The organism is Microbacterium sp. F2E (assembly GCF_020905435.1).
Taxonomy (GTDB): domain Bacteria; phylum Actinomycetota; class Actinomycetes; order Actinomycetales; family Microbacteriaceae; genus Microbacterium; species Microbacterium lacticum.
In genome coordinates this window covers 1-57,671 of sequence record NZ_JAJJIB010000005.1, presented here as the reverse complement: position 1 = coordinate 57,671, position 57,671 = coordinate 1, and the positions used below count along the sequence as shown (strand labels likewise).

Genomic DNA, 57,671 nt, shown 5'->3' with positions numbered 1-57,671 from the left:
CTCGTGCCGCAGCTGAAGCTGTCCGCCGCGATGCTCATCAACGTCATCGGCCGCGGCGGCGATGTGTTGGGGAACGTCCGTTCGCTCGTGTTCGACAACCACGAGCCGCGGGCGCGGAGGTACGAGCTCGCACGCCGCGCGATCGCGATCTTCCGCACGCTCGTCGACGCCGGCATCGTCACGACGGGGGAGGGCATCCACCTCACCGTGGACCTGCAGCCCAACTTCGCGCTCAACCAGCCGCTGTCGCCGTTCGCGCTCGCCGCCATCTCGCTGCTCACGCCGGAGGATGACGTCGCGGGCGGTGGAGTCGGGACGGGGCACTACGCGCTCGATGTCGTCAGTATCATCGAGTCGACGCTCGACGACCCGCGCGCGATCCTGTCGCAACAGGAGTACAAGGCGCGCGGCGAGGCTGTGGCCGCGATGAAGCGCGACGGCATCGAGTACGACGAGCGCATGGCGCTGCTCGAGGAGGTCACCTGGCCCCAGCCGCTTGCAGACCTGCTCGCCCAATCGTTCGAGGTGTTCGCGTCGAGTCAGCCCTGGGTGCGTGACTTCGAGCTGAGCCCCAAGTCGGTCGTGCGCGACATGTTCGAGCGTGCGATGTCGTTCGCCGAGTTCGTCTCCTTCTACCAGCTGCAGCGCAGCGAAGGGCTGGTGCTCCGGTACCTGTCGGATGCCTATCGGGCTATCCGCCAGACGGTGCCGGCCGACGCCCGCACCGACGAGCTGATGGACGTGATCGAGTGGCTCGGCGAGCTGGTGCGGCAGGTGGATTCGAGCCTCGTCGACGAGTGGTCGGCGCTCGTCGACCCGTCGGCGGTGCTGCCGGAGGACGGCGCGCCCGTCGTGCCGCCGGCACCCCCGTCGATCCTCACCAATCGGCGCGCCTTCACGGTGCTCGTCCGCAACGAGCTGTTCCGGCGGGTGCAGCTCGCGGCGCTGCAGGACGACGACGCCCTCGTCGCGCTCGATCCCGACGTCGACTGGCCGGCGGCGCTCGACGCGTACTTCGACGATCACGACGAGATCCTCACGGGCGGCCCGGCGCGCTCACCGCGCCTCATCGCGATCGACGAGACGGATGCCGGCCCTTCGGGCGTCTGGCGCGTCGAGCAGACGATCGACGACCCCGCGGGCGACCACGACTGGCGCATCCGCGCCGTCGTCGATCTTGCGGCATCCGCCGCGGAGGGGGCGGCGGTCGTGCGCGCGACCGAGATCGTGCGCCTGTAGACGCCACCGCGCGAAGAGTCCCCGAACCCACCCTCGCCCACAGCACCCGGTGCGCGGTTGTGCAGGGTACGACGTGCGTCGTGACCTGTCACGGTGCGGGGCTGCGTCGTAAGAGGATCGGCTGCCCATCGCCGTGCAGAGGCCGAAATTGCCCCTTCGGCCAGGGGTTGCACCCGCTGTGCTGTCGGTTACCGACTCGCGCTGTGAAGTTGTGCGGCCCGCCCTCGGCCTATCCGGCCTATTCGGCCAGGTCGACGGTCCAGTTCGTCTGCTGGATGCGGGCATCCAGCTCGCGCAGCTCTCGGGCGACGACGTCGGCCTGAGCGCGGACGGCCGGCACGTCGAGAGCGGCGATCTGGCGCAGCTCGGAGCGCAGCTGGCGCTGGCCGCCGTGCCCGGTCGCGGCCTCTGCGGCCGACGAGAGCACGCTGTGGCGAAGGCGCAGGGTGTCACGAGCGGCGAGCGCATCGGAGAGCGTCCGACCGTCATCGAGGCGGACGGATCCGTTCGTGCGGTTGATGGCCGCGATCAGCGTCTCGAGCTGCTGCGTGACGGCGACCGCTTCGCGCAGGAGCGCTGCGGCATCCTCGGGCGGTGCATCGCCCTCTTGATACCGCGCGGACGCGGCGATGCGGGAGCGGAGCTGTTCGAGCCGGGTCTGAAGGTCGGACCGCGCGGCGAGGGCCTCGGCGAGTTTCACCCACCCAGCCTGTCACGCCGGCGCGGGGGATGCACCCCCGTGTCCGCCGCCGCGATTAGCCTGAGACGGTGAGCTCCCCCTCCTTCGACGACCCGTATGCGGATGTTCCGTGGGACGTCGACGAGATGCTTCCGCCGGATGACCCCGACGCGCCCCCGCCGCCGGAGTTCGACGGGTATGCCGGCGCGCTCGCACGGCAGACGGCTGCCGCCCCTCGACAGGCCCGCAGCCCGGCCGTCCGCGAGGGCGCGCCGATGCCTGTCCGCACGGGCCGCGACCACACGGGCGCCGATCCGCGCGCCGTGCTCCACGAGGTGTTCGGCTACGACGACTTCCGGGGCGATCAGGCCGCGATCGTCGCCCAGGTGGTGGCCGGAGGCGACGCGGTCGTGCTCATGCCGACCGGCGGCGGCAAGTCGATCACGTACCAGGTGCCCGCCCTCGTGCGGCCGGGCACGGGTCTCGTGATCTCGCCGCTCATCGCCCTGATGCACGATCAGGTCGATGCGCTCGTCGCCAACGGCGTGAACGCCGCCTACCTCAACTCGACGCAGTCGTCCGCCGAGCGTGCCGCCGTCGAGCAGGCCTACCTCGCGGGCGAGCTCGACCTGCTCTACGTCGCCCCCGAGCGGCTGAGCGGGGCCACCACGACCGCCCTCCTGCAGCGCGGGCGCCTCAGCGTCATCGCGATCGACGAGGCGCACTGCGTCAGCCAGTGGGGCCACGACTTCCGCCCCGACTACCTCGCGCTGGGCGACCTCGGCGAGCGGTTCCCGGGCGTTCCGCGCATGGCGCTCACGGCGACCGCGACGCGCGCGACCCACAAAGAGATCACCGAGCGCCTGCGCCTGCCCGCGGCGAAGCACTTCGTCGCGAGCTTCGACCGCCCGAACATCCAGTACCGCATCGAACCCAAGGTCGACCCGCGGCGCCAGCTGCTGCAGTTCGTCCGCGCGCAGCCCGAGGGCTCGGCGGGCATCGTCTACGCGCTCAGCCGCAAGTCGGTCGAGCAGACGGCCGAGTACCTGCGCACGCAGGGCGTCGACGCGCTGCCGTACCACGCGGGGCTGGATGCCGGCATCCGTGCCCGCCATCAGTCGCGCTTCCTGCGTGAGGACGGCGTCGTGATGGTCGCGACGATCGCGTTCGGGATGGGAATCGACAAGCCCGACGTGCGGTTCGTGGCGCACATCGACCTGCCGAAGTCGGTCGAGGGCTACTACCAGGAGACCGGGCGAGCCGGGCGCGACGGCGACCCGGCGGTCGCGTGGATGGCGTACGGGCTCGGCGACGTCGTGCAGCAGCGCCGCCTCATCGACCAGTCGCCCGGCGAGCGCGCGTACAAGATCCGCCTCGGGCAGCACCTCGACGCGATGCTCGCCCTGTGCGAGACCGTCGCCTGCCGACGGCAGAACCTCCTGGCCTACTTCGGCCAGGAGTCCGGTCCGTGCGGCAACTGCGACACGTGCCTGCAGCCCGCCGACACGTGGGACGGGCTCGTCCCCGCGCAGAAGCTCCTGTCGACGATCATCCGCCTTCAACGCGAGCGCAACCAGGCGTTCGGGGCGGGGCACCTGGTCGACGTCCTGCGCGGAGCATCCACCGAACGCATCCGCCAGCAGGGGCACGACTCCCTCGCGACCTACGGCATCGGCGCCGACCTCAGCGACCAGGATTGGCGCAGCGTCATCCGGCAGCTGCTCGCGCGCGGCGTCCTCGTGGCGCGGGGCGAGTACGGCGTGCTCGCGGTCGGCGACGAGGCTGCGGCGGTGCTCCGTGGTGAGGCGCCGGTGCCGCTCCGGCGCGACGTGCTCGGGCGAGGCGGAACGGCCCGCGTGAAGAAGTCGCCGTCGGCGGATGCCGTGGCGGAGGGCGATCGCGACCTCTTCGAGGCCCTCCGCGCGTGGCGCGCCGGCGCCGCGAAGGAGCAGGGAGTGCCCGCGTACATCGTCTTCGGCGACGCCACGCTGCGCGCTCTCGCCGAGCAGCGGCCGGCGTCGGCCCAGGCGCTCGAGGGCATCACCGGCATCGGCGCCAAGAAGCGCGAGGCCTACGGCGACGCCGTGCTCGCCGTCGTCGCCGCCCACTGATCCCCGCCCCCCGCCCGCCCACGCGCCCGGCTTGCCCCGCGCCCGCCCGGCGCCCGCCCAGCATCACCCGCGAGAGAACAACGTCCGGCCGAGAGAACGGGTGCCACCCGATCTCTCGGCCGCCAGGTGTTCTCTCGCGGGCCGGGCCGGGGCCGGCCGGGCCGGGGCGGGTCAGGCGAAGCGGAGCTCGGCGGCCTCGTCGGCGAGCGCCTGGCGCACGGCGGACAGCGCCGGGTGCGCCCCGCGCGAGGCGCGTGCGGCGGTGAAGATCGTGCGGTGCGGGTCGTCCGGCAGGGCGAGCAGCCGCAGGCGCGCCCGCGCCCCCGCGTGCACGAGCCCCGGCAGCAGCGCGACCGCGTTCCGGGGGTGAGTTCGCCGGGGCATCCACCTACGTCGCCGAGTTCTCGCCCGATCGCTCGCGCGGGTTCTGGGCGTCGATGCTGAACATGGGCTCGTATCTCGGCTTCGCCGCGGGCGCCTCGGTCGTCGCGATCTCGACGGTGAGCTTCGGCGAGGACATCATGCTCGACTGGGGCTGGCGCGTGCCGTTCCTCCTCGCCCTGCCCCTCGGCGCGGTCGCGATCTGGTTCCGCATGCGCATTCCCGAGACGCCGAGCTTCGAGGCCGCGGCGTCGACGGAAGACGCGTACACCGACCCGCGAGACCCCCGCGTGCGCCACGGTCTCGGCGGCATCGTGCGCTACTACTGGAAGGCGATCCTCATCGGCATCGCGATCGTCGCCGCCGAGGGCACCGCCGGCTATGCGCTCACGAGCTACATGCCGACGTATCTCGAGAAGGAGATCGGCGTCTCGAATCTGGATGCCGCGGTCGCGACCATCCCGGTGCTCGTCGTCATGTCGCTGTGTCTGCCGTTCATCGGCCGGCTGTCCGACCGCATCGGCCGCAAGCCGGTATACGTCATCGCCGTCGGGTCGACGTTGGCGCTCATGGTGCCGGCGTTCGCGATCCTCCAGATCGGCGAGGAGTGGGCGGTGTTCGTCGCCCTCAGCTTGGTGGCGATCCCGGTCGCGTTCTACGTCTCGATGACCGCGTCGGCGCTCCCGGCCCTCTTCCCGACGCCGTCGCGCTTCGGGGGTATGGGGCTGACGTACAACATCGCGGCCTCGCTGTTCGGCGGCACGACGCCCCTCATCGCGAACGCGCTGGTGGATGCCACGGGCAACAACTTCATGCCGGCGTTCTACATCATGTTCTTCGCCGCGCTCGCGGGCGTCGCGCTCTTCGCGATGGCCGAGACGGGCAAGCGTCCGCTCCTCGGGTCGGTGCCGACGGTGGGCAGCGAACGCGAAGCGGAGGAGCTCGTCGACACGCAGGACGACAACCCCTACATCGACACGACCACGATGCCGCTGCCGATCCTGTCCAGCGGCGAGTAGGTCCCGCGTGCGGGGATGCCCGGGCAGGCCCGGCATCCCCGCACGTCAGGCGGGATCGAGTGCGGGCAGCCCGTCGAGGCTCTGCGTGTTCTTCTGCCTGCGGTAGGCCGCGAGGCCGTCGGGGCCCTTCTTGTCGGCCCACGGGCCCATGATGCCGCGCTCTCCGCCGTCGACGAGCTCCATGCGGGGAACGCCCCACCCGCACGAGTCCGCGATCCGGTGGATGTCGACGACGATGACCGCCCGCGCACCGGCGGGCAGGCCGGGGTGCGCCGACAGCACGTCGTCGAAGAGCGCCTCGCCCGGCAGCACGACGCTCCCGCGGCCGTGCAGACGCACGATGCGCGGCCGCTGTTCGAATGCGGTGAACATCACGCAGATGCGGCCGTTCTCGCGCAGGTGGGCGATCGTCTCGGCTCCCGAGCCGGTGAGGTCGACCCAGGCGATCCGGCGCGGACCGAGCACGCTGAAGCAGTCGAGTCCGCGTGGTGAGACGTTCACCAGCCCGTCGTCGGCGAGCGGCGCCGTCGCGACGACGAACATCGGCTGGCGCGCGATCCACGCCGCCAGGTTCTCGTCGATCTCCTCGAACACGGTGCCCATACGGCCACGCTACTCCCGCCGGCCTGCGCGCCCGCCGCCCGCCCCGACTGGTTGGCGGGCGCGCACGGGCCCTAGGCTGTGGCCATGCCTCGTATCCTCGTTCGCCGTCCGTCGCCGCGCCTCGCCGAAGGCGAGCTGACCCACCTCGAACGCGAACACGTCGACGCCGACCTCGCGCTGTCGCAGTGGCGCCAGTACGTCGACGCGTTCCGTGCGCAGGGCTGGGAGGTCACCGAGGTCGACCCCGCCGACGAGCACGCCGACGGCGTGTTCGTCGAGGACAGCGTCATCGTGTTCGGCGACATCGCGGTCATCGCCCGCTCCGGAGCCGAGTCGCGGCGTGGCGAGTCGGTGACGACCCGGGCGGCGATCGACGCCCTCGGCATCCCCGCGGTCGCGATCGAAGAGCCCGGCACGCTCGACGGCGGCGACGTGCTGAAGATCGGGCGCACCGTGTACGTCGGGCAGACCCTTCGCACGAACGATGCCGCGATCGCGCAGCTGCGCGACCTGCTGGCGCCGCGCGGCTGGGAGGTCGTCGGTGTGCCCGTCACGCGCCGCCTGCACCTCAAGAGCGCCGTCACCGCCCTCCCCGACGGCACCGTGATCGGCTACCCCGACGCGGTGGACGACCCGGCCGCGTTCCCGGTCTTCCTCCCGGTTCCCGAGGAGCACGGCACCGCGGTCGTCGTCCTCGACGAGAACACCGTGCTGATGTCGTCGGATGCGCCGGAGACGGCGGAACTGTTCCGCTCGCGCGGCCTTGAGGTCATCACGACCCCGATCACGGAGTTCGAGAAGCAGGAGGGGTGCGTCACCTGCCTCTCCGTGCGCCTGCGCGACTGAGCGGCGGCGCCGGGCGTCGTCTACCCGCCGGCGCCCGGGACGACCACCACCGGAACGGGGGAGTTGCGCACGATCTTCGACGCGCTCGACCCCAGGAACACCTGCGCGAGCCGGTGCGTCGACGACGACCCGACGACCATGATGTCGCCGTCCTCCCACGCGACCGAGGACACGGCGGTGGGCCAGTCGGGGCCGGTCGCGAGGACGAACTCCACATCGTCGAGACCCAGTGCGGCGAGATGCTCGCGCGCCTCCGTCTGCGCCGCGGCGGCCTGCACGTTCCACAGGTCGATCACCTGCGTCTCGGAGTGCGACACGCTGTTCGTGACGGGCCGGCGGGCCGGAGTCACGAGGAACGTCACGACCCGCAGGCGTGCACCCTCGGTGCGGCTGAGTTCGGCGACGCGGTCGAGCAGCGACCAGCCGGCGTCATCGTCGCGGAAGCCCACCGTCACGCGCTCCACGCCGCTCGTCGTGCGGTAGGAGCGCGGCGCGATCGCGACCGGCAGGGTCGACGAGTGCACGAGCCGGTCGGTCTTGGAGGTCAGGCGCACACGCCCGGGCTCGGCATCCTTCGCCGAGCCGACGACGATGATCCAGGCATCCCTCGCGGCGGCCTCCTCCATGAGCGTCGCCGGCACCGAGCGGCCGACGACCCACGCCGCTTCCGCCTCGAGGCCCGGATGCTCGGCGAAGTCGGCCCGCGCGAGCTCGGCGCTCTGGCGCCCCTCCTCCGCGGCCCACAGCTCGTACTCGCGGTCGGTGCCCGCCGCAGCGGGTGTTCCCCAGCCGCGCGGCACGACCGAGAGCGCGATGACCGGCTCGGGGCGCGAGCGCGCGAGCTGGAAGGCCAGCTCGATCGCGCTGCGGTCGTCGTTGCGGGGGCCGTAGCCGACGAGGTAGCTCACCGCTCGTCCTCCGGGTGGATCGGCTCGGAGATCTCCTCTTCCGAGACGTAGTGGCTGAGAGTCGCGTGCCGTCGCCCGTACAGCAGGTAGAACACGAACACGAACACGAGCGCGAGCCACGAGACGCAGATGACCCAGGTGATCGGGCGCAGGCTCGTCAGCACGTACACGCAGACGACGATCGTGAGGATCGGGACCACCGGATAGAACGGCACCTTGAATGGGCGTTCGAGCTCGGGGTTGCGGCGGCGGAGCACCATGAGCGACAGAGCGACGACGCTGAAGGCGACCAGGGTGCCGAAGGACACGCTGTCCCAGAGATAGTCCGACGGCACGAACCCGGCCACGAGCGCGACGAGGATCGACACGACGACCGTGTTGAACACCGGCGTGCCGTACTTCGGGCTCACCTGCAGGAACTTCTTCGACACCATGCCGTCGCGCGAGATCGAGAAGAGGATGCGCGTCTGCCCGTACAGGGTCACGAGCGTCACCGAGAACACCGAGATCACGGCGCCGGCGGAGAGGATGGTGGCCCAGATCGGCATGCCCGTGACGAGCTCCATGATCTTCGCGAGGCCGGCCTCGCCCGCCTCGGGCGTGCCGAACCACGCGACGGGCTGAGCGGCGAGGCCCGCGATGCACACGAGCACATAGAAGCCCGTGACGATGGCCAGGGCGCCGAGCAGTGCTCGCGGGATCGCCTTCTGCGGGTTCTTGACCTCTTCGCTCGCCGTCGCCACGGCATCCAGACCGATGAACGAGAAGAAGATCACCCCGGCGGCGCCGCTGATGCCGGCCGCCTGTCCGAAGAAGTTGTCGAAGTGGTCGGCCAGGAAGGCGGAGAAGCCGATGACGATGAACATGGTGAGCACGCCGAGCTTGATCAGCACCATGATCGCGTTGATCGTGGCCGACTCGGAGGCGCCGCGGATGAGGAGCAGCATGCACATGATGACGAGCACGATCGCCGGGAGGTTCACGATGCCGCCCGTCGCGACGCCGTCGTCACCGGGCACGAAGGAGTGCGACAGCTCGGGCGGCAGCTGCCATCCGAACAGGTGGCCCAGCAGTTCGTTGAAGTAGCCGCTCCATCCGACGGCGACGGCCGACACGGCGACGCCGTACTCGAGCAGCACGCAGCCGCCGACGAGCACCGCCGCCCCTTCGCCGAGGGCGTGGTAGCTGAAGGAGTAGCTCGATCCGCTCACGGGGATCGCGGAGGCCATCTCGGCGTAGCAGAGGGCCGAGAGCCCCGCCGCGAGCGCGGCGAGGAGGAAGGAGATGATGACCGCCGGCCCCGCGAGGGGGATGGCCTCGCTCAGCACGAAGAAGATGCCCGTGCCGATCGTGGCGCCGACGCCGAACATCATCAGCTGGAACGTGCCGAGGTTGCGGGCGAGCTCCTCGCCCTCGCGGTGCTGGCGCTGGAAGACGATCGGCTTGCGCCGAGCGAGTTGCTGTCCGAGTGGCATCATGGCGGCCTCCGTGAGAGGTGGGAGCGGCGGCTGTAGCAGGGTGGGCCAAGTATGGTGCCCCGTTGTGGGCCAGGACAAGCCGAGCCCGGCAGGTGGAACGCCGTCTCAACGGTCGTGGGTTTGGGTGTCGCCACAGGATGCCCGCGTGTTCGCCCGAGCACTTTTGTCGGCATCCTTCAGCGGTATTGCGTGACTGTTGTCGCGCTCCTACCGTCGGCAGTGATCCTTCCTGCCCCCGAAAGGTATGCCGATGACCGACACCGCCGTCCGCGAGAACATCCACCCCAAGAAGCCCGCGACCAGCAAGCGCACGCCCGCCGGCGGTGCGCCCACGGCGGCCCACACCGCCGACGAGGCGCACGAACCGCGCATCGACGTCGACGCCGTCACCGACCTGCTGCTCGGCACGTGGGGCGAGACGCGCCGCGAGGCGCGCGAGATGATCAAAGACCCGGCGTTCTGGCGCATCGACGGCCAGTCGGTGCCCGAGCACCGCGAGCGGGTGCTGGGCCAGTTGCGGCTGCTCGTCGAGAACAACGGCTCGCGTCGCGCGTTCCCGAAGGAGTACGGCGGCCTCGAGAACAACGGCGCCAACCTCGCCGGGTTCATGGAACTCGTGCTCGCCGACCCGAGCCTGCAGATCAAGTCGGGTGTGCAGTGGGGCCTGTTCGGCTCGGCCATCTACCAGCTCGGCACGAAGAAGCACTGGGATGCCTGGTTGAGCGACGTGATCGAGCTCGAACTCCCCGGCGCCTTCGCGATGACCGAGATCGGGCACGGCTCCGACGTGGCATCCATCGGCACCACCGCGACGTACGACCCCGAGACCGAGGAATTCGTCATCAACACGCCGTTCCGCGGCGCGTGGAAGGACTACCTCGGCAACGCCGCGCTGCACGGGCGCGCCGCCACGGTGTTCGCGCAGCTGATCACGGGCGGCGTGAACTACGGAGTGCACTGCTTCTTCGTGCCACTCCGCGACGACGAGGGCGGCATGCTGCCCGGGGTCACGAGCGAGGATGACGGCGTCAAGGGCGGCCTGAACGGCATCGACAACGGCCGGCTCGCCTTCGACCACGTGCGCATCCCGCGGTTCAACCTGCTCGACCGCTATGGCCAGGTGGCCTCCGACGGCACGTATACGAGCGACATCGCCAGCCCCGGCCGCCGCTTCTTCACGATGCTCGGCGCGCTCGTGCAGGGCCGCGTGTCGCTCGACGGTGCCGCGACCGAGGCCACGGCCCTCGCGCTGTACATCGCGCTGACGTATGCCAACCAGCGTCGCCAGTTCGACTCGGGCGCCGGTACCGACGAGGTGGTGCTGCTGGACTACGGCAAGCACCAGCGCCGCCTGCTGCCCCTGCTCGCGCAGAACTACGCACAGTTCTTCTCCAACGACGAACTGCTGCGCAAGTTCGACGGCGTATTCTCGGGTCGCACCGACACCCCCGAAGAGCGCGAGGATCTTGAGACCCTGGCCGCCGCGCTGAAGCCGCTGAGCACGTGGAACGCGCTGTCGACCATCCAAGAGGCACGCGAGGCGTGCGGCGGATCGGGCTTCATCGCCGAGAACCGTTTCGTCGGCCTGCACCAGGACCTCGACGTCTACGTCACCTTCGAAGGCGATAACAACATCCTGCTGCAGCTGGTCGGCAAGCGCCTGCTGGCCGACTTCGCGAAGCAGTTCAAGGGGGCGGATGCCGCCAAGTTGGCATCCTTCGCCGCGAAGCAGACTGCGGGCAGGGTGTTCCACGGCGCGGGGCTCCGCCGGCTCGGCCAGGCCGTCACCGACTTCGGCTCCACGGCCCGCTCGGTCGAGCTCGGCCTGCGCGCCGAACAGCAGCACGAGCTGCTCGCGGGACGCGTCGAGCAGATGGTCGCCGACATCGCGACGCGCCTGCGGCCCGCTTCGAAGGCGTCGCCGGCCGAAGCTGCCGCGATCTTCAATGCCAACCAGGCTGAGTTGATCGAGGCGGCGCGCGCGCACGGCGAGCTGTTGCAGTGGGAGGCGTTCAGCGACGGCGTGAACCGCATCGCCGAGACGGATGCCGACACCGCACAGGTGCTCACGTGGCTGCGCGACCTGTTCGGCATGCACCTGATCGAGAAGCACCTCGCCTGGTATCTGATCAACGGCCGCCTGTCGACGCAGCGCGCGGCGTCGGTCTCGCGCTACATCGACCGGCTCGCGCTGCGTCTGCGCCCGCACGCGCAGGACCTCGTGGATGCCTACGGCTTCGCCCCCGAGCACGTCCGCGCGCCCATCGCCTCGGGTGCCGAGCGCGCCCGTCAGGACGAGGCGCGCGCCTACTATGCCACGCTCGCCGCGTCGGGTGAGGCGCCCGTGTCGGAGAAGTCGCTCAAGAAGAAGTAGTCGCTCCCGCGGTCGCGCGCCGGGCGCCTTGCGCAACCGCGGAGATCTGCACACCTGCGGACTGGCTGCGGCGAGGCATCCGCGGTTGTGCAGATCTCCGCAGGTGTGCGCGGCGTGGGGTTTGGTTGTGCGCGGGGCGCGCGACCGCCGGACGGGCCTGCGCGCCGCGCCCGCGCCCCGCACGGACGCTGCGCGCGCCACACGAACTCCGCAGTATGTCGCGAACTCCGCACCCGGACCCGCGATCGGCTGCGGAATTCGCGCATTCCTGCGGGGTTCGTGCTTACGGGGTAGCGGCGTCCGCGCCGGCGACGGGCACGACCGCGTAGGTGAACGTGCCCGCGTAGTGGAACACCTCGCCGAGCACCGGCATGGTGATGCGCACGTCGACGGCCTGCGCGGGCGGCGCGCCCGTGCCGGCGGGGCACGCGGCGCGCTCCGAACCGCACGGTGCGCGCCGCCGTCAGCGACCCGTCCGCGTGCGCCGTGTTGACCACGCTGAACGGCGCGTCGAGCTTGTCGATCCGATCGCCGAGCACCCGCTCGTACACACCGCACCGAACCCGAGCTCGTCGTGAAGAGCCGCTGGGTCGCGCCCGAGCGGCTCACCGCCGCGGGGTTCACGTTCGCGCACACCGACCTCGCAGAGGCGCTGCGGACGGGTGCCCAGGGCGGGAGCACCGGAAGCTCGGGTACCGGGAGCGCGAGCGTCGGGAGTGTCGGGGCACGTCGATAGCCTGGTCTGATGGACGACCTGCGCCCCGACCTCATCCGCGGCCCCGACGGTCTCGCGCGCTGCGGCTGGGTCGGCGATGACGCGGAGTACCGGCGCTACCACGACGAGGAGTGGGGCCGGGCGCTGCACGGCGACCGGGCGCTCTACGAGAAGATGTCGCTCGAGGGGTTCCAGGCGGGGCTGTCGTGGATCACGATCCTGCGGAAGCGCCCCCGCTTCCGCGAGGTGTTCGCCGGATTCGAGCCCGAGACGGTCGCCGCGTTCGACGAGGCCGACGTCGAGCGCCTGATGGCGGATGCCGGGATCATCCGCAACCGAGCCAAGATCCTCGCGACGATCGGAAATGCCAGGCTCGTCGCGGCGATGACGCCGGGAGAGTTCGACGCCTTCATGTGGTCCTTCGCGCCGGAACCCCGCTCGGCGGCCGACCGGCCGGTCGCGTTCGCCGATGTGCGCGCGATGACCGCGGCATCCGATGCGCTCTCGAAGGCGCTCAAGAGGCGGGGCTTCCGCTTCGTCGGATCGACCACGATGTACGCGCTCATGCAGTCGGCCGGGATGGTCGACGATCACCTCGTCGGCTGCCACCGCGCGGGCTGACTCGCCGCACTGTCGCGATGCGGCGAGTCAGCGCCGTCCCCGGGATCACGCGGCGTTCGGGACGATCACGAGGCGCTGGGTGCGACCAAGACCGTGCAGGGCATCGAGGGCATGGCCTCGTTCCTCGAGAAGGCCGCTCAGGCCCTCCAGTCCACCGACGAGCAGCTCGCCAGCCAGCTCGGTCAGTGACCCCCGGCCGGGCTCGCCCGGCTGGCGACGGCGGCCTCGCAGATCATGATCCGCGGGGCCGCCGTCTCGCGTGGGCTCGACCGCGCCGTGTGACGGCTCAGGCGCGCGAGTGGCCGAGCACCTTCACGATGATGCCGCGGCGGCGCAACTCGGCGATCGCGTGGGTCTCCTCCGGCACCGTACGGCCGAGGGCGTGCTTGTCGGCCACCACGACGACGTCGCCGCTCGTGAGACGGCCGAACAGGCGCGTCAGGCGCTCCGACCAGCTCTCCCCGGTCTCGGGCGCGGGGTGACGGAAGCCCTCGATCGGCACGCCGAACTCCGCCAGGGCGTCGCGCTGGGCGATCACCGAGGGCAGGTCGTCGCGGGCCACGACGAGCCCGACGAGCCGCGAGCCCGCGGGCCGTGCCGCCCACCAGTCGGAGTCGGAGACGATCACCGGCACCGCTTCGGTCGTCGCCGGGAGCGCGATGGATTCGGCGTAGTCGGCCGGCGCGCGGCCCGAGGCATCCATCTGGGCGTTCATCTCGCTCCTTCGTCGAGCTCTCATTCTCACAGGTCGCGCGGCTCGCCGCGGGTCAGTCGTCTCCCTGCAGCCGCAACTCGATGCTCAGCTGGTCGGCGTCGAGCTCGGCGAGGGTGTGCCGCAGGGAGTCAAAGGCGCCGGCGACTCAGAGGAGGCCGAGCTCGCGCACGGCGTCGCGCTCGGCGACGAGTTCGGCGACGGAGGCGTCGATGCGGGAGCGAGCGCGATCGTCGAGGTCGAGCCCCTCCACGATCCGGTATCCCGAGCCGTCGCTCGTGACGGGGAACGACGAGTACAGCCCCTCGGGCACCCCGTATTCGCCCCGCGAGAGCACGGCGGCGCTCGTCCCGTCGGTGCCGGCCACGCTGTCGCGCAGGTGCGAGATCGCGGCGTTCGCGGCCGAGGCCGCCGACGATGATCCGCGCACCGAGATGATCTCGGCCCCGCGCTTCGCAACCCGCGGCACGAACTCGTCGTCCAGCCAGGTCGCGGCGGCCTCCGCGCCGCCGAGCCGCTCGGCGAGCACCTCCCGGGCGGGGCGTCCCGCGACCGTCGCGTGGTCGACGTCGGGGAACTGGGTCGCGGAGTGATTGCCCCAGATCGCGATGCCGCGGATGTCGGTGACCGAGGCATCCGTCGCCTGCGCGAGCTGCGCGAGAGCGCGATCGTGATCGAGGCGGGTGAGCGCGGCGAAGCGGTCGCCGGGGATGTCGGGGGCGGATGCCGCGGCGATGAGCGCGTTCGTGTTGGCGGGGTTTCCCACCACCACCACGCGGATGTCGGCGGCGGCGACCTCGTTGAGCGCCGCGCCCTGCGGGCCGAAGATGCCGGCGTTGGCGGCGAGGAGGTCGGCCCGCTCCATGCCGGCGGTGCGGGGGCGCGCCCCGACGAGGAGGGCGAGGTTCGCGCCGTCGAACGCGGTGCGGGCGTCGTCGGTGATGTCGACGCTCTGCAGGAGCGGGAACGCGCAGTCCTGCAGTTCGAGAGCGGCGCCCTCGGCCGACCTCAGGCCCTGCGGGATCTCGAGCAGTCGCAGGCGGACGGGGCGGTCCGGGCCGAGCAGGGCGCCCGAGGCGATGCGGAACAGCAGTGCGTAGCCGATCTGGCCGCCCGCACCCGTGACGGTGATGGTCGTGGCATCCATGTTCCGAGCCTAGGGCCGAGGCGGGATCGGAGGGAGAGCGCGCATCAGGGGGCGGCAACGAGGGCGGGGATGCCGATGGCGGTGGCGACGCGGCGGCATCCCGGGCGGCATCCCGGGCGGCCTCTGGGGGCGGCGGGCGCCACGCGATACGGTGAGGGCATGACGTTCAACAGCAACGCCGACGTGAGCGGCAGCGGCGCGAAGCGGCGGGGGCCCGGCGGCGGCGTGATCGCGGGCGGCGTCGGCGGCCTCGGCGCGATCGCCGTGATCCTGCTGCAGATCTTCACGGGGGCCGACTTCTCGAGCCTGCTCGGCGGGATGGGCGGGGGCACGGAGGCGGGACCCGAGACCGACATCGCCAACTGCGAGACCGGAGCGGACGCGAACGCGAGCATCGACTGCCGTCTCGCGGGCGGATCGAAGTCGATCAACACCTATTGGGCGAGCCAGGTGCAGGGCTACCGTGCGCCGCAGCTGATCATCGTCGACGAGTCGACGCCCACCGCGTGCGGCACGGCATCCAATGCCACCGGCCCGTTCTACTGCCCGCCGGAGGAGACCGTCTACATCGACCCGACGTTCTTCCAGGTGCTCGAGCAGCAGTTCGGCGACGAGGCCGGCCCGCTCGCACAGCTCTACGTGCTCGCGCACGAATACGGGCACCACATCCAGCAGATCACCGGCATCTTCGACCAGTACCCGTCGAACGGCACCGGCCCGTACAGCAACGGCGTGCGCTCCGAGCTGCAGGCCGACTGCTTCGCCGGCGCCTGGGTGCAGGGCGCGGCCGACCAGAAGGACGACAAGGGCGTCGCCTACCTGCAGCGGCCGAGCGACGATCAGATCCGGGATGCCCTCGATGCGGCCGCCGCCGTCGGCGACGACCACATCCAGGCCAAGTCGGGGCAGGTGAACCCGGAGAGCTGGACGCACGGATCGAGCGAGCAGCGCCAGCGCTGGTTCACGCAGGGCCTCAACGGCGGTCCCGGCGCGTGCGACACGTTCTCGGTCGGAAACAACCTGTGAGCGGCTCCGCCGGAGCCCCGGCTCACCTCGACGAGATCCTCTACCCGCCGATCGAGCCGTACGAGACCGGATTCCTGCTCGCGGGTGACGGGCAGCGCGTCTACTGGGAGCAGTCCGGCAACCCCGACGGCAAGCCGGTCGTCTTCCTGCACGGCGGCCCGGGCGGGGGAACCTCGCCATGGCATCGCCGCTTCTTCGACCCCGAGGCCTACCGCATCGTGCTGTTCGACCAGCGCGGCTGCGGCCGCTCGACGCCGCACGTGAGCGCGCCCGGCGCTGACCTGCGCTACAACACCACGTGGCACCTCGTCGCCGACATGGAGCTGCTGCGCAAGAACCTCGGCATCGACCGGTGGCAGGTGTTCGGCGGGTCGTGGGGGTCGACCCTCGCGCTCGCCTACGCGGAGAGCTACCCCGACGCCGTCACCGAGCTCGTGCTGCGCGGAATCTTCACCCTGCGCCGGTATGAGCTGGAGTGGTTCTACGAGGGCGGGGCGTCGGCGATCTACCCCGATCTGTGGGAGGACTACCTCGCTCCGATCCCGGTGCTCGAGCGCTCGCGCCTGATCGAGGCCTACCACCGCCGGCTGACCGACCCCGATCCGGCCGTGCACCTGCCCGCCGCCCGCGCCTGGACGACGTGGGAGGCCGCGACCCTCAGCCTCCTCCCCGACCCCGATCGGGTCGCCTCGATGGCCGAACCCGACACGGCCGTCGCGTTCGCCCGCATCGAGAACCACTACTTCCTGCACGGTGGGTGGCTCCGCGAGGGCCAGCTCATCGACGAGGTCGGCGCGATCCGTGGCATCCCCGCGGTCATCGTGCAGGGCCGCTACGACGTCTGCACGCCCATGATGACGGCGTGGGACCTGCACCGCGCGTGGCCCGAGGCGGAGTTCGTGGTCGTGTCGGATGCCTCGCACTCGGCCGCCGAGCCCGGGATCGCTCGCGCGCTGCGGGCCGCGACCGATCGCTTCGCCGGCGCAGAGAGATCCCTGCTAGACTGAAGGTTCTTGCCGCGCGGCATCCGACCGCGTGCTTGCGTCGTAGAGCGCTTCCCTCGCCGCCCGGTCCGACCGGATGCCGGCTGACATTCCCCATACGGCGACCCTGTGCGCATATCCCGCAGAGGCCACCGATCCGGGCAGCCTGCCCAGAAACATTCCTATGTCTGACACCACTTTCCGCACGCTCGGCGTGCCCACCCCCCTGCTCGACGTCCTCGCGAAGGACGGCAAGACCGAGCCGTTCCCCATCCAGTCCGACACCCTGCCCGACACCCTCGCCGGCCGCGACGTGCTCGGCCGCGGCAAGACGGGCTCGGGCAAGACCCTCGCCTTCTCGATCCCGATGGCCGCGCGCCTCGGCGGCGCCCTCGCGGGCGGTTCGCGGCGTGCCGGTCGCATCCTCGGTCTCGTCCTGGCCCCCACTCGCGAGCTCGCGACGCAGATCAACGCGACGCTCGAGCCCCTGGCATCCGCCTACGGGCTGAAGACCACCACGATCTTCGGCGGCGTGAGCCAGAACCGCCAGGTCGCGGCGCTGAAGGACGGCGTCGACATCGTCGTCGCCTGCCCCGGCCGCCTCGAAGACCTCATGAAGCAGGGCTTCGTGAAGCTGGATGCCGTGGAGATCACCGTCATCGACGAGGCCGACCACATGGCCGACCTGGGCTTCCTGCCCGTGGTCACCCGCATTCTCGACAAGACGCCGCAGGGCGGTCAGCGACTGCTGTTCAGCGCGACGCTGGACAACGGCGTCGACAAGCTCGTCAACCGGTTCCTGCAGAACGAGGTGCTGCACTCGGTCGACGAGGCGAACTCGCCGGTCGCCGCGATGACGCACCACGTGTTCTACACCGAGGGTGTGGATGCCAAGAAGGAGCTCGTGCGCACGCTCGCGTCGGGCACCGGCCGGCGCATCCTGTTCATGCGCACGAAGCACCATGCCAAGAAGCTCGCCCAGCAGCTGACGGCGCAGGGGATCCCCGCGGTCGACCTGCACGGCAACCTGTCGCAGCCCGCGCGCGACCGCAACCTCGCGGCGTTCGCTTCGGGCGCGGCGAAGGTGCTCGTCGCGACCGACGTCGCCGCGCGCGGCGTGCACGTCGACGATGTCGAGCTGGTCATCCACGTCGACCCGCCGATGGAGCACAAGGCGTACCTGCACCGCTCGGGGCGCACCGCCCGTGCCGGCGCCGAGGGGTCTGTCGTGACGATCGTGCTGCCCGGCCAGGAGAAGGACGTGAAGGACCTCTTGCGCAAGGCCGCGATCACGGTGACCCCGGTGAAGGTCTCGGCGACCTCGCCCGAGGTGACCGCGCTCGTCGGCGAGGTCGCGGCCCATGTCGCGCCGGCGCCGAAGTCGGAGCAGCCCGGCCGAGGCCAGGGCGGCGGCGGACGCAGCCAGGGCGCGAACGCGCAGCGCAAGCGCGCCGCGCGCGAGGCGCAGGGCGCTGCGCACGGTGGGGGCGCCGGTTCGGGTCGCGGCGGCCGCGGCGGCCGTGGTCAGGGCGCCTCCGGCGGTCAGGGCGGCCAAACGGGTCAGGCTCGCACCGATCGCTCGGGTCGCCCCGCGGCCGAGCGGCAGGGTCGCCCGGCCGATGCCGGTCGGGGCCGCGAGCAGCGCCCGGCGCGCGAGCAGGCTGCGGCGCAGGCATCCGGCGACCCCCGCACGTCGGGCCGCCGAGCTTCGCACGGTGGCGGCGCCGCCGGCAAGCTCATGGTCGGATCGGTCGTGCGTCAGAACGGCGGCGGCCAGCGTCGCGGCCGCTGACCCGCTGACCCGTCGGGCCGCTGACCTGCGCCCGCGACGGCCTGCGGGCATCGCCCCTGCGTACCGCAATGCAGGACCGATGTCACGCCGGCCGCTGCGCGCTCGCGTGATTCCGCGGTGGCGATCCCGCCGCTGCGCAGGCGATCCTGCAAACGGTACGGCGCCGCCGGGTGGCCGCCCGGTACCTGCGTACGGTATTCAGTCTCCCCATGGGCAGTCACCGGGGTGGTTGCGGTGGACGCCGCGCGATTGCGCGGCGAAGCCCGTGGCGGCGACGCGCGCAGACTGAATACCGTACGCGCGTGCCCCGAGCCCGAGCCCGAGCCCGTCAGCGCCCGCGGATGAGGTCCGCCGCGCGCTCGCCGATCACGATCGCGGGAGCGTTGGTGTGGCCGCGGATGACTGTCGGCATGACCGAGGCATCCGCGACGCGGAGTCCCCGCACGCCGCGCACCCGCAGCTGCGGGTCGACGACGGATGCCTCGTCGAGGCCCATCCGTGCCGTGCCGACCGGATGGTAGAGCGTGTGCGAATAGCGGCGCAGGGATGCCTCGTCGCGCTCGGCGGCGGTCATCGAGGCGCCGCCCGGCGGCTGCACCCAGTCGTCCGAGGTGACGGCGTCGAGCGCGGGCGTCGCGATCAGCCGCTCGCATTCGGCGAGGCCGGCGAGCAGCGTCCGCGCATCGACGCCGTCGGGGTCGCTCAGATACCCCGGGTCGATGATCGCGGCATCGGTCGGATCGGCCGATGCGAGCCGGATCGTGCCGCGGCTGCGTGGGCGCAGCAGGATCGCGCCGACGGTGATGCCCTCGGCCGGCAGGGGCACGAGCCCCTCGCCGACGTACGGCGCCGCGGCGAAGATGATCTCAATGTCGGGCAGTCCGTCCGCCGCGCCGCTCTCGTCGGCGACCCCGGTGCGCACGAACCCGTACGCCTCGGCCACGTTCGAGGTGAGCATCCCGCGGCGCCGGGTAAGGTACGCGGCCAGCTGCGCCGGCTTCTCGGCACCGTACAGGGTGCCGCCGCGCGCGCCCGGCGCGAGCCCGGCGACGAGGTGGTCCTGCAGGTTCTCGCCGACGCCCGGAGCATCGACGATCGTCGTGATGCCGTGGGAGGCCAGGTGGTCGGCCGGTCCGATGCCGCTCAGCAGCAGCAGCTGCGGAGTGTTGATCGCGCCGCCGCAGAGGATCACCTCGCGGCGTGCCCGCGCATGCCGGGTGATCCCGTCGATCTCGACGTAGACCCCGGTCGAGCGCGGTCCGTCGCCGCGCGATTGCTCCGTGGCGTCCAGCGCGCCGCCTGCGTCGGCAGCATCCCCGCCGCCACCCGCCTCGAACGTCACGCGCCGGACGAGCGCGTCGGTCACGATGCGGAGGTTCCGTCGGCGGCGCGCCGGCCGCAGGTACGCGTCGGCGGTGGAGGCGCGTGCGCCGCGGCGCTGCGTCACCATCGTCTCGGAGAAGCCCTGACCGGCGGGCAGATTCGCTTCGGTGACCGGATGGCCGAGCTCCCGCGCCGCGTCGAGGAACGCCGCCGTGTGCGGTCGCGGATCGCGCTGCCGCTCGACCGCCTGCGGGCCGCCGCGGCCGAGGGACGCATCGGTGGCATCCGCGGTGGCTTCGACGCGCCGGAAGTAGGGGGCGAGCGAGGCCCACGACCAGTCCGCGCCGGCGACGCCGGCCCATTCGTCGTAGTCGGCGGCGAACCCGCGCACCCACATCATCGCGTTGAGCGACGACGATCCGCCGAGGGTCTTGCCGCGCGGCCAGTAGACCGTGCGCCCGTCGAGGTGCGGCTGCGGCGCGGTGTCGTAGTTCCAGTCGTAGCGCCCGCGGAAGAGCTTCGAGAACGCGGCGGGAACGTGCAGTTCGAGCGCACGATCGACCGGCCCGGCCTCGAGCAGCAGCACCGAGACGGCGGGGTCCTCGCTCAGCCGCGCGGCGAGGGCTGCGCCCGCGGACCCGGCTCCCACGACGACGTAGTCGGCCTCGAGGTCGCGGGCGCGAGGGATGCCTCGTGCCGCCGACCTCGGCCGCGCCGCCCGCGTGGCGCCCGGCCCGCCGCTCACGCGCCGAAAGCCTTCACGAGCACGACCGACATCCTCGCCCAGTCCCCATCGATGCGGAACCGGGTGAAGCCCTCGCAGACCGCCGCACCGGTGCGCGAGGTCACGAACCACGGCGGCTTCGGCAGCACCGACAGCCCGTAGCCGCGCACTGCAGAGGTCGCTGACCGCGGGAACGGGCGGAACGGGCCGCGCACAACCGTGCGCTCGACGCGGTCGAGCAGGAACGCGTTGTGCACGATCCCGATGCCGCTCGGGGCGTTCTCGAGCGTCCCGCCGGGGTACGCGCCCCAGGTCGCCGTGGGGGTGAGGAATCCGAACGCCGTCCACGCGTTGACGGCGACCGTGCCGTAGTGCAGGTCGGCGACGGCGCGCTCGAATCCGGCGCGGAGCGCGGACTGCGTCGCGGGGTCGATGAGCACGTTCGCGCCGAGCGTGCCGGTGATTCGGTCGTTCGCGTGCGCGACGGCGGCGTCGAGGAACTCCTGCCCCGTGCCGGGGAGGTCGACGACGCCGAGCACGGGCGAGAAGTACTCGGTGGTCTCGAGCGGCTCAGCATCGTCGGGCGCGGCGAGGACGAGCGTGCGGCTGCCGTCGCCGCAGCGCCCGGCGTCGGGGTACGCGTCGCGCGCGGCATCCATCTTGCTCTCGCTGTTCGGGTACCAGACCGGCCGCTCGGGCGCGCGGTCGTACGCGGCGCGGAGCTCTTCGAGGAAATCCGCGCGCTGCGGCCAGTCGCTGCTGAGCAGCACGACCTGGCCGGCGATGCAGTTGTGTCCGCTGTTGTGCAGGCGCATCGTCACGACGTGCTCGGCCTGGTAGCGCAGGTCGGCCGCCGACCACTCCCCGGGAACGATGATGATGGGCGAGACGCCGCCGAGCTCCGCCGTGATCGGCACGGACAGCCCCGGCACGATCGCGCGGAAGGTCGCCTCCGACCCGGTGATGTGCACGTGCGAGATCCCCGGATGCCCCGTGAGGGAGCCGCCCACGTCGCCGCCGCCGGTCACGATGCGCAGGAACCCGGGCTCGATGAGCGGGGCGAGGGCGCGTTCGAAGACGCCGACGAGCGCGTTCTGCGTGGGGTTGAGCTTCAGGATCGCGACGCGGTTGAACGCCATCAGCTCGTACAGCACATCGAGGTAGGGGATCGAGGTGATGTTGCCGGCGCCGAGCACGAGCCCGACCCCGCCGGGCGCCGAGGGATGCCGTTGCCCGAGCCCCGCCGCACGGCGGGCCGCCTCGGCGGTGACGCCCGGTTCGAGCCACACCTCGGTCGAGTACCCCGACAGGAGCAGGCGGTCGGTCGCGGTCAGCGGCGAGGTGTGCACGACGGTGCGTCCGCCCGGCGCCGTGCCGGTGCGGACGCCGGCGATCGGCGAGCGGCCCGCGGCGAGCGCGCCGAGGGTGTCGGCGTACGCGTCGACGGCGACGAGGGCGGCGTACGGACCCGACAGCCACTCCTCGCCGCGCAGCGGATGCCCGGGCGCGAGCCCCTTCGATTCGGACGCCGTGTCCGCCCACTCCTCGGCGACGGCCGCGGTGGTCGCGTGCACGCGGCGGAGCAGGGCACGGCGCTGGGCGAGTGTGAGCAGGCTCCAGGCGCGGGCGCCGGTCTCCAGCTGCGTGATCGCCTGATCGAGGGTCGCGTGCTCCGTCGTCGTCGCCATGACACTCTCCTTCGAATGGATGCCCGTGGGCTCAGCCTACGGCCGGAGTGGCACGCGATCCCAGCGGGAGCGCTCCTCGATGTCAGCGTGGCGGCAGGGCGTCAGATCAGCGCGAGTTCGCGCAGCTTCGCCTCGACATCGGCGTTGGTGGGCTCGACGTGGTGCGAGGCATCCGGGTAGACGACGACGGGGATGTTCGTGCGGCCCGAGATCTCGCGCGCCACGTCGGCGGCGGCGGGGTCGGCGACGAGGTCGACGTAGGTGTAGGCGATGCCGAGCTCGTCGAGCTGCTTCTTCGTGCGGATGCAGTCGCGGCACCAGTCGGCGCCGAACATCGTGATGGTCTGCGGGGTCTGTGCGGTGTCGGAGGAGGTCATGATTCCAGCGTACGGCCGGTGGAGTGGGCGACGGGCGTCGCGACGGCTGCGGCTGCCACGCGCTTCGGGGCGTAGACCCACAGCGCGTGGTAGACGAAGCGCACGACGAACGCGGCGACGAGGGTGATCGCGGCGGCGAGGACGCTCGGGATGTGGGCATTCTGTACCAGCAGCGCGAGCACCGGGATGCGGACGAGCGCCTCGATGTTGTTGAACGTGAACGACTTCGCGAATCTGACCCACACGGAGCCCGAGTCGGCGCGCATGTCCGAGAAGACGAGGTACTCGAGCAGCAGGAAGTTGCCGATGATCGTCACCTCGCTCGCGATGATCGCGGCGGGGATGTAGTCCATGCCGAGGCGGATGAGGCCCCACATGATGACGAGGTTCGCGATGGCGCCGATGCCGCCGACGAGCGCGAAGGCCGACATGCGGCCGAACCGCAGCATCGCCAACTGGGTGAGGAAGCGGATGCCCTGCGTGAAGGTGGCCTTCGACTCGCCGGCGTACCGGGTGGCGAACGCGAACGGCACCTCGCCGATGCGCAGCTGGCGGCGCGCGAGGATCTCGAGCAGGATCTTGAACCCGCGGGGGCGGAGCGCATCGAGGTCGAGGGCGTCGCGGTCGACGAGGAAGAACCCGGTCATCGGGTCGGTGCAGCCGTGGAGCTTGCGCGGGAACATCGACTTGGTGAGCGCCGTGGAGGCGCGGGAGACCGCCGTACGGGTGGCGTTCGCCAGACCGCCGGCGGTGCCGCCCGCGACGTAGCGCGAGGCCACGACGATGTCGACGTCGCCGACCGCGGCGCGGTCGAGCATGCGCGGGATGTCCTCGGGGGGATGCTGCAGGTCGCCGTCCATGACCAGGCACCAGCGCGAGTCGGCCGCGCGCAGCCCCTCGAGCACGGCGCCGCCGAGGCCGGCGACGGGAGCGTCGCGGCGGATCAGACGCACCGGGAAGTCGACGGTGCCCGAGACGACGCGGATGATGTCGGGGGTGTCGTCGGTGGAGTCGTCCACGAACAGCACTTCGAAGTCGCGCCCGTCGAGCGACGCTCCGAGTCTGCGGAGCAGTTCCGCGACGTTCGGGCCTTCGTTGAAGGTCGGAACGATGACGGTCAGTTCCATGGGTCGCTCGCAAATCGCCGGCGGAAAAGGTCGTCTCAGCGTAGCGGGGGTCCTGTGGCGCCGCCTGTGTGTGATCTGTCAGTTCGTTATGCGCCACCGAGGTGTCATCTGCCGTTCACCCGATGAGCTTCTTCACCTCCGGCACGCCCATGCCGAGCCGCTCGTCGCGCGTTCGTCAACGGGACACGTCGCCTTCGGCGACTCCGCGCACGCGCATCGCCCGTCCCGCGATCGCCACGATCCGGAAGGCGGTCGCTTCCGGCGGTGTAGAGACATCCAGCGGCAGGATCGCGACCGGGATCTCCGTCCCTCCGACGGTCAGCACGCCGCCGCCGCGCCCGTTCGTGATCACCGAGTAGGTGCGGGGGCGACGGGCCTTGCCGACGACCGGCGCCGCTTCGCCGTCGACGCGGGGGAAGAGGAGCCGAAGCTGTCGACGCGTGGCGTCGTCGATGTCGTCGGGGTGGAGTTTCGGCAGCAGTCCGATCATCTGTCCGACGAAGAGGTCGACGGCGTCGGCGGTCACCGGTGGCTGCTCACCGTGTGCTCAGGCGGACGCCGGGCGTTCGGAGTAGTCGTGCAGCGTCTCGGCCGTCACGACTTCGAGAGCGCGGCGCAGCTGCGTGCTCGAGGTGTGCGCCGTGTACGGGAAATACACCACTTCGACGCCGACCGCGGCGAACTCGAGCTCGAGCCGGTTGCCCTTCTCCGTGCCGCGCCAGTCGTCGCCCTTGAAGAAGTGCGTGAAGCCCACCTCGCGCCACACGTCGAGCTTGTCGGGCACCGTCTCGATGTGCACGTGGTCGACGAAGCGGATGCCTCGCACGATCTCTGCCCGCTCCGCCGTCGGAACGAAGGGCGCGACGCCCTTGACGGCGCGGAGCATCTCGTCGCTCACGACGCCGGCGATGAGCACGTCGCACTGATCCTTGGCGTGCCGAAGGATGTTCAGGTGCCCCACGTGGAACAGGTCGAACGCCCCCGCGGCATAGCCGATACGTACCGTCATGGTGCCCCCCAGCAGCTGACGTCATCGCAACGCCCCCCGGCGTCGCTCACCGAACACCCACAGTCCGATGCGGAAATGGTACACCCTCAACCGCGGGGCGCATCTCCGCTCGAGGCGTGCGTCAGTCTCCGTGGTGACGAGTTCGATTCGCGACGGTTCGGAAGCTGTCGACGTGCTGCGCCGCCCCCAGGTCCCATTCGCGCCCGGACAAGTCGGGGACACCGGTCGTTCGCGCGGCGACCTCCCACGCGCTCTCGATGTCTTCGGCTCCGAGTGCACCGGTATACGTGTGCACCCACTCCGCGCCCACCTCATCAGCGAGCGCACGATTGACCTCGTTGTCGGGGACGAGGACGGCACGGCCCAGCGACAGGGCGGCAAGCGCCGTGCCGCTGTTGTGCATGTGGCGGTACGGAAGCACGATCAACTGCGACGAGGTGATGGTCTGCGCGAGCTCCACCTCGGAGAGGAAGCGTGGATCGATGGTCACCCGTTCGTCCTCGCCTGCCCTTGTGGTGATCGCGTCGAGAAGGTCGGCTGAAGAGGGGTGTCCCGCGATGTGCAGCGAGACTCCGGGCCGTCGCCACGCGGTGAAGGCGTCGACGAGGTCCTCAACGCCTTTGTACCGCCGGATGAGCCCGACGTAAGCGACCCGTCCCGGGATCGCCTCGGACTGCGGGAACCGCGCGAACCAATCGCGGTAGTGCCCATGAAGGATCGTCGACGATTCGATCCCGTCTCTCGGTGGCGTCTGATCGTTCAGGTGAAGATCGAGCACCGTGCGCGCGTCGACGCGGTCGAGCAGCCAGCCGTCGATCGCGGCCATTTCGCTCGGACGCTCGAGATTGTGGAGGGTGCGCACGATCGGGGTCCGCGTGAGGTTCCAACGGAGGATCACGGCCGCCGTGAGAGCGCGCCGCGTTGCTCGCCCGATCGCGCGGTGACCGCCGACGAGCAGCTCCGGCCAGTGCACGTGCGCGAGGTCGTACCGACCGAGAATCGCTGAGCGAAAGTTGAACGTGCGCACCGTGACGTCGGGGCGTCGTGCGAGGGAGCGATGCAGCTGCGTGATGTACGGGTTCGTGGTCTCCTTCGGCGTGCCGAACGATTCCAGAACGATGATCGGCCGCTCTCTGCGGCGCGGCCTCCCGTCAGGACGGGGGTTACCGGTCGGATCGGCGACCATCGCGTACCACCTGGTGACCTCCGCGGGGAGTCTGTCCGGTGTCCATCGCTGAGTCGGAACGCCGCCGGCTGCGGCTGCTCGCAGGACGGCGCGCGCAACATTGCGGGGGATATCGCCCTCCAACGAGGCGATGTGGGCGTTGGGTTCCGCGAGGAGGGGAGGCCCACCCAGCGGCAGGCACACGACGGGACAGCCGATCGAACTCGCCTCGGCTGCCACCCAACCTGCCTGATCATGCATCGACGGGAACAGGAACACCGTGGCGCGGCTCATGTGGTCGAGGAGGATGTCACGCGGCACCTCGCCGAAGAATCTGACGCGCTCCGAGAGTCCACGGCGCGCGACCATGCGTTCGAGACGACGCTGTTGGTGGCCGCTGCCGAAGATATGCAGGCGCCAGCCATCCAGCTCGGGACGGACGAGCGCGTCGATCGCGAGCGCCGCTCCCTTCCAAGCGACCAGCCGACCGGCGAACATCGCGACGCGGTCATCGATGTGCGCAGAGCGCGCGGGCAGGTCGGACAGGCTCGCGTTGGGCTCGACGACCGTCGTCGCTCCCAATGCGCGGAAATTCGCCTCTACCTGCGGGTTCTGCGCGACCACGAGACGGGCGCGGCGTGCGGTCGGATCCCCGCCGAGGGCGCGGAGGGGGCGAGTGATGACGGCGCGGGCGAGCTCGGTGACCGTGCCGCGCACACCCAGCCACCTCGCTAGGCGGCGGATCGGCAGCGTGCTCGACCCCCCGACCGGACCCCAGACGATCGGCACCTCCCGCAGCGAAGTGATCCCCGCGGGCATCCAGTCGTTCGCGAACGTGATGTGGTGGGCGACGTCGAAGTGTTCAGCACCATGCAGCTCACGCGCCAAGCGGCCGGCACCGCGTTGCCAGAGGGGGTAAAACCAGTAGAGATCCCATGCACGACGCTTCCACGCGACCGCCCGCGGTGGGTCGTAGAAGTGCACGCGAAGCCGGGCGCTCAGGGCAGGATCGGCATCGAGCGCGGCGCGGATGGCGTCCGCGAACCTGGGCCGCGTGATCACGTGGACCGTGTGCCGCTGAGCCGCCGCGACAGCGAACGCCCACCCCGCCGAGGCCTCCGGACCCATGTCCGGACCGCACGCGTATGCACTCATCAGCACGCGGCGTGGTGCGGCGTCTGCCGTGTCGAAATCTGTCACCGTGGAGCCCCCAACCCTCGTGCCTCGCGAGCCTAGCCGACCGCCGTTGTGGACGAGTTCGCGCTGTCGCGGCATACTGTGAGCGGGGATAGGCGGCGCACGTCTTGGGGATGACGCGCCGCCGAGGGGGATATTCGATGACGGAGAACTCGTCGACCGCGCCGATCGGCGACGGTCAAGACGGAGGCCGCCTGCGGGTGGTGATGCCCGTGCACAACGCGGCGACCTACGTGCGAGAGGCGATCACGAGCGTGCTCGACGACCTGCCCGCGGGCGGAGAGCTCGTCATCGTCGACGACGGTTCGACGGACGGCTCCGGTGAGATCGCGCGGGCTTACGCGCTGCGGGATGCGCGCGTGACGGTGATCCGTCACGACAACCCCGTGGGGGTCTCGCGTGCATTGAATGCCGGAATCAAACACGCCGGATGCCCCGACTTCGTCGCCGTCGCCGAGCACGACGATGTGGTGGTCCGAGGCAGGTTCTCCGCGCATGTCGACGCCCTGCGTGCCGACGCCGGACTGGGAGCGGTCTCCGGGGAGGGGCGGTACCTCGGCCCGAGCGGACGCGTGGCTGGTCGAGTGGCGGTGGCCCCGTCGTCGCGACGGGAGTTCGAGGAGCTTCGCGAGGCCGGACGCGAGATTCTGATTCCGCACCCCGCGATCACCTACCGACGCGATGCGGTCGTCGACTCGGGTCTCTACGACGCAGCGTTCGACGCCGCGCAAGACCTCGAACTCATCAATCGGATGGTCTACGAGCACGGTTGGGAGGTGCGTCTGCTGCCCGGGCCCCACGTTCTGTACCGGATCCATGGCTCATCGATGTCCTTCTCGCACATCGAAGGACAACGAATGATGACCCGATACATCGTCTACCGCAACGCGGCCCAGCTCGCGGGCGAACCCTTCACGGACTACCAACAGTGGCGACGCGACAACGTCCCCGATCGACGCACCCGGTGGCGGTGGTACCGCAAGGACACCGGCGCCTTGAAGTTTCCTCAAGCCGGCTTGGCATGGTTGAACCGCCGACCGTTCGCCCTCGTCGGCAATCTCGCGGCGGCATCCGTTCTCCACCCGAAATGGGTGCTCATGAAGCTGCGAGTCGCTCGTGGACGGTGAAGGTCTGCAGGCCGTGGCTCCCATGGCCGCGCCGGCGCGGGACGACGATCTGGCGGTGATGATCGCCGTGCCCACCCTGCGCCGTCCGCGCGAGCTGGCTCGGCTGCTCGACCGTCTGCCTGCCACGATCGAGGCCGCGATCGAGCAGGGCTCGTGTGCACGCGTCGACGTGGTGGTCATCGACAACGACCCATCGGGGTCCGCGGCGGACGTCGTGCGATCGGCGTCACTGCCGGTGCGGTACGCCCCCGAGCCGCAGCCGGGGCTCTCGGCTGTGCGTAACCGGGCACTGGATGAGAGTGCGTGCCACGACATGCTCGTGTTCATCGACGACGATGAGACCCCGGCTGCCGAGGGGTGGCTCGCGCGGTTGCTCGACACGCAACGTGTGACGGGGGCGGGGGTCGTCGCCGGCCCGGTGCGCACCGTCATCGAGGGAGAGTGGGATCCCTGGATCGTGGCGGGTGGCTTCTATGCGCGCGCACACCGCTCGGGCTTGCAGACCCGAGACCGGATCGCCGGCGCCGCGACGAACAATCTGCTGCTCGACGTGGCGGCGGTCCGCCGTGCGGGTGTGCGATTCGATTCACGCTTCGGCGCCACAGGGGGAGAGGATTCGTTCTTCACCGCGCAGTTGGGCGCCGCGGGCGTGGAGATGGTGTGGTGCGCGGACGCGATCGTGGAAGATCACCTCCTCTCCGCGCGTCAGACACGCGCTCACGCTCTCGTCAGGAGTCGCGGCATGGCCGCCGCCGGAGTGCGTGTCTCACTGGCGCTCGCCGAGGGAGCACCCGCGCGGCGCGCCCGCGTGCGGGCGCGTGGTCTGTGCGCCGCTTTGATGCGCATCGCCGTGGGGTCGGCGCGGGGTCTTGGCGCCCGGGTGAGCGGATCGACCCGCCTCGACGCAATCGGGGCGCGAGACATCGCACGAGGTGTCGGGCAGTTGGAAGGGGTCATCGGCCGCAATCGCGCGCTCTATGGACTCGACGGCGGCGGGGCGCCCGCCGTCCGGGAGGAGACATCATGACGACCGTCCGTGGGGCGCGGCCAGGGCTCGAAGAGACGCTCGGCCGCCTGCGTGCAGCGCAGAAGGGGCACGCTCGCGGAGCACCCGCCTACTCCGTATACGTCAATCGCCGAATCGGTCGGCTCCTGGCCGCTTTCGCCTTCCGTGCGGGGTTGTCGCCTAACCAGGTGACCGCGCTCAGCGCGCTGCACACCTTCGCCGCCATCGCGCTCATCGCGACTGTGCCGAACGACCCCTGGGTCGGTTTCGCGGCTGCTGCGCTTCTCGTGCTCGGCTACGCCTGGGACTCGGCTGACGGACAGGTGGCACGGCTCTCCGGCGGCGGGAGCATTGCCGGAGAGTGGCTCGACCACTTCGTCGACGCGATCAAGATATCCACGCTCCATCTCGCCGTCGCGATCGGGTTGTATCGCTTCGCGCCGGAGATTCCGCGAGTGTGGCTACTGGTTCCGCTCGCCTTCTCGGCGGTGGCGACGACCACCTTCTTCGGCATGCTCTTGAACGATCTGCTCAAGGGGGCGCGCGGAGTGCCGTCGACCCACGCGCGCGGCGGCGGCACGTTCACCCGGTCGATGATGCTCCTCCCCACCGACTTCGGCGTCGTGTGCCTCGTGTTCGTCCTCTGGGGCGCCCCGATTCTCTTCTTGTGGGCGTACGGCACGTTGTTCGTGTTCGCTGCGTTGTTCCTCGTGGCCGCGGCCGCGAAGTGGTTCCGTGAGATGCAGCGTGTCGGCTGAGGGTGGGCGGCGGCCGCTGGCGATCGTCGCCGTCAACTACGGATCGTCTGGCCTGCTCGAGCGGAACCTCGTTCGCAGTGCGGCGCGCGCAGCCCCCGCATCCGTCGTCGTGGTCGACAATCCGACATCGTCGGAGGAACGAACTCGAGTGCAGGCGCTGGCCGCCGAGCACGGCTGGCTTCTGGTCGAGCCCGAGGAGAACCTCGGGTTCGGCGGTGGCGCTAACGCGGGTGCGCAACGCGCGATCGACGCAGGGGCGCGAGATCTGCTTCTCCTCAACCCGGACGCCACCCTCGGCGAGGGGTGCGTGCCGCTCCTGCGCGCGGCCGATCCGATGCACGACGCCGTATGTGCTCCACAGATCGTGACCAGCGGCGGCGCGGTCTGGTTCGACGGAGCCGACCTGTACTTGGACGACGGCATCACGCGCGGACGCTCCAAACGCCGGCAGTACCCCGCATCCGAGCGGTGGGAGTGGCTCACGGGTGCGTGTTTATGGGTCCCGGTGGAGATCTGGACCGCAACCGGCGGGTTCGATCCCGAGTATTTTTTGTATTGGGAGGACGTCGATTTCTCGCGCCGCGTCGTGGAGGCGGGCGGGATGCTCCGGGTGGTCTCCGCGGCGCGGGCGGTCCATGACGAAGGCGGCACCCAAGGGCGAGCGGCCGACGACCGGACGAAATCCGAGATGTACTACTACTTCAACATCCGCAACCGGATGCTGTTCGCCACCCAGCACCTCGGGCAGCCGGGCGTGCGACGGTGGGCTCGCACGGCAGGGGCATCTGCCCGCGAGATCCTCCTGCGCGGTGGCCGGCGGCAGTTCTTGTTCTCGCTGGCGCCGTGGCGCGGGGGTTTCCGCGGGCTCCGCGACGCCCGGCGCATTGCTAGGCGAAGTCAGATCGACCGGCGGGGCTATGATCTCCGCGTGGCAGAGGGTGAGGGCGTCCATGACCGGGGATGAGACACAGGCGGACGAGCAGGCGACGGCCCGGCGCGATCGTCGCCGATCGAGAGGCACGATCGTCGTGGTCGTCCTCGCCGCGCTCCTCGTGGCGGGAGCCGTGTACGCCGGCGTAGCGGCATCCACGGGCCGGGCGACGGCCACTCCCACCGACGCCGTTACGGCAAGCGTGCCAGGTGATGCGTCGAGCTCTCCCGCAGCGTCGGCATCTCCCGGCGCCACGCCGACGGATGGGCCCGATGACGGCGATGGGTCGGACTCCGACAGGACCACGCTGCCGCCAGTCGGGCTCGATGACTCCGCCACCGTCGCCGACGGCGTTCAGGTTCGTGTTGCCCAGATCGAATCCGTGACCGGAGAGGCCGTTCTGCCGGGCGAGATCGGGGGGCCGGCGCTGCGCATCACGGTCGAGGTCCGCAACGACAGCGACGCGACGATCGACCTGCGAACCGCGACCGTGACTGCTGCGTACGGCGATCCGGTGCAGCCCGCCAATCCCATTTCGAAGCCCGAAGGCAAGGCGTTCGAGAACGAAGTCTCGCCTGGCCAGTCGGCGACGGGGGTCTTCGTCTTCGAGGTGCCCGCGGACCAGCGCGGCTACGTGCGCGTCGACGTCGATCTCAGCGTCGATCAGCCGATCGTGGCGTTCGAGGGAGCCGTCGGGTAACAAAAACGTTGCTCACCGCGCGAATCTTCGCGTAGGATGACGCCGACCCGACTGGGAAGGGTCGCAGTCGTCGATCGGTGATGGGGATCATCGCGGCGAATCACTGGGGGAATCGTAGTGTCGACTATTTCGATGGCGCGTCGCGCCTTTGCATCTGTTGCTGTGGGGGCAACGATCGTCGCGTCGATCGTGCTCGTTCCATCGATCGCGAACGCGGCGCCGGCGTCGCCGGCCGATCCGCCGTTGCCGGACACGGTGACCGCCGATGCACTGCCCACACTCCAGCTCGACAACGGGGTGGTGTGGACACAGACCATCGTAGGAAACACCGTCTACGCGGCGGGCCAGTTCTCCAACGTGCGCCCGGCGGGAGCGGCAGCGGGGCAGAATCTCACCGCCCGCGGCAACATCGTCGCCTACAACCTCACCACGGGTGAGCTGGTGACCTCGTTCTCGCCCTCGTTCAACAACCGCATCAACGAGGTCGTGGCCTCGCCCGACGGCACCAAGCTCTACGTGACCGGGTCGTTCACGCAGGTGAACGGACAGAACCGCACTCGTTTCGCGGTGATCGATCTGACGACCGGCGCGCTCCTTCCCGGAACGGTGAGCCTGAACAACATCGGTAAGTCGGTCTACGCGACCTCTGACGGGGTTTACGTCGGCGGATACTTCACGGCCGTGGGGACGGCGCAGCGGATGCGGGTGGCCAAGCTGAACGCCGCGGGAACGGCGGTGCTGCCGTTCTCGGTGCCCGTCGACAACGGGCAGGTGCAGAGCATCGTCGCCGACCCCTCGGGAACTCAGGTCGTGATCTCCGGAAACTTCACCACCGTCGGCGGCGGCGACAACCCCGGTTACGGTCTGTACCGCGCCGATGGCCAGTCCGGTGTCGGCCTCCCGCTGGGCGTCAACAGTGAGATCCGCAACGCCGGCGAGAACTCGGGCATCATGGCGCTCGCCACGGATGGCACGAAGTTCTACGGAGTGGGCTGGCACTACGGAGCGGGCGGAAACCTCGAGGGGTCGTTCGCGGGGAGCTGGGCAGACGGGTCGCGTGTGTGGATCGAGGACTGCCACGGCGACACCTACGACATCGCGATCGCAGGACAGGTCGCCTACTCCGCCAGCCACAAGCACTACTGCGGCAACAGCGGGGGCTTCCCGCAGACCGACCCATGGAGCTTCAACCACGCGACCGCGTGGTCGACGGACGTGCGCGGAGTCAACACCGCCGACATCTACGGATACCCCGACCACCCCGGCACGCCCCGTCCGCAGCTCCTGAACTGGTACCCGCAGACCACGCCGGGCACGTTCACCGGTCAATCGCAGGCAGTATGGTCCGTTGCCGCGAATGACAAGTACGTCGTCTACGGTGGCGAATTCCCGAGCGTCAACGGCACGCGCCAGTACGGGCTCGTGCGGTTCACCGTGCGCTCGCAGGCGCCGAACAAGCAGGGTCCGCGGCTGTCGGGGACAAACTGGGATCCGTCGGTCATCTCGTTCTCGGCCGGCGCGGTGCGCCTCTCGTACCAGACGAACTGGGACCGAGACGACTACTCCCTGACGTACCGGGTGTATCGCGATTCCGAATCGTCTGCTCCCATCTCGGAGAGCACGCTCGGCGCGCCGTTCTGGAAGCCCACGACGCAGATCGTGAAAGATCAGGGTCTCGCGCCGGGCAGCACCCATCGATATCGTGTGACGGCGACCGACCCCTCGGGCAATGTGGCGAAGTCGTCGTGGATCACAGTCGTCGTCTCGAGTGAGGCCGCGTCTCCCTACGTCGACGCGGTTCTGAACGATGGTGCCGCCAACTACTGGCGGCTGGGCGAGCCGACCGGAACGGCCGTCAACGACTGGGCGGGCTCCGACACGCTGACGCTGAGCGGTGACTACGCACGGGGCGCAGCCGGCGCCATCGCCGGCGATGCGAACGCGTCCACGACGTTCACCGGCGGATACGCCGGTGCATCCACCGCTCAGCAGGCGCCGGACACCTTCGCCGTCGAAGCATGGTTCAAGACCACGACACCCACCGGCGGAAAGATCGTCGGATTCGGCAACGGCACGACCGGGCAGTCGAGCAACTACGACCGTCAGGTCTACATGGACGACTCCGGTCGGGTCTGGTTCGGCGTGTACCCGGGCGGCGTGCGCACCGTCAACAGCTCGGGCAGCTACAACGACGGCCAATGGCACCACGTCGTCGCAAACCTCGGTTCTGGCGGCATGAGCCTCTACATCGACGGCAAGCGTGTCGGCCAGCGGGCCGACGTCACGAGCGCGCAGAGCTATTCCGGCTTCTGGCGCATCGGCGGAGACAACCTGTCCGGGTGGCCGAGCTCCCCCTCGACGTCCAGCTTCAGAGGCGACGTCGATGACGTGGCCGTGTACTCGTCACCGCTGAGCGCGGCGCAGGCGCGAGCTCACTATGCCGCAGGCGGCGGCACGGTCGTCAACGTGACACCACCCAGCGATGCGTACGGCGCTCTCGTGTTCAACTCCGACCCTGAGTTCTACTGGCGATTCGATGAGGCAGGCGGCGCCACGGCAGTGGACTCCTCAGCTCAGCAGGTTTCCGGGGTATTCTCCGGAGACTACGTTCGCGGATCGGCGGGGGCACTGCCGGGTGGCGTGGGCTCTGCGCTGACCTTCCGCAAGACCACATGCGACTGGTGGCAGCTAGGGTGCACCTCGACCAACGGCGGGTCGATCGCCACGTCCGTCTCGTACACGAACCCGACGTCGTATTCGGTCGAGACCTGGTTCAAGACGACGTCGACGCAGGGGGGTCGTCTCGTCGGGTTCAGCAGCAACCAGACCGGCGCCTCGAGCAGCTACGACCGTCACGTCTACATGCAAGACGACGGCAAGCTCGTCTTCGGTACGTGGACGGGGCAGGCGAACACGATCACGACCCCGCAGGCCTACAACGATGGCCAGTGGCACTATGTGGCCGCGACGCAGGGGTCGGATGGGATGAGGTTGTACGTCGACGGGGTCGCGCAGGGCACGAACCCCCAGACCGCCGCCCAGGACTACACCGGATACTGGCGGATCGGCGGCGATACGACGTGGGGCTCGAGCTCCTCGAACCTGATCGCGACGTTCGACGAGACGGCGGTATACGGCCGAGTGCTCACGCCTGCCGAGATCGGCGCCCACTACGGTGTCGGCAAAGGTCAGGCGCTTCCCAACCAGGCGCCGGTCGCCTCGTTCGAAGCATCCGTGGCCGACCTCACGGTCGCCGTCGACGCGGGCGCGTCGATCGATTCCGACGGGACGATCGCCTCGTACGCGTGGGATTTCGGCGACGCGCAGATCGGTGCAGGTAAGACGGCCGGCCACGTCTATGCGAACCCTGGCACGTACACCGTGACGCTGACCGTCACCGATGACGACGGCGCGACGGCGACGACGACGCGGCAGGTGGAGGCGGTCGCACCCAACGCAGCGCCGACTGCGGCGTTCACGACGAGCGCCAATGGCCTCGCGCTCGCCGTCGACGGTGCCGGATCGTCCGATGGGGACGGCACGATCGCGTCCTACGCCTGGATGTTCGGCGACGGCGCCACCGCGACCGGTGCGACTGCGTCGCACACCTACGCCGCGGGCGGAACATATGTCGTCACCCTCACGGTCACCGACGACGACGGAGCGACGAACGCGGCGACGCAGTTTGTGACGGTGACGCCGGCGAATGTGGTTCCGGTGGCGTCGTTTGTGTCGGTGGTGGATCGGTTGGCGGTGTCGGTTGATGGTTCGGGGTCGTCGGATCCGGATGGCACGGTGGTGTCGTTCGGGTGGGATTTCGGTGACGGTGTGACTGCGACCGGTGCGACGGCGTCGCACACGTATGGTGCTCCGGGGACGTATGCGGTGACGTTGACGGTGACGGATGATCGTGGGGCGACCGCGACGCAGACGTCGCAGGTGGCGGTGGCGGATACGCCGGCACCGGCGGGGCCGTTGTTCGCGGATGCGTTCGGTCGGCTGTTGGCGTCGGGTTGGGGTTCGGCGGATGCCGGGGGTGCGTGGACGTTGCGTACTGGGGCCACGCGGTTCTCGGTCGGTGACGGGGTCGGTAAGGCTGTGTTGCCGGGTGCGTCGACGGTCAATGCCGACACCCCGGTGATCAACAGTGTGTCGACGCGGTTCTCGGCGACGTTCTCGGTCGACAAGATCAACGACGCGATGTATGTCGGCGCGATCACGCGTCGGGTCGGCGACGACCAGTACATGGTGCGGGTGCGGGTGGCTGCAGATGGTTCTGCGCGGTTGCACGTGTTGCGCGGTGCGAGCACGGCTGTGGGTGCTGCGGTGGAGAGCGGTGTCGTGATCACACCGGGCGCGAAGTATCGTCTGGTGGCCGACACGAAGACGGTCGCGGGGGTCACGACGATCTCCGCGAAGATCTGGAAGGACGGGACGGCGGAGCCGGCGGGGTGGCAGATCGAACGATCGAACAATGCCGCGGGTCTGCAGGTCGCTGGGTCGGCGGGCATCTACGCCTACGTTCCCAACGCCGCAGCCAACGTCCCGGTCACCTTCGCCTTCGACGACATCACCATCACCGATCCCACCGCGACGCCGCAGCCTCCGGCCAACGCGAACCCGGTGGCGGCGTTCACGCCGACGGTGAACGGGCTCGGAGTGTCGGTCGATGGTGCCGCATCATCCGATTCGGATGGCACGATCGCCTCGTATGCGTGGGACTTCGGCGACGGTGGTTCGGCTACCGGTGCGACGGCGTCGCACGCCTACACCACGGGTGGCACGTACCAGGTGATCCTCACGGTCACCGACAACAAGGGTGCGACCGGCACCAAGACCATTCCCGTGACCGTATCGTCGACGCCCGTCGATCCGCCGGCGAATGTGGTTCCGGTGGCGTCGTTTGTGTCGGTGGTGGATCGGTTGGCGGTGTCGGTTGATGGTTCGGGGTCGTCGGATCCGGATGGCACGGTGGTGTCGTTCGGGTGGGATTTCGGTGACGGTGTGACTGCGACCGGTGCGACGGCGTCGCACACGTATGGTGCTCCGGGGACGTATGCGGTGACGTTGACGGTGACGGATGATCGTGGGGCGACCGCGACGCAGACGTCGCAGGTGGCGGTGGCGGATACGCCGGCACCGGCGGGGCCGTTGTTCGCGGATGCGTTCGGTCGGCTGTTGGCGTCGGGTTGGGGTTCGGCGGATGCCGGGGGTGCGTGGACGTTGCGTACTGGGGCCACGCGGTTCTCGGTCGGTGACGGGGTCGGTAAGGCTGTGTTGCCGGGTGCGTCGACGGTCAATGCCGACACCCCGGTGATCAACAGTGTGTCGACGCGGTTCTCGGCGACGTTCTCGGTCGACAAGATCAACGACGCGATGTATGTCGGCGCGATCACGCGTCGGGTCGGCGACGACCAGTACATGGTGCGGGTGCGGGTGGCTGCAGATGGTTCTGCGCGGTTGCACGTGTTGCGCGGTGCGAGCACGGCTGTGGGTGCTGCGGTGGAGAGCGGTGTCGTGATCACACCGGGCGCGAAGTATCGTCTGGTGGCCGACACGAAGACGGTCGCGGGGGTCACGACGATCTCCGCGAAGATCTGGAAGGACGGGACGGCGGAGCCGGCGGGGTGGCAGATCGAACGATCGAACAATGCCGCGGGTCTGCAGGTCGCTGGGTCGGCGGGCATCTACGCCTACGTTCCCAACGCCGCAGCCAACGTCCCGGTCACCTTCGCCTTCGACGACATCACCATCACCGACGCGCCTTAGCATGACGACGAGATCGGGCGCGGGTGGCCGGGCAGGGGGTCCAATGAAAGTCGTGCAACTCTACGAGGTGGCACGCACGGCCCACCTGGAACGGATCGACGGCGACGACGAGGTGACCCTCCTCTATCGCGAGAAGAGATACGACTTCGATGAAGCGGTTGCAGGGCGTGCGAAACCGCTGCGAGCTGGGTTCATATCGAGCTGTCGTTTCGCGATTCGGAACGATATCGACATCATCGAAGTTAATGAGCCACTTGTTACGCGCGCGGCGGTGCGGAGTCTCGCCTTCGTCTGGGCGGCCCGCGTTCGCGCGAAGCTGCGAAGCCGACCCCGGCCGATCGTGGTCGCGTACGCGATCGCGAACGTACCGAGCTCAGTCCTGCGGGAGCACCTCCCCTTCAAAGCGCGAATGAAGTTCGAGCTGCGTCGGCCGCTGGCGAGTCTGGTCTGGGCGTCGCTTGATCGAATCGCGTATGGCACGGCTGACGCAGAACGGCTGTACGCGAGTGAGTTCCCGGCGCGGCGCCGGGCGGACTCTCGACTCATCGAAGCGCTTCCCGTCGCCGTGCCTGCGCCGGATCGAGAAGACGTCGACGAGCGGTCAACGGTGCTGTTCCTCGGCGATCTCTCAAGGCGCAAAGGCTTTCCTGACGTGATGGCTGCATGGCCCGCGGTGCGTGCCGAGCTCCCTACGGTGCGGCTCTCCATCGTGGGTCGAGGAGCCGGTGCGGAGGAAGCCATCAAGCGGGCCACCCACGACGACCGGATGACGGTGGTCATCGATCCGCCGCGCGAGCATGTGTTCGCCGAGCTCGAGAAGGCTCGTGTGCTGGTCCTCCCCTCCCGCCGAATGCCGCTGTGGCGCGAACAAGTAGGTTTACCGATCGTGGAGGGGCTCGCCCACGGGTGCGTCGTCGTCACGACCGATCAAACCGGAATCGCGGCATGGCTGAGCGAGAACGGTCATCAGGTGATCGAGGAACGTCGAGTCGACCGCGACCTCGCTCCGGCCATAGTGGCGGCGGCGCAGTCCGAACTCACTGCGGATGACGTCCATCGACAGCTGCCGGACGTCGACGGACGGGTGGCCGCCCGCCGGTGGCTCTATAGTGGCGAAGCGGGGTGACAATGTCGACGAGACCTACCGTCGTGCAGCGGCTCGCATCGCGTGGGCGCCGCGCGGTGAAGTACCTGCGGGGAGCAGCCAGAGGACACCCTGGGGTGCGCTTCGGTCGCGGGGTGCAGCTTCTGGGGCCGGGAACCTTCGTCCTGGAGCGCGGCGTCAATCTCACCGATGGCGTTCGCATCTGGGTCGGTGAGGGGGCGACGTTCACCATGAAGTCCGGATCGAAGATCGGCGACCGATCGATCGTGAATGTCGCGACCTCGGTGACCCTCGAGGCCGGTACCCGGGTGTCGTGGGATGTGCAGATCCTCGATACCGATTTCCATTGGATCGAAGACGGCAACGGCCGCCGGCGCGCTCACACCGCACCCGTTGTGATCGGCCCCCGCGCTCTCGTCGGCGCGAGGTCGATGATTCTCAAAGGGGTGTCGGTGGGTGAGGGTGCAATCGTCGGCGCCGGGTCCGTGGTCAGACGCTCTGTCCAGGCAGGAGCGGTCGTCGCGGGAAATCCTGCTGAGCAGGTAGGCGCGGCCCGCGCGTGGGGATCAGCCGTCACATAGTTTCGTCTCCGCGCCCGATGATGGCGGCCAACCTCTCGGCGAGGTCGTCCGTGGTGAAGTTGCTCTCGACGCGCGCGCGCGCCGCCCGGCCCGCGTGTTCGAGTGTGGCTCGGTCACCCAGGAGATCGAGCGCCGCGTAGGCGAGTTCGGGGGCCCTGCCGGGCGGGGTCATCCGCGCGGCGTCGGTATCGCCGAAGTAGTCATCCATGCCCGGAGACGACGTGATCACCACGGGGCGTCCCGCCGCCATGGTCTCCAGACCCACCGTCATCCCTGATACGTGGAGGTTGGGCCGTGTCGCGATGACGGTCATGCTTCCGCGGGCATACAACGACTTCAGTTCACGATGGGTGAAATACGGCACAACGATGACGCCGGGAGGAGGAGTGAGTGTCGTGGTGCTTTGAACCACGGCACCCACATCGGGGCGTTCTCGGCGGATTATCGACAATGCGTCGAAGAGCGTCTCGGCGTCGCGATCACGATCACCGCCGACGCTGACGATGAGCGGCTTCTCGGGGAGCGGAGCGGGCGTGTAGAAGTCGGCGTCGACGCCGAAGAGCACGTGGTGGACGGGTGGCCCGCCGGGCCCGACGAAGTCGCGAAGCGGTTCGATCTGTGCAGCGCTCAGCACCCACAGCGCATCCATCCGGCGAAGGGCGGCGCGGCGGCTGCGGCGCCAGGTCTCGTCCTTGCCGGCGAGCTGGTCGGTGACCCAGACCACGCCGGAGTGTCGAGCCCTCAAACCCGGAATCGCGCTGAGGCGGTCGATGCTCGTCTCGTCCCACACGAGCCCGGTCGGACCCGCACCGCGCCACATCCATGCCGGCGTGGCACGAGCGATGCGTCGCGTGATGCGCGGGATGACGGTGTCGGCCGGCAGTGACCGGGCCTCGACGTGGCCCGCCGGGCCGTTCAGTCTGTCGAGGCCGTAGGGCCAGAGATCGGGGGCCTCCCCTCGCGCGTGACGCTCGCGCCACGCGGCGAGGTCGCGCGACGCCGGGTAATACACGGCCAGGTCGACCCGATCTTCAGCCCCCATGTGCTCATGCTAGGGCGAGTTCCCGACTCAGCGTCGCGGCTCCGAGAAAGGCCCGAGGCGCGTCGAGCCCGCCTTGACACCGACTGCCGTAGCGACGTCGGTGGGCAGCCCAGCGAGGGTGGCACGAGGGGATGCGACGACGTCGGCGCGCAGCATGAGATCGGAGTCGACGATCGCGGCTCCATTCCACTCAGCAGAGCGGGTGTCGTTTCCCGTGAACGACGAGAAGTCGGACATGGTCTTGAAACTGCGCGTTCCGGAGGCGCCGTTCGCCCAGCACGCGAAGTTGCTCGGCGCCGACACGCTCTGGCGGTGATACACGTTGTTGTTCAGCGAGACGCCGAACGAGTTGCCGAGCATCTTCGATTCGTAATCCTGTGTGAGGATCGGGCACGAGCCGCTCGCGCTGTAGGAGATCGCGTTGTTCCGGAAGGTGATGTCGCGCAGCGTCCACGGAATGGATGCCGCGAGTGCGGAATTGCCTTGCCGACGGGCGTCGTGGGTGATCGCAATGGCGCGTTTGACGCCGTCGATCGTGTTGTTCCATACCTTCACAGTGCCGCTGTTGCTGATCTGCACACCAAAATCATTGCCGGAGATGTAGTTATCGGCGATCGTCGCCTTCTCGCTGATCTCCACTTGCACGCCGGTGGTGGTGTTGTCTGTGACTCGATTGCCGATGACCTGGACGTCGTACGAACTCACGTCGAACCAGATGCCCGCGCTGTCGTTGTCGGACACGACATTGTCCAGGACGCGAGCTCCGTTGATCCCTGACAGCTTCATGCCCCCCGAGACGGGTGCCGGCTTGAACATCTGTGTGTTGTTGCCGGAGACCAGCGAATCGGCGATGACGAGGTTGTCTGTGCCGTTCGCACCGATCCCCAGCATGCCGTTCCCCGTCGCGGTGACCTTGCGCATCGTCTGGTTGTCGTTCCAGGTGTAGATCCCGACAGTGGCGTTGTCGCGCACGACGAGGTTCTCGAGCGTGATGCCGTCGACCTCTGCCGTCACCGTGCCCATCATGTTGAGGGTGGTCGCATACCGTTGCACCCCGAAGCCGCGAAGCATCGTCCCCTTGCCCTGCACTTTGAAGGCGCGGGCGATGGTGCTCGCCGCCACCTTCTTCCCACTCGGGTCGGAGCCGATGACGAGGCGCTTGCCAACCTCGTCGACGTAGAAGGTACCGGGGGTCACCGTCGACGCAGAAGCCACCTGGCGCAGCGGCACGTCGTTGATCCACACCTGATCGGGGTAGCCGGCGAGAGGATTGCGGCTGTCGACGAAGCGGTTCGTCTCGTCAGCGTTGGCGTTGAACGAGATCCGATGGTCGAAGACGTGAGTCCACCCGTTCGCGACCCAGGTCGATCCCGATTTCGTCCAGCCGGTGACCGGCGAGCTGCCGTCGAACCACACCGCCTCGCCGGGGTACGACTGCACGGTCAGTTTGCGGTCGAACCCTACGTAGACGTACTCGCGATACGTTCCGCCTCGCAGCACGATCGTCGACCCGTTCGGGGCCTTCTCGACCGCGTACGCAGCGCTGCCGTAGGGGTCGGAAACTGTACCGCTGCCCGTCCGGGTTCCTTTCGCGACGGCGTACACGGCCCCCGCGGGAACGGGGTATGTGGCCTTGCCCACGGGGAGACTCCCCGCCGCATCGGGTGATGTCGGTGTCGGAGCCGGCGGCGTTGTGGGGGCCGGCGCTGGCGGCGTGGTGGGTGCGGGGCCCGGGGGTGTCGTGGGGGTGGGTGTGGGGGCTGGGGAGGCGGGGGGCGCGGACACCTGGTCGGCGATCTGCAGCTGGTCGATGCGCATGCTGTTGGCGGATGATCCGGAGGAGAGGTAGGTGCTGACCTGCACCGCACCCGCCTGGGCGATGCGATTCGTGGCCGTGTCATCAAAGGTCTGCTGCCACGACGTGGGCTTCGCCGTGCCGTCGATCCAGATGCGCGCCTTCAGGCTCACAGGGCTCGTTCCTGTGACTGTGAACTCGACGCGCACCTTTTGTCCGACCTGGTACGACGTCAACGGTTTGGTCGACACGAGGGTACCCTCTGCCGCCGTTGTCTTGTCGAACCGGCTCATCCACAGGTTGACGCCGGACGTGCCGAAGCGCACCCGCGCTTGATAAGACGAGCCTCCACCCGCGCGGACGGCGAACGATACCGTGGCTCCGTTGCCGGCGGAGGTCGTTGCTTCGGGCCACACCAGAGCACTGAGCGTGATGTCACGGGGGGTCGATCCTGAGAGCTGCTGCACTGTCGACCCGCCGGGCTGGGCTGTGACTCTAGCCGAGCCCGACGAAACACTCGTGGATGCCGGGGACGACGTCGTCCATTGCTGGCCCGCCGTGGTCGCCCCCCACCCGCTGGCGACGGAGCGCTCGAACTGGTCGTCGACGACAGGTGCCGCGGCGGCAGCGAAAGCGGCGGGCGCGGCGACGAACGACATGCAAACGAGAAGCGCTGCCACCGCGAGCGTTACGACGCCATGCAGGCGTGCAGGGGCCAGAGTGATGGGTCTCATCGAGTTCGCTTTCGGGTATGCGAAGGTCACAGTTCGACGAGCAAATCACAGTACCGCGAGGTGCCCTCGCCCTATGAAAGGGATCTCATCCCGCGCTGCACGGCGTCGTTCGCATGCCTGTCCTGTGGCGCCGTGCCCGGCGCCGGTTGTCGGCGGGGCAGCGCAAGCGCGACGGCTATCGGCAGAGTCAGCACCGCACTTCCGATGGGGCTGAAGAAGAGGTCCCACAGCGACCGCAGCGCCAAGAAGACAACGACGGCACTCGCGGTCCCCGACGCCAATGAGCGGATCACCCCGGATCCGATGGCGACGCCGAGCACGATCGCGAAGGCGAGTCCGCCGAGGCCGAAAAGGATCCACAGATCTCCGATGACACTGTGCACCTCAAACCCGTTGCCGAACATGTAGTTGTTCACATACCCGTTGTGCGGGTCGTATCCGTTTGCTTCCATCCCCGTTTTCGCTACCAGGATGTCGCTGCCTGATGGCAGCACGCCGGACCCATAGCCCAGCGGTCGCGCTGTCAAGAGCGACGCCGACGCACCCATCTCCGGACGCCCGCCGGCGATCAAGGACCCTGACTGGGCGATCTGGGCCTCCGAACGCGCTTTGGCGTTCTCGCCGAGGTAGCCCTCCAAGACCGCGCCCTGGACGAGGAAGTACCCCGCGACGACGATGAGTGCCAGACGGATAGCAGTCGTCAGCGTTCGCATACTGCGCGCACCCCTGTGGCCACTGCCCTGCGTCATGACGAGAGCGAGCGTGACGAGCATCATCCCGGATAGTGATCGCGCGTCAGATCCCGCGGAGACTCCGGCGAGGACGGCGAGCATGACCACTTGGGGCCAACGCCTGCCGTATACCCAGACGAGGCTCAGTGCGATGAGGATCACCGGCACCGAGAACGAGAACTTCCAAGGATTGCCCCAGTTGATTCCTCGGGACGCCAGAGCGACGAGCATGCCGATCCCGAAAACGAGGGCCGTACACCGCGAGCCGATCACGAGACGCGCCCAGAGGAGCGCGATGATCATCAGAGGAATGCCGAGGAGGAGCAGCGTGTTGCTCACGAGGAGGCGGCCGTCTGTCTCGACGAAGCCTGCGGCGAAGCCTGTCAACGCGGCGCCGTTCACCGCTGCGATCACACCGATGATCGTGAGCGCCCAGGCCCACGAGTATCTCCCCATCGCGGTGACGGTGAAGGGGAGCACAATCGCGCATAGGGCGACGCCGAGCGGCACGTCGAACGGGAGCCGGACGCGCTGCGGCGCGAGGAAGGCGATCGCGACCGCTGCCGCGAGCTCACCCTTCGCGATGAACGCAGCGCGCCGGTTCACGACCGCGCGACCCTGCGGGGGCGGCGTCGACTCGAGGGCGAGGATTCGGCGTGGTCATAGTAGGGGCTCGTGTTCACGCGCCGAGCGTCGTTCAAGACGATCCCGAGAATGCGTGTCCGGGTGGCCTCGAGGTCGGCGAGTGTCTGCACAAGCGCGTCGCGCCGGGTTCGGCGGTACCGAGCGACCACGATGATGCCGTCTACCGCGGGCGCAAGCCAGAGCGCGTCGCTGACCGCCAGCACCGGGGGGCTGTCGACGATGACGACATCGAAGTCGTCTCGGGCCGCGGAGAGCAGACGATGCACCTGATCCGAGGCGAGGATCTGACCGGGGTTCGGTGGCGTCTGCCCGCTCGTCATGACATTGAGGTTCTCGACCCCCCACGTCTGAATCGCCTGCTCCGGTGTCACATCGCCGAGAAGCGTGGTCGTCAACCCCACGCCCTGCTCCAGTCCGGTCAGCGCGGCGATCGATCCACGACGGAGGTCCGCGTCGATCACGAGAACGCGGTTACCCTGCTCTGCGATCACCAGCGCGAGCGACATCGAGACGGAGGACTTCCCTTCCCCTGCTTCGGGCGAGGTGACGAGGATGACGCGCTTCTCGCCGTCGAGATTCGCGAAGCGCAGCGCGGCGGCGATCCCCCGCACCGACTCGGCGACCGAGCCGGTGCTTGATGCACGGATGGCGGCCGGAACGGAGGATGCGCCCTTTGCCGAGTAGATCTCGCCGAGCACGGGCACGTCGGTGATCTCGGCGATGTCCGCGCGCGACGCGACGCGGGTTGCGAGGAGTCGGCGCGCAATCGCGAAGACGAACCCCGCGGCCAGTCCCGTCAGCGCTCCGAGGGCGATGAGCAGACGGGTGTTCGGCGCGATCGGCACGCGCGGCTCAGTGGCTGACTTGATCAGCTCCACCCGCACGGCGGGACCCGAAGCCGTCGTCTGGGGGGAGAGCCCCTCCACCGCCGTGGCGAGTTCTTCTGCGACGCTGTTCGCGATTCGGGTCACCGCTGCGGCATCGGAACCCGTGACCGATATCTGAAGCACCGTCGTATCGAGCGGCGAGTCGACTGAGATCGACTTGCTGAGCGCTTGCGCACTCGTGTCGAGGTCGAGGTCGGCGATCACGCGATCCAGCACCACCGGTGAGGTCGCGACGACGGTGTATGTCGCGACCAGGCCGCTCACATAGTTGGAGCCCTGCACAAGCTCCGACGTCGAGTCGCCGCGCGCAGGAACGATCACGACGGATGACTGCGCGCGATAGGTGTCAGGCTGAGCTGTTGCGTAGATGAGTCCAGCGAGGGCGCCGAGAACTCCGAGCACGACGATCACAATCCAGTTCTTGCGGATCGCGAGGACGAAGTTGTGGAAGGTCATCGGTGTGGGTCCCCCGGCGTGGCGCGAGGCTGAGCGGATGAGTAGTCGTCCTCGGCCGCCCAGCGGTGGTCAGCTCTCTCTGTGATCCGAGCGTAATGGTCCAGGCGTACGATTCCGGGTCAGCGGGTGGTTGAGGTGTTCCGTGACGGCCGCGGCGATGGAGCTGCGGTAGCGTTCAGGCGCGTGACGATCGTGTGCGACGTCCGCGCTGAGCTCCGTCGCGCGGCCAAGGTCAGGCCATCGGCCGACGAACTCCTGCACAGCATGTGCGATCGCGTCAGGATCCTCCGGTGCCACGAGAGTCGCGGAGGGGTACCCGCCCGCTGCTTCTCGGAGTCCACTTGTGTCGCTCGCAATGACGGGACGACGCGCCAGGATGCCCTCCACGGCCGTGTTGCCGAACGTTTCGTCGACGATTGACGGCACGAGAAGGATGTCAGCGCCGTTCAAGCGCGACCATACCTCTTCCTCGAAGCCATGGAAGCGAACGCGCGAACGGAGTCCGAGTCGGTCGGTCATCGTGTGCAACTCGTCATCGAACCACTCGTACCCGCGGAACGCGGCACCGAGAACATCCAAGCTCGCGTCGATACCTCCGTCGAGGAGGATCTTGAGCGCGTCGATCGCGATGTGAGGGCCCTTACGCGGTGAGAGACGGCCGATGAACAGCAGACGCACGGGCCGTGGCGCTTCCTGGCGAATGGGACTCGGTGACGCGGGACCGACAACCCCGTTGAACACGAGACGCACACGGTTGCGAAGAGACGGAAAGGACGCGACGAGTGTGCGGAGGCTGAACTCACTGTTGACGATGATTTCGTGTGAGGCGAGCTGGGGCGCATAGAGCGCGCGCCTCATGAGCGAACCTGCGGTCGACTCGGCTTCGTGCACGTGGGACACGACGCGCTGTCCATGGATGCGGGCGATCACCGGCCACAATGGCAACGTGACGGTGCTCACGTAGACCGCGTCCGGTGAATGCGTTCGCAGTAGCCAGCGTGCGGACACGGTATTGCGGATGGTGTCGCGTGCCAGCGTGAACCACCCTCGCGGTCGCAGGAGCGCTTTGCGCAGGGTCAGCATCGGTGCCAGCTCGACTCTGATCCCTTCCTCGCGGATGCGGGCTGCGAGCGGGCCGTCTTCGGGGAGTGCGACGACGACCTCGCACGCCGCGGCGAGTCCGATGACGCTTTCCAGGAACATGCGGTCTGAGCCGAACATCTCCGCACCGGGGTGGACGGCGAGCACCCGAGCGCGAGGTGCTGCACTGTCGCGCACCGCTGTGTCGACTGTTGCAGGATGGTTCACGTCTCGGCGTCCAGGGCATCGACCGCACTTCTTTGAGTCCGGATGCGCCGCTGCACGAGGACCCAGTTCGGAATCAGTTGAAACAACGTCACCCCCACGATGGATCCTATGACTGGCGCGACCGCACCGAGAGCCGGAATCAGGGTCAGTGTCAAGCCGAGGTTGACCGGCAGCATGCCGAGAATCCACAGTGCCTGATAGCGCAACCCCGAGGCATCCGTCAGATACATGCCGAACGGATACTTCGCCGACTGCAGCACGATGAACACCGAGAACGCCGCGAGGAGCGGAGCGCTGAGTTGGATCCGCCCGCCGGATGCGAGGTCGGTGAGCCATCCGGAGAGAAGGCAGAGCACGAGAGATGCGGCCGCCGCCACGGCCGCGAACGTCGCCGACATCCTTCCGGGTGAGACCGGGGGAGCGGCACCATTGGCGCGCGCTCGCGCGAAGATCGGCCAGAGCGAGAAGCCGGCCGCGGTCACCACGGCGAAGATGGGGGAGAAGATCTGATTGGCGAGGCTGTACTCGGTGAGATCCTCGACGGTACCCACGAGACTCAGAACGAGCCGGTCTGACGACATCGCGATGGGCAGTGCGATCATCTGAACGACCATCGGCCATGCCGTCTGGAAGACGCGCTCGCCCTTTGTCCCGCGATGGGCCGCCGCCCGGACGGCCGTCCCCAGCATCGGGCTGATCTTACGAGCCGCGATCGTGATGGCGATGAGGCAGATCACCGTCGTGGCGAGGTAGGAGACCACCGGAAGGTAGCCGCCGTCGGCAGACGTCTGAATCATCACCCACAGCGCGAGCAGCACGATCGGCGTCTGCAAGGCGCCCAGGACGATGACGACGACGTTGAGCCCGAGTGCGGCGAGGATTCGCTGGCCGAAGGCGATGAGGATGTTCAAGCCGAAGACGGTCAGGCACAGCGTTGCCGCGAGCGCGCCCGTCGAAGCGGTGAGCCCCGATCCGAGGAGCACCGGCCACATTCCCGTCGCATAAAGCAAGAGCGCCACACTGATGACGACGACGGAGCAACCCAGGAGCAGTCGGAGACAAGAGACCAGCACGAGCTTCAGGTGTGTATCGGAGCGGGGGTCCTTGGCACCGGCGACGGCGTTCATGATCGCGGCGGTGAGTCCGAGGTCGCTGAAGGGGATAAGGCCGGCGATGCCGACGAGGAGGATGTACTGCCCGTACGTCGCCACCCCGTAGTGCTCGATGATCATCCGCGTGACGATGATGCCGAGGATGGCGCTGAGGGGGAGCACGGCGAAGCGGGCGATCGCGCTCGAACCCATGGAGAGGAAGGTGCCGCGCCTGCTTTCGAGGTCTTGCAATCGCGTCAGGCCGCGGAGGGATGCGCGCTGTTCACGGCGAGAGGTCGCGCGCGCCTCCGACTCGACCTCACGCGTTTCGAGAAGCTCGCTCACGTATTCACCGTCCTCCGCACCCGCCGGGCTGTCGGGTGCACCGATGCTCCGCCGGCGATCCGCAGCGCGAGGTCCTCGTAGGCGGAGGTGACATCGTCCCAGCGGAAGTGGGCTCGCGCGCGCTCCTTCACCGCGGCGGCGAGGGCGGGGATCTCCGTGTCGCCCTCCAGAGCGGAGAAGTGACGCTCCGCTTCGTCGGCATCCTCGAAGAACCAGCCGAGGTCGTCGAGCGTCTCTCGGTTGAAGGTCACATCCCATGCCACGACCGCGGTGCCGGCCCCCATCGCACGCAGGAGCGAGGGGTTGGTGCCTCCCACCGAGTGCCCGTGAACGTACGTGCGCGCGTGGAAGTAGAGCGCGTCGAGGAGGTCTTGGTCGAAAACGCCGCCCAGCAGACGGATCCGAGGATCTCCCTCCGCGGCGGCCTGGATGCGCTGCGTGTACTCCGCCCCGTACGGCGCCGACCCCACCACGACGAGCGGGATCGTGGCGCTACTCGCGCGATACCCCTCGACGATCTCGAGGACGTGGTTCTCCGGCTCGAAGCGGGCGACGACCAGGTGGTATCCGCCCGACTCGAGGCCGAGGTCGCGGATGCCCTCCACGGGGGCGGTGTCCAGGATCGGCGCGCCGTAGCGGATCAGCTCCGTCGGCACCCCGAACTCCGTCCGGTAGTACTCGGCGATCCCCGGGGCATCCGCGATCAGCCCGTCCGCCCAGCGGACACCGAACTCCTCCGCCCAGCGGTAATATGCCTTGCCCCGCGCTCCCCACTTCGAACGCTTCCACTCGAGACCGTCCATGTGAAGCGCAACCGGTATGCCGCGTCCGCGCAACAGCGGCACGAGTGGGGAGTTCGCGGCGTTGAACACGAACGCGGCATCCGGAGCTTTGCGGGTGATGGCGTGGAGGGTGGACAGGGCGGTGTGGCTGAGAGTCTCGAATTGCTTCTGGCGGAGCGCGGGCAGATGGATGACCCGCATCCCCAGGTATTCGCGTTCGCGCCGCTCGGAGCCGCGCGTGTAGACCGTGACGCGGTGGCCGCGTTCGACCAGCCGCTTGCCCACCTCCTCGACGGCGGTCTCGAATCCGCCGTACGCCGCGGGGATGCCGCGCGTGCCGATCATCGCGATGTCGAGCGTTCTCGTCGCCGCGCGCGGCCGCCGCGATCGTCGCGTCTGGGCCTCGCCGAGCGAGACATCCTCGCGCTGGTCGATTACCATCAATAGGCCCCTTCGGGTCGGATCATCACGCGCGCGGTGCGCCACATCAGCTGCAGGTCGCCGAGCACCGACCAGTTCTCGACGTAGCGCAGGTCGAGGCGGACGCTCTCGTCCCACGTCAGGTCGCTCCGGCCGCCCACCTGCCACGGACCGGTGATGCCCGGTTTGATGTAGAGGCGCCGCGACACCGCCGTGTCGTAGGTGCTGACCTCGTCGGGCAGCGGTGGGCGCGGCCCGACGACGCTCATCTCGCCGATGAGCACGTTCCAGAACTGGGGCACCTCATCGAGCGAGTAGCGGCGCAGGATCTTGCCCACTCGCGTCACGCGCGGGTCGTCCTTCAGCTTGAAGAGCGGACCCGCCCCGTCGTTGGCTTCGCGGAGCGCGGCGAGCTGCGCCTCGGCATCCACTCGCATCGAGCGGAACTTCAGCATCCTGAACTCGCGTCCGTCGCGACCCACCCGCGACTGGCGGAAGAACACCGGCCCCGGGTCATCCACCTTGATGAGCGCCGCGATCACGAGCGCGACGGGCGCGAACGCGAGCAGCGCCACCGTGGCGACGCACAGGTCGAGGCCGCGCTTGAGCAGGTAGGCGCCCCCCTCGAACTGCGGGATCTGCACGTGGATCAGGGGCATTCCCTCCACGGGGCGCAGCGACATCCGCGGACCGGCGACGTCCGCGATGCGGCTCGAGAGCACCACTTCGGCCGCGGTCCCCTCGACATCCCACGCCAGACGCTTGATGAACGTCGGGTCGCCGGCGGGCTGGCTGGCCACGACGATGGTGTCGGCGCGCAGCGCGCTCGCCGTCGCGCCGACGGCGTCTGCCCCGTGCGTGACGGCGTACACGTTTCCGTCGACGACGAGGGTCGGCGGTGCCGCGTCGAGGATCGTCACCCCGACGACGTTGTAGCCGAGCCGTCCCTCGTGACCGAGCGTGCGCAGCGCGTACTCCACCTCGTCGCGCGCGCCGACGATCACGGTGCGCGACGAGTAGCGCCCAAGCGCGCGCTGACGGCACAGCCACCGCCGCCACAGCCACCGCGACCACACGAGCGCGACGATGCCGGCCGGCAGTGCGAACGACAGCTGCGTGCGCACGCCGTCCCACTCGAACAGCACATAGACGATCGCGAGCACGCCGAACGCGAGCCCGGTGGCGTGCGCGACCCGCTTGTACTCGCCCACGCCCGCACCCATGATCGATGCGTCGCGCGTGTTGAACAGGCTGAGCGTCACGAGCCAGATCACCGCTGCGCTGAGCGGAACCCGCACGAGCAGCCACGGGTCGGCGGCAAGGATATGGGGGGCGGTCGCCAGCAGGGAGAACACCGACGCGAGCATGCAGGCGAGCATGATCACCGCGGAGTCGCTGACGCGCAGCAATCTGCGGTAGCGGCGTTCCCACTGCTGGCGACTCGCCAGCGTCTCCGACGCGCGCGGAGCCATGGCGGCTTCGCGCGGAACCAGCCGAGGGCCGAATCCCGGCAGGTGCAGCGCCGGCGCGACCTCGTCGATCGCGCTCATCGCGCCGTCTCACAGACAACACTGCGTGTTCGCATCATGCCCCCCCAGCAATGTGCGCATCACTGCGAGCGCCGAAGCGCTCGCGTCCCCAGAGAACGCTTATATCCCCCCGGATCGCGTGACGACCCCACTCGTTTCACGCTGCGTTCGTTGTCACTCTAGCGCGTGATCCCCCCCGCGCGCGACGCGAATCCGTCGATTGCGCGTTCCCCGCCGTTCACCCTGCGAGGAGGACCGGATGCCCGTCGGTCCGTGCTCCCTCCCGAACCGCGCCCGAACCGCGCCCGAACCGCGCCCGAACCGCGTCCGCAACGCCCCCGCGTCGCGGGTCAGAACCGGATGATCTGGCGGATCGCCTTTCCGTCGGCGAGGGTGTCCATCGCGGTGTTGATGTCGTCAAGGACGATGGTGTCGCTGATGAGCTCCTCGACGGGCAGGCGGCCTTCGCGCCAGAGCTGCGCGTAGCGCGGGATGTCGCGCGCGGGCACCGCCGACCCGAGGTACGAGCCGATGATCGTGCGCGCCTCGGCGGTGATGGTGAGCGGTGAGATCTCGCTGCGCGCCGCCGGTGCGGGAAGGCCCACGGTGACGGTGCGACCACCCGGCGCGGTGAGCGCGAACGCGGTCTCGAAGGCGCGCGGGTGCCCGGCCGCTTCGACGACGAGCGGGGTGCGGATGCCGGCATCCATCGCCTCATCGGGCGTGTAGACCTCGTCGGCGCCGAGTTCGCGCGCTCGCTCGAGCTTGGCGGGTACCGCGTCGACGCCGATCACGCGTCCGTGCCCGAGCGAGACCGCGGTGATGAGGGCGGCCATGCCGACGCCGCCGAGCCCGACGATGATCGCGTCCTCTCCCGGCGCGAGGGCGCCCGCGTTCATGACGGCGCCGCCCCCGGTCAGCACGGCGCACCCGAGCACGGCCGCCACCTCGGGCGGCACGTCGGCGCCGACGACGACGGCCGAGCGGTGGTCGACGACGGCGTGCGTGGCGAAGCCCGACACCCCCAGGTGGTGGCGCACGTCCTCGGCGGCGCCCGGGCCGTCGGTGCTGTCGGGTGCGCCGGGTGCACGGCGGTGCAGACGGATGGCTCCGTCGATCGTGTCGTCGAGCAGCACGCCCGCGTTGTTCGCCGCCGTCCCCGGGATGCAGGGCAGACGCCCGTTCGTGGCGCAGTTCGCGCACTCGCCGCACCGCGGCAGGAACGCGAGCACGACGCGGCCGCCGACGGAGAAACCGGCGCGCGAGGCATCCACCCCCGCCTGCTCGACGATGCCGGCCGCCTCATGGCCGAGGAGCATCGGGGTCGGGCGCACGCGGTTGCCGTCGACGACCGACAGATCCGAGTGGCACAGACCCGCCGCCTCGATGCGCACGAGGAGCTCGGTGGGGCCGGGGTCGTCGAGCTCGAGATCGTCGATCGTGATCGGCCGACTGTCGGCGAACGGCCGGGGCCGCCCGATCTCTTCGAGCACTGCGCCGCGGATCTTCATCGATTCCTCCTCCGGTGGACCCTGCCACGATACCCAGCGGGGGGATGCCACGGAGTCGCGCCGTCCGCGCGCCGGCCGCGCACGACGCGCGCCTTCGCGGGCCCGTCGAAGTCGCATACTTTGCTCGAAGCACTTCGAGATGAGGATCATGACCACGCCCGCGACGATCTACGAGGTGGCCGCGCGTGCCGGAGTGAGCATCTCCACCGTGTCGCTCGCCATCAACCACCCCGCCCGCGTCAGCGCCAAGACCCGCACACTCGTGCTGGAGGCGGCCGACGAACTCGGGTTCGTGCCGAAGGAGCGCGCGATCGCCCGGGCGAAGGCCGGCGTCGGCCGGATCGCGCTCGTCGCCCCGTTCTCGTCGTATCCGAGCTTCGCCGAGCGGATGGTCGGTGCCATGGAGGCCCTCGGCCCCGACGGCACGCAGCTCGTCGTGTTCGACCACGAGGACATCGCCACGTCGGACTCGCCCCTGCTCGAGACCCTCCCGGTGCGCGGTCACGTCGACGGCATCGTGATCATGGGCATCCCGCTGGAGGACTCCGCCGCCGAGCGTCTCGCGGCCCGGCTGCCCACGGTGCTCATCGACCAGAAGCATCCGCTGCTGTCGAGCGTCTGGGTGGACGACTTCGGCGGCGGCCAGATGGTGGGGGCGCGCCTGCTCGCCGACGGGCACCGCCGCGTCGTCTTCGTGCGCGAGACCGAGACCTCGTTCCTCGACGACTCGCCGGCGCAGCAGCGCGTGAACGGACTGCGCTCCGTGCTGGGCGCGGACGGCGTGCGCGAGATCACGGTCAGCCGCACGCCCAGCGCCGGACGCGAGGTGATCGACGCGCTTCGCGCCTTCGCAGCCCCCGCGCTGTCGTTCGCGGACGACGACTTCTCGGTCGGCGTGCTGGAGCTGTCGTACATCTTCGGTACCCAACCGGGACGCAAGCCCGTCTGGGTGTTCCTCGTCGAGCAGGTGCGGCAGATGAAGGGCGCGACGCTCTACCCCCGCGGCGGCACGACGATGGTCACCGTGCGTCAGGTCGCGGGGTTCCAGCCGGGTTCCCGGCCCGGGACCGGCCCGGAATCACTCCGCTGTGTAGTTCATAGGCAACTCGATGACCTCAAAGATCGCGGGTGAGTACCAGCGCTCGCGCCCGCCGCGGCCGTGAGTTCCGAGCGATCGGAGCCAGCCACGCGTTTCGGCGTTCTTGATCAGGTTTCGCGCGCCCTGATTCGTCAGCTCGAGTTGATCCTGCACGGACTTTACCGTCACGAAGGGGTTGCGCACGATGATGTCGACGAGTCGCGGCAAGCTCGAGCGCTCTTTGATCGCCTCCGAGTGGTAGCTCTCGCGGATGGAAATCAGGCGCCTCGAACGTGCGACGGCGTCATCCGCCTGGGCGCGGACGGCATCGAGGAAGAATACGAGCCAGCCTTCAATGTCGGCGTCCTCGCGCACCGCCTGCAGTCGCTCGTAGTACTCCTCGCGGTGTGTCTCGAAGTAGTTCGAGAGGTAGAGCAAGGGCAATGGGAGGCGCTTACGTTCCATGAGCAGGAGGTTGATGAGCAGTCGGCCGATCCTCCCGTTGCCATCGAGGAACGGGTGGATTGTTTCGAATTGGTAGTGCATCAGCGCCGCCTGGACGAGCGCGGGGAGGCTGCGGCCGTCGTCGTTGACGAATCGCTCCCAGTCTGCGAGGAGATCACCGAGATGCTGAGGCAAGGGCGGTACGAAGGTCGCGTTGTCGGGGGTGGCTCCAGCGCGGCCGACCCACACGGGGGAGCGCCGGAACTCACCGGGCGACTTCTCTTCACCGCGCACGCCGGTCAGCAGCGTCTCGTGGACTCGGAGGATGAGCCGCTGCGTGATCGGGAGCGTCCCGGCGAGTTCGTAGGCCTGCCAGGTCGCCTCGAGATACCGCTGTACCTCGGCTGTGTCATCGTTTCGCGCGTCGGCGTCCACCTCGGCTTGAAAGACATCCGAGAGCGACGCTTGCGTACCTTCGATACGGGAACTGGCAAGCGCCTCCCGGCGAAGATACGGACCGATGAGGAGACTGGGGTCGGTGATGAGCATGCCGAGACCCTGCAGGTGACCGAGGGCGGCATCCGCCTCTGACAGTGAGCCCACAACGGTGCTCGAGAGCTCGAGCTGACGAGGGATGGGCTTCGGGAGGTAGTAGACGAACGCGTCCTTCTTGCCCGGCTCTCGCGTCGCGCTACCGAACGCGGAATCTACGAATCGAGTTGCATCCACCCGTCTAAACTACAACAGAAATCGCGATACAGTTGGAGCGTGAGGAACGAGTGACAACTGTAGTTGGAGCGTTCTGCTCACTTTCCCATCGATTCCGCCGCAGGGTTGGAACGTCGGCTCGATAAAGGGCTATCCGATCGCCGAATCGACGAACGCTTCGATCTTCGCGAAGAAGCCGGACAAGACCTCACGGCCTCTGAACGGTCTGGGTCTGTCCGTTCCTTTGTGTATGGGGCTTCGGCTTGGTTGATTCCTAGGCGGTCGCCGTAGGTGATGGACAGGGTATTCAGGATAGCTTTCCAGCTGGCGATCTGCCCGGTCGGGTTCGTGCGATTCGGGCGCCGCTCGAGCACCGTCAGGTAGAGCACCTTCATCGCCGCCTGCTCGTTGGGGAAGTGCCCGCGGCGTCTCGTGGCCTGCCGGAACCTGGCATTGAGCGACTCGATCCCCTTGGTCGTATAGATGAGGCGTCTGATCTCGGGCGGGAACTTCAGGAACGGCACGAACTCGCCCCACGCGCTCTCCCACATCTGGATCATCGCCGGATACAGGCTCCGCCATTGCTCGGCGAACTCCGCGAATCTCGCCTCGGCCGCTGCGATGGTCGGAGCGGTATAGACCTCGCGGAGCTGCCCGGTGATCTTGGACCAGTACTTCTTCGACGCGTAACGAAGTGAGTTCCGCACGAGATGCGCGACACACTGCTGCACCGTTGCGAGGGGCCAGATCGCGGTGATCGCATCGGGGAGGCCTTTGAGTCCGTCGCAGCAGCTATGCCGATGTCGGCATAGCTGCTGTTATGCCGTGGTCGTGGTTATGCCGATGATGCTCGGACGGTCCAGGTCAGCGGCGGTGGGCGGGCTCCGGTTGTCGGCATAATCAGAGCCGTTCGAGGAAGGCGATGAGCGCATCGTCGGGTTGGTAGCGCGGTGTCGAAGCCGCTGTTCCGGGCGGGGTGGTCTTCGCGATCGCGTTCTCCTTGATGGTCATATCGGCGTGGATGTAGATGCTGGTCGTGGCGACCTGTTCGTGGCCGAGCCAGAGCGCGATGACGGTCGCGTCGACGCCGGCGTGCAACAGCCGCATCGCGGCGGTGTGACGCAGGGTGTGCGCGGTGACATTCTTGCCCGCCAGCGATGGGCAGGATCCGGCTGCTCGAGCCGTGGCGATGCGGAGTCTGGCTTCGATCGCGTCGCGGCTGAGGCGCCTTCCGGTGGTCGTCGCGAACAGCGAGTCGGTGGCCGCGGCGGCGGCGCGTTCGGCGATCCAGGCGCTCACGATTGCGACCGTGTCGGGCAGCAGTGGAGTGGCTCGTTCTTTGCGGCCCTTGCCGACGCAGTGGACGTGGGCACCGGTTCCGGTGCGGATGTCAGCGATGGTCAGCCCGGTCAGCTCGCTGACGCGCAGTCCGGTCTGGATCGCGAGGGCGAACATCGCGTGATCGCGTCGGCCGGTGCGGGTGTCCGGGTCGCAGGCTCCCAGCAGCGCGGTGACCTCGGTGTCGGTGAGCCAGGTGACGAGGTTGCGCTGGATTCTCGCGGTGGGGATCGCGAGGACTCTGGCGATGGTGTCGGCGTGCTCGGGGTGCCGCAGCGCGGCGTAGGAGAACAGCGAGTGGATCGCCGCGAGGCGCGCGTTGCGGGTGCGGGCGCTGTTGCCGCGGACACGTTCGAGGTGGGTGAGGAACCCGCCGATGCAAGTCGCGTCCAGATCGCCGATGTCCAGCGCGGACGGCGGTGTGCCGGTCTCGGCCTGGATGTAGGTGAGCAGGAGCTTGAACGTGTCGCGGTAAGCAGCGATCGTGTTTGAGCTGGCATGGCGCTGGGTGACGAGCCGGTCGGTGAAGAACGCTTGCAGCAGCGGGGTGAACGCAGTCATGAGCGCGCCTCCTTCACGTTCTGCGGCGCGGCCTGGAGCATGCGGGCGGCATGGGCGAGCAGTTCCGGGATCGCGGTCAGATACCAGTAGGTGTTGGCCGGGTTGGTGTGCCCGAGGTAGGTCGACAGACGTGGCAGCAGACCCGCGACGTCGGCGCCGGCCCGATACCAACCCAGCAGCGTGGTGACCGCGAACGTGTGCCGAAGGTCGTGCATCCGCGGACGTATCCCGTCGGCGGTGAGCCCAGCAGTCTGACGAACACGCTGGAAGGCGTACTCGGTCGTGAACCGCGTCAATCGGCCGAGATGGTCGGTGAAGAACGGCATCCTGCCATCGACGACCATGACGTCACGCCGATCCCGCCAGGAGGCGTAGCAGCTCAGCGATTCCGTGACCGTGGCGTGGATCGGGACGAGCCTGGGGTCGCGGGACTTGCCGCGGCTGACGGTGATGACACCCGCGTCCAGGTCGACCTCGTCGGTGTCCAGGGCGAGGAGCTCGCCGACTCTCATGCCGGTCGCGGCGAGCAGCCCGAACACGATCGGGTAGATCCTCGACCGCTCGAACCTTCTCAGCTCTCGCGCCGCGTGCAGCAGCGCGGTGACCTCGGCGGGCGTGTAGATGTAGGGAGTCGAGCGGCGTGCTTGGTGCGAGAACACCCCGCGCGGCGGAACCTCGTGTGCCGGGTCGAGGGCATGCAGGTAGGCGGCGAACGATCGCACCGCTGTCATTCTGACCGCCGCTCGCGATACTCCCGCGCCCCCGTCAGGGCGGGGCAGGCTCGCCCACTCGATCATCACGACAGTCGTGAGCTGCCTGGTCCCGATGGTGTCGAGATGCGCAGTGAACTGGCCCAAGAGGTGCTCGTCCCAGGAGAGCGTGAATCCGAGCTGGCGGCGCAGCCGGAGATAGTCGGCGACGTGCTCGCCCCAAGCCGTCATCACTGCTCACGGGCGTGTCAAGACTTTTGTGTAAGCGGCTTGGTGTCGGTTTGATTACAGGTGGGGTTCGATGCGGTCGGGGTAGGCGAGGGCGAGCTGTTCGA

The 57,671-nt window shown here is 69.1% G+C and carries 44 protein-coding genes and 2 pseudogenes (1 of these 46 running past the window's edge); 19 read left to right on the top strand and 27 right to left on the bottom strand.

The genetic code is table 11. The annotated features are described in order from the left end of the window. Window positions 1-1,239 carry the end of an RNA helicase gene (locus tag LOK55_RS05700; protein WP_229934609.1) on the top strand. The gene continues 1,287 nt to the left of window position 1, outside the view, so 1,239 of the gene's 2,526 nt are visible here — the last part of the coding sequence; its start codon lies beyond the left edge, outside the window; the stop codon is at window positions 1,237-1,239. A gap of 238 nt (window positions 1,240-1,477) precedes the next feature. Here the strand turns inward: LOK55_RS05700 and LOK55_RS05695 are convergent, their stop codons facing one another. Continuing rightward, window positions 1,478-1,939, bottom strand: a complete 462-nt coding sequence (locus LOK55_RS05695; protein ID WP_229934608.1) for a DIP1984 family protein — start codon at window positions 1,937-1,939, stop codon at window positions 1,478-1,480. A 125-nt stretch (window positions 1,940-2,064) separates the two neighbouring features. Between LOK55_RS05695 and recQ the strand changes: the two genes are divergently transcribed. Next, window positions 2,065-4,029, top strand: a complete 1,965-nt coding sequence (recQ, locus tag LOK55_RS05690) for a DNA helicase RecQ (protein WP_229934683.1) — start codon at window positions 2,065-2,067, stop codon at window positions 4,027-4,029. A gap of 171 nt (window positions 4,030-4,200) precedes the next feature. On the opposite strand, the gene LOK55_RS05685 is transcribed toward recQ, so the two are convergent. After that, on the bottom strand, window positions 4,201-4,413 hold the full coding sequence (locus LOK55_RS05685) for a hypothetical protein (RefSeq protein ID WP_229934607.1): 213 nt from the start codon (window positions 4,411-4,413) through the stop codon (window positions 4,201-4,203). 38 nt (window positions 4,414-4,451) lie between these two features. Here LOK55_RS05685 and LOK55_RS05680 point away from each other — a divergent pair. After that, window positions 4,452-5,429, top strand: a pseudogene (locus LOK55_RS05680) (MFS transporter); the annotation flags it as partial. Window positions 5,430-5,474: 45 nt separating this feature from the next. On the opposite strand, the gene LOK55_RS05675 reads toward LOK55_RS05680, so the two are convergent. Further along, window positions 5,475-6,032 carry a pyridoxamine 5'-phosphate oxidase family protein gene (locus LOK55_RS05675; RefSeq protein WP_229934606.1) on the bottom strand — a complete coding sequence of 186 codons (558 nt, stop codon included), beginning with the start codon at window positions 6,030-6,032 and terminating at the stop codon, window positions 5,475-5,477. Window positions 6,033-6,116: 84 nt separating this feature from the next. Between LOK55_RS05675 and ddaH the strand changes: the two genes are divergently transcribed. Next, a complete protein-coding gene (gene ddaH, locus LOK55_RS05670) occupies window positions 6,117-6,878 on the top strand; it encodes a dimethylargininase (RefSeq protein WP_229934605.1) in 762 nt (253 codons plus the stop codon). Between the two features lie 20 nt (window positions 6,879-6,898). On the opposite strand, the gene LOK55_RS14215 is transcribed toward ddaH, so the two are convergent. Together LOK55_RS14215 and LOK55_RS05660 are read right to left on the bottom strand one after the other, a co-directional pair. Next, complete coding sequence (locus tag LOK55_RS14215) at window positions 6,899-7,786, bottom strand: universal stress protein (protein WP_229934604.1); 888 nt, start codon at window positions 7,784-7,786, stop codon at window positions 6,899-6,901. Next, the gene (locus LOK55_RS05660) at window positions 7,783-9,264 is read right to left on the bottom strand and encodes an amino acid permease (protein WP_308066640.1); all 1,482 of its coding nucleotides are present in this window, start codon (window positions 9,262-9,264) and stop codon (window positions 7,783-7,785) included. The genes LOK55_RS14215 and LOK55_RS05660 overlap by 4 nt, the downstream gene beginning before the upstream one ends. 250 nt (window positions 9,265-9,514) lie before the next feature. On the opposite strand from LOK55_RS05660, the gene LOK55_RS05655 reads away from it, so the two are divergent. From LOK55_RS05655 to LOK55_RS05645, 3 genes are all read left to right on the top strand, one after another. Next, window positions 9,515-11,638 (top strand): acyl-CoA dehydrogenase, encoded by a 2,124-nt coding sequence (locus LOK55_RS05655; RefSeq protein WP_229934603.1) that lies wholly within the window; start codon window positions 9,515-9,517, stop codon window positions 11,636-11,638. Window positions 11,639-12,212: 574 nt separating this feature from the next. Further along, window positions 12,213-12,374 carry a DUF1731 domain-containing protein gene (locus LOK55_RS05650; protein ID WP_374107623.1) on the top strand — a complete coding sequence of 54 codons (162 nt, stop codon included), beginning with the start codon at window positions 12,213-12,215 and terminating at the stop codon, window positions 12,372-12,374. Window positions 12,375-12,383: 9 nt separating this feature from the next. Then, window positions 12,384-12,974, top strand: coding sequence for a DNA-3-methyladenine glycosylase I (locus LOK55_RS05645; protein WP_229934602.1), 591 nt, complete (start codon window positions 12,384-12,386; stop codon window positions 12,972-12,974). Window positions 12,975-13,260: 286 nt separating this feature from the next. Here LOK55_RS05645 and LOK55_RS05640 read toward each other — a convergent pair whose 3' ends face one another. Continuing rightward, window positions 13,261-13,689: a dehydrogenase gene (locus LOK55_RS05640; RefSeq protein WP_141381538.1), complete on the bottom strand. Its 429-nt coding sequence runs from the start codon at window positions 13,687-13,689 to the stop codon at window positions 13,261-13,263. Window positions 13,690-13,834: 145 nt separating this feature from the next. Further along, a complete protein-coding gene (locus tag LOK55_RS05635) occupies window positions 13,835-14,833 on the bottom strand; it encodes a malate dehydrogenase (protein WP_229934601.1) in 999 nt (332 codons plus the stop codon). A 159-nt stretch (window positions 14,834-14,992) separates the two neighbouring features. Between LOK55_RS05635 and LOK55_RS05630 the strand changes: the two genes are divergently transcribed. The 3 genes from LOK55_RS05630 (at window position 14,993) to LOK55_RS05620 (ending at window position 18,634) form a co-directional block, all read left to right on the top strand. Further along, window positions 14,993-15,859: a neutral zinc metallopeptidase gene (locus LOK55_RS05630; RefSeq protein WP_229934600.1), complete on the top strand. Its 867-nt coding sequence runs from the start codon at window positions 14,993-14,995 to the stop codon at window positions 15,857-15,859. Further along, a complete protein-coding gene (gene pip, locus LOK55_RS05625) occupies window positions 15,856-16,866 on the top strand; it encodes a prolyl aminopeptidase (RefSeq protein WP_229934599.1) in 1,011 nt (336 codons plus the stop codon). Before LOK55_RS05630 ends, pip begins: the two co-directional genes overlap by 4 nt. A 160-nt stretch (window positions 16,867-17,026) precedes the next feature. Further along, window positions 17,027-18,634 (top strand): DEAD/DEAH box helicase, encoded by a 1,608-nt coding sequence (locus LOK55_RS05620; protein WP_229934598.1) that lies wholly within the window; start codon window positions 17,027-17,029, stop codon window positions 18,632-18,634. Between the two features lie 328 nt (window positions 18,635-18,962). Here the strand turns inward: LOK55_RS05620 and LOK55_RS05615 are convergent, their stop codons facing one another. From LOK55_RS05615 to LOK55_RS05585, 7 genes are all read right to left on the bottom strand, one after another. Beyond that, on the bottom strand, window positions 18,963-20,645 hold the full coding sequence (locus tag LOK55_RS05615; RefSeq protein ID WP_374107626.1) for a GMC family oxidoreductase: 1,683 nt from the start codon (window positions 20,643-20,645) through the stop codon (window positions 18,963-18,965). A 53-nt stretch (window positions 20,646-20,698) separates the two neighbouring features. After that, window positions 20,699-22,369 carry an aldehyde dehydrogenase family protein gene (locus LOK55_RS05610; RefSeq protein WP_229934596.1) on the bottom strand — a complete coding sequence of 557 codons (1,671 nt, stop codon included), beginning with the start codon at window positions 22,367-22,369 and terminating at the stop codon, window positions 20,699-20,701. A 101-nt stretch (window positions 22,370-22,470) separates the two neighbouring features. Further along, window positions 22,471-22,746, bottom strand: coding sequence for a glutaredoxin family protein (locus tag LOK55_RS05605; protein WP_229934595.1), 276 nt, complete (start codon window positions 22,744-22,746; stop codon window positions 22,471-22,473). After that, a complete protein-coding gene (locus LOK55_RS05600) occupies window positions 22,743-23,873 on the bottom strand; it encodes a glycosyltransferase family 2 protein (RefSeq protein WP_229934594.1) in 1,131 nt (376 codons plus the stop codon). The genes LOK55_RS05605 and LOK55_RS05600 overlap by 4 nt, the downstream gene beginning before the upstream one ends. Window positions 23,874-24,048: 175 nt before the next feature. Continuing rightward, window positions 24,049-24,399 (bottom strand): hypothetical protein, encoded by a 351-nt coding sequence (locus LOK55_RS05595; RefSeq protein WP_229934593.1) that lies wholly within the window; start codon window positions 24,397-24,399, stop codon window positions 24,049-24,051. 21 nt (window positions 24,400-24,420) lie between these two features. Further along, entirely contained in the window at window positions 24,421-24,882 is a 462-nt protein-coding gene (locus LOK55_RS05590; protein ID WP_141380995.1) for an adenylyltransferase/cytidyltransferase family protein, read from the bottom strand. 121 nt (window positions 24,883-25,003) lie between these two features. Continuing rightward, window positions 25,004-27,109, bottom strand: a complete 2,106-nt coding sequence (locus LOK55_RS05585) for a glycosyltransferase (RefSeq protein WP_229934592.1) — start codon at window positions 27,107-27,109, stop codon at window positions 25,004-25,006. A gap of 275 nt (window positions 27,110-27,384) precedes the next feature. On the opposite strand from LOK55_RS05585, the gene LOK55_RS05580 reads away from it, so the two are divergent. The 8 genes from LOK55_RS05580 to LOK55_RS05545 all read left to right on the top strand — a co-directional run bounded on the left by LOK55_RS05580 (window position 27,385) and on the right by LOK55_RS05545 (window position 39,221). Beyond that, window positions 27,385-28,371: a glycosyltransferase family 2 protein gene (locus tag LOK55_RS05580; RefSeq protein ID WP_229934591.1), complete on the top strand. Its 987-nt coding sequence runs from the start codon at window positions 27,385-27,387 to the stop codon at window positions 28,369-28,371. Further along, on the top strand, window positions 28,361-29,398 hold the full coding sequence (locus tag LOK55_RS05575; protein WP_229934590.1) for a glycosyltransferase family 2 protein: 1,038 nt from the start codon (window positions 28,361-28,363) through the stop codon (window positions 29,396-29,398). The genes LOK55_RS05580 and LOK55_RS05575 overlap by 11 nt, the downstream gene beginning before the upstream one ends. Before the next feature lie 167 nt (window positions 29,399-29,565). Beyond that, window positions 29,566-30,135, top strand: coding sequence for a CDP-alcohol phosphatidyltransferase family protein (locus tag LOK55_RS05570; RefSeq protein WP_308066639.1), 570 nt, complete (start codon window positions 29,566-29,568; stop codon window positions 30,133-30,135). Beyond that, on the top strand, window positions 30,113-31,099 hold the full coding sequence (locus LOK55_RS05565) for a glycosyltransferase (RefSeq protein WP_308066638.1): 987 nt from the start codon (window positions 30,113-30,115) through the stop codon (window positions 31,097-31,099). The genes LOK55_RS05570 and LOK55_RS05565 overlap by 23 nt, the downstream gene beginning before the upstream one ends. A 64-nt stretch (window positions 31,100-31,163) precedes the next feature. After that, window positions 31,164-31,766, top strand: a complete 603-nt coding sequence (locus LOK55_RS05560; RefSeq protein WP_229934588.1) for a DUF4352 domain-containing protein — start codon at window positions 31,164-31,166, stop codon at window positions 31,764-31,766. 162 nt (window positions 31,767-31,928) lie between these two features. Beyond that, window positions 31,929-37,535, top strand: a complete 5,607-nt coding sequence (locus LOK55_RS05555; RefSeq protein ID WP_229934587.1) for a LamG domain-containing protein — start codon at window positions 31,929-31,931, stop codon at window positions 37,533-37,535. A gap of 52 nt (window positions 37,536-37,587) precedes the next feature. Beyond that, window positions 37,588-38,661 (top strand): glycosyltransferase, encoded by a 1,074-nt coding sequence (locus LOK55_RS05550; RefSeq protein WP_229934586.1) that lies wholly within the window; start codon window positions 37,588-37,590, stop codon window positions 38,659-38,661. A gap of 95 nt (window positions 38,662-38,756) precedes the next feature. Beyond that, complete coding sequence (locus LOK55_RS05545; RefSeq protein ID WP_229934585.1) at window positions 38,757-39,221, top strand: DapH/DapD/GlmU-related protein; 465 nt, start codon at window positions 38,757-38,759, stop codon at window positions 39,219-39,221. Here the strand turns inward: LOK55_RS05545 and LOK55_RS05540 are convergent. The 9 genes from LOK55_RS05540 to LOK55_RS05500 all read right to left on the bottom strand — a co-directional run bounded on the left by LOK55_RS05540 (window position 39,214) and on the right by LOK55_RS05500 (window position 52,497). Beyond that, the gene (locus LOK55_RS05540; protein WP_229934584.1) at window positions 39,214-40,263 is read right to left on the bottom strand and encodes a glycosyltransferase family 4 protein; all 1,050 of its coding nucleotides are present in this window, start codon (window positions 40,261-40,263) and stop codon (window positions 39,214-39,216) included. The two genes, LOK55_RS05545 and LOK55_RS05540, sit on opposite strands and share 8 nt — an antisense overlap. Window positions 40,264-40,290: 27 nt before the next feature. After that, window positions 40,291-42,738, bottom strand: a complete 2,448-nt coding sequence (locus LOK55_RS05535; protein ID WP_229934583.1) for a right-handed parallel beta-helix repeat-containing protein — start codon at window positions 42,736-42,738, stop codon at window positions 40,291-40,293. Between the two features lie 125 nt (window positions 42,739-42,863). Beyond that, window positions 42,864-44,003 (bottom strand): hypothetical protein, encoded by a 1,140-nt coding sequence (locus tag LOK55_RS05530; RefSeq protein ID WP_229934582.1) that lies wholly within the window; start codon window positions 44,001-44,003, stop codon window positions 42,864-42,866. A 122-nt stretch (window positions 44,004-44,125) separates the two neighbouring features. Then, window positions 44,126-45,511: a polysaccharide biosynthesis tyrosine autokinase gene (locus LOK55_RS05525; RefSeq protein ID WP_229934581.1), complete on the bottom strand. Its 1,386-nt coding sequence runs from the start codon at window positions 45,509-45,511 to the stop codon at window positions 44,126-44,128. Between the two features lie 69 nt (window positions 45,512-45,580). After that, window positions 45,581-46,714: a glycosyltransferase family 4 protein gene (locus LOK55_RS05520; RefSeq protein ID WP_229934580.1), complete on the bottom strand. Its 1,134-nt coding sequence runs from the start codon at window positions 46,712-46,714 to the stop codon at window positions 45,581-45,583. A 101-nt stretch (window positions 46,715-46,815) separates the two neighbouring features. Next, the gene (locus LOK55_RS05515) at window positions 46,816-48,255 is read right to left on the bottom strand and encodes a lipopolysaccharide biosynthesis protein (RefSeq protein WP_229934579.1); all 1,440 of its coding nucleotides are present in this window, start codon (window positions 48,253-48,255) and stop codon (window positions 46,816-46,818) included. Then, window positions 48,252-49,478: a glycosyltransferase gene (locus tag LOK55_RS05510; RefSeq protein ID WP_374107622.1), complete on the bottom strand. Its 1,227-nt coding sequence runs from the start codon at window positions 49,476-49,478 to the stop codon at window positions 48,252-48,254. Before LOK55_RS05510 ends, LOK55_RS05515 begins: the two co-directional genes overlap by 4 nt. Continuing rightward, window positions 49,478-51,007, bottom strand: a complete 1,530-nt coding sequence (locus LOK55_RS05505; protein ID WP_229934578.1) for a sugar transferase — start codon at window positions 51,005-51,007, stop codon at window positions 49,478-49,480. The genes LOK55_RS05510 and LOK55_RS05505 overlap by 1 nt, the downstream gene beginning before the upstream one ends. Before the next feature lie 329 nt (window positions 51,008-51,336). Further along, window positions 51,337-52,497 carry a zinc-binding dehydrogenase gene (locus tag LOK55_RS05500; protein ID WP_229934577.1) on the bottom strand — a complete coding sequence of 387 codons (1,161 nt, stop codon included), beginning with the start codon at window positions 52,495-52,497 and terminating at the stop codon, window positions 51,337-51,339. 148 nt (window positions 52,498-52,645) lie between these two features. Between LOK55_RS05500 and LOK55_RS05495 the strand changes: the two genes are divergently transcribed. Beyond that, window positions 52,646-53,629 (top strand): LacI family DNA-binding transcriptional regulator, encoded by a 984-nt coding sequence (locus LOK55_RS05495; RefSeq protein ID WP_229934576.1) that lies wholly within the window; start codon window positions 52,646-52,648, stop codon window positions 53,627-53,629. On the opposite strand, the gene LOK55_RS05490 is transcribed toward LOK55_RS05495, so the two are convergent. The 4 genes and pseudogenes from LOK55_RS05490 to LOK55_RS05475 all read right to left on the bottom strand — a co-directional run bounded on the left by LOK55_RS05490 (window position 53,576) and on the right by LOK55_RS05475 (window position 57,348). Beyond that, a complete protein-coding gene (locus LOK55_RS05490; RefSeq protein WP_196324732.1) occupies window positions 53,576-54,748 on the bottom strand; it encodes a Fic family protein in 1,173 nt (390 codons plus the stop codon). The genes LOK55_RS05495 and LOK55_RS05490 overlap by 54 nt on opposite strands. 77 nt (window positions 54,749-54,825) lie before the next feature. Continuing rightward, window positions 54,826-55,506 (bottom strand): annotated as a pseudogene (locus LOK55_RS05485) (transposase); the annotation flags it as partial. Window positions 55,507-55,627: 121 nt separating this feature from the next. Continuing rightward, on the bottom strand, window positions 55,628-56,626 hold the full coding sequence (locus LOK55_RS05480) for a tyrosine-type recombinase/integrase (protein ID WP_229934574.1): 999 nt from the start codon (window positions 56,624-56,626) through the stop codon (window positions 55,628-55,630). Continuing rightward, a complete protein-coding gene (locus LOK55_RS05475; RefSeq protein WP_229934573.1) occupies window positions 56,623-57,348 on the bottom strand; it encodes a tyrosine-type recombinase/integrase in 726 nt (241 codons plus the stop codon). Before LOK55_RS05475 ends, LOK55_RS05480 begins: the two co-directional genes overlap by 4 nt. Window positions 57,349-57,671: the final 323 nt, after the last annotated feature.

Coding starts and splice junctions, on each gene's coding strand:
- recQ (WP_229934683.1), top strand. CDS start 2,065: ATGCTTCCGCCGGATGACCCCGACGCGCCCCCGCCGCCGGAGTTCGAC.
- LOK55_RS05685 (WP_229934607.1), bottom strand. CDS start 4,413: ATGCCCCGGCGAACTCACCCCCGGAACGCGGTCGCGCTGCTGCCGGGG.
- LOK55_RS05675 (WP_229934606.1), bottom strand. CDS start 6,032: ATGGGCACCGTGTTCGAGGAGATCGACGAGAACCTGGCGGCGTGGATC.
- ddaH (WP_229934605.1), top strand. CDS start 6,117: ATGCCTCGTATCCTCGTTCGCCGTCCGTCGCCGCGCCTCGCCGAAGGC.
- LOK55_RS05660 (WP_308066640.1), bottom strand. CDS start 9,264: ATGATGCCACTCGGACAGCAACTCGCTCGGCGCAAGCCGATCGTCTTC.
- LOK55_RS05655 (WP_229934603.1), top strand. CDS start 9,515: ATGACCGACACCGCCGTCCGCGAGAACATCCACCCCAAGAAGCCCGCG.
- LOK55_RS05645 (WP_229934602.1), top strand. CDS start 12,384: ATGGACGACCTGCGCCCCGACCTCATCCGCGGCCCCGACGGTCTCGCG.
- LOK55_RS05640 (WP_141381538.1), bottom strand. CDS start 13,689: ATGAACGCCCAGATGGATGCCTCGGGCCGCGCGCCGGCCGACTACGCC.
- LOK55_RS05635 (WP_229934601.1), bottom strand. CDS start 14,833: ATGGATGCCACGACCATCACCGTCACGGGTGCGGGCGGCCAGATCGGC.
- LOK55_RS05630 (WP_229934600.1), top strand. CDS start 14,993: ATGACGTTCAACAGCAACGCCGACGTGAGCGGCAGCGGCGCGAAGCGG.
- LOK55_RS05620 (WP_229934598.1), top strand. CDS start 17,027: ATGTCTGACACCACTTTCCGCACGCTCGGCGTGCCCACCCCCCTGCTC.
- LOK55_RS05610 (WP_229934596.1), bottom strand. CDS start 22,369: ATGGCGACGACGACGGAGCACGCGACCCTCGATCAGGCGATCACGCAG.
- LOK55_RS05605 (WP_229934595.1), bottom strand. CDS start 22,746: ATGACCTCCTCCGACACCGCACAGACCCCGCAGACCATCACGATGTTC.
- LOK55_RS05600 (WP_229934594.1), bottom strand. CDS start 23,873: ATGGAACTGACCGTCATCGTTCCGACCTTCAACGAAGGCCCGAACGTC.
- LOK55_RS05590 (WP_141380995.1), bottom strand. CDS start 24,882: ATGACGGTACGTATCGGCTATGCCGCGGGGGCGTTCGACCTGTTCCAC.
- LOK55_RS05580 (WP_229934591.1), top strand. CDS start 27,385: ATGACGGAGAACTCGTCGACCGCGCCGATCGGCGACGGTCAAGACGGA.
- LOK55_RS05540 (WP_229934584.1), bottom strand. CDS start 40,263: ATGGGGGCTGAAGATCGGGTCGACCTGGCCGTGTATTACCCGGCGTCG.
- LOK55_RS05525 (WP_229934581.1), bottom strand. CDS start 45,511: ATGACCTTCCACAACTTCGTCCTCGCGATCCGCAAGAACTGGATTGTG.
- LOK55_RS05520 (WP_229934580.1), bottom strand. CDS start 46,714: ATGTTCCTGGAAAGCGTCATCGGACTCGCCGCGGCGTGCGAGGTCGTC.
- LOK55_RS05510 (WP_374107622.1), bottom strand. CDS start 49,478: ATGGTAATCGACCAGCGCGAGGATGTCTCGCTCGGCGAGGCCCAGACG.
- LOK55_RS05505 (WP_229934578.1), bottom strand. CDS start 51,007: ATGAGCGCGATCGACGAGGTCGCGCCGGCGCTGCACCTGCCGGGATTC.
- LOK55_RS05500 (WP_229934577.1), bottom strand. CDS start 52,497: ATGAAGATCCGCGGCGCAGTGCTCGAAGAGATCGGGCGGCCCCGGCCG.
- LOK55_RS05495 (WP_229934576.1), top strand. CDS start 52,646: ATGACCACGCCCGCGACGATCTACGAGGTGGCCGCGCGTGCCGGAGTG.
- LOK55_RS05480 (WP_229934574.1), bottom strand. CDS start 56,626: ATGACTGCGTTCACCCCGCTGCTGCAAGCGTTCTTCACCGACCGGCTC.